Annotated in this window: 35 protein-coding genes and 1 pseudogene; 14 read left to right on the forward strand and 22 right to left on the reverse strand. The window is 74.7% G+C overall.

What is annotated here, in order from left to right:
- Positions 1 to 141 precede the first annotated feature (141 nt).
- The gene (locus tag ACFWA9_RS16330; RefSeq protein ID WP_380387666.1) at positions 142 to 1,779 is read right to left on the reverse strand and encodes an amidohydrolase; all 1,638 of its coding nucleotides are present in this window, start codon (positions 1,777 to 1,779) and stop codon (positions 142 to 144) included.
- Positions 1,780 to 1,853: 74 nt separating this feature from the next.
- Positions 1,854 to 3,380 carry an APC family permease gene (locus ACFWA9_RS16335; protein WP_380387669.1) on the reverse strand — a complete coding sequence of 509 codons (1,527 nt, stop codon included), beginning with the start codon at positions 3,378 to 3,380 and terminating at the stop codon, positions 1,854 to 1,856.
- 133 nt (positions 3,381 to 3,513) lie between these two features.
- On the opposite strand from ACFWA9_RS16335, the gene ACFWA9_RS16340 reads away from it, so the two are divergent.
- From ACFWA9_RS16340 to ACFWA9_RS16355, 4 genes are all read left to right on the forward strand, one after another.
- Entirely contained in the window at positions 3,514 to 4,251 is a 738-nt protein-coding gene (locus ACFWA9_RS16340) for a TetR/AcrR family transcriptional regulator (protein WP_380387671.1), read from the forward strand.
- Positions 4,252 to 4,999: 748 nt separating this feature from the next.
- The gene (locus ACFWA9_RS16345) at positions 5,000 to 6,649 is read left to right on the forward strand and encodes a DUF6973 domain-containing protein (protein ID WP_380387674.1); all 1,650 of its coding nucleotides are present in this window, start codon (positions 5,000 to 5,002) and stop codon (positions 6,647 to 6,649) included.
- A 68-nt stretch (positions 6,650 to 6,717) separates the two neighbouring features.
- The gene (locus tag ACFWA9_RS16350) at positions 6,718 to 7,110 is read left to right on the forward strand and encodes a hypothetical protein (RefSeq protein WP_380387677.1); all 393 of its coding nucleotides are present in this window, start codon (positions 6,718 to 6,720) and stop codon (positions 7,108 to 7,110) included.
- Between the two features lie 47 nt (positions 7,111 to 7,157).
- A complete protein-coding gene (locus tag ACFWA9_RS16355) occupies positions 7,158 to 8,372 on the forward strand; it encodes a trypsin-like serine protease (protein WP_380387679.1) in 1,215 nt (404 codons plus the stop codon).
- 215 nt (positions 8,373 to 8,587) lie between these two features.
- On the opposite strand, the gene ACFWA9_RS16360 is transcribed toward ACFWA9_RS16355, so the two are convergent.
- The 3 genes from ACFWA9_RS16360 to ACFWA9_RS16370 all read right to left on the reverse strand — a co-directional run bounded on the left by ACFWA9_RS16360 (position 8,588) and on the right by ACFWA9_RS16370 (position 12,106).
- On the reverse strand, positions 8,588 to 9,334 hold the full coding sequence (locus ACFWA9_RS16360) for a hypothetical protein (RefSeq protein WP_380387682.1): 747 nt from the start codon (positions 9,332 to 9,334) through the stop codon (positions 8,588 to 8,590).
- Positions 9,335 to 9,423: 89 nt separating this feature from the next.
- The gene (locus ACFWA9_RS16365) at positions 9,424 to 10,020 is read right to left on the reverse strand and encodes a PadR family transcriptional regulator (RefSeq protein WP_380387685.1); all 597 of its coding nucleotides are present in this window, start codon (positions 10,018 to 10,020) and stop codon (positions 9,424 to 9,426) included.
- Positions 10,021 to 10,057: 37 nt separating this feature from the next.
- Entirely contained in the window at positions 10,058 to 12,106 is a 2,049-nt protein-coding gene (locus tag ACFWA9_RS16370; protein ID WP_380387688.1) for an FAD-dependent oxidoreductase, read from the reverse strand.
- A gap of 247 nt (positions 12,107 to 12,353) precedes the next feature.
- Here ACFWA9_RS16370 and ACFWA9_RS16375 point away from each other — a divergent pair, with 247 nt between their 5' ends.
- The gene (locus tag ACFWA9_RS16375) at positions 12,354 to 13,634 is read left to right on the forward strand and encodes an FAD-dependent monooxygenase (RefSeq protein WP_380387691.1); all 1,281 of its coding nucleotides are present in this window, start codon (positions 12,354 to 12,356) and stop codon (positions 13,632 to 13,634) included.
- 60 nt (positions 13,635 to 13,694) lie between these two features.
- Here ACFWA9_RS16375 and ACFWA9_RS16380 read toward each other — a convergent pair whose 3' ends face one another.
- The gene (locus ACFWA9_RS16380; RefSeq protein WP_329490340.1) at positions 13,695 to 14,270 is read right to left on the reverse strand and encodes a TerD family protein; all 576 of its coding nucleotides are present in this window, start codon (positions 14,268 to 14,270) and stop codon (positions 13,695 to 13,697) included.
- Between the two features lie 153 nt (positions 14,271 to 14,423).
- Positions 14,424 to 15,389 carry a LysR family transcriptional regulator gene (locus tag ACFWA9_RS16385; RefSeq protein ID WP_380387695.1) on the reverse strand — a complete coding sequence of 322 codons (966 nt, stop codon included), beginning with the start codon at positions 15,387 to 15,389 and terminating at the stop codon, positions 14,424 to 14,426.
- Between the two features lie 103 nt (positions 15,390 to 15,492).
- Here ACFWA9_RS16385 and ACFWA9_RS16390 point away from each other — a divergent pair, with 103 nt between their 5' ends.
- Positions 15,493 to 16,260: an SDR family oxidoreductase gene (locus ACFWA9_RS16390; RefSeq protein ID WP_380387697.1), complete on the forward strand. Its 768-nt coding sequence runs from the start codon at positions 15,493 to 15,495 to the stop codon at positions 16,258 to 16,260.
- A 121-nt stretch (positions 16,261 to 16,381) separates the two neighbouring features.
- Positions 16,382 to 16,675, forward strand: a complete 294-nt coding sequence (locus tag ACFWA9_RS16395; RefSeq protein WP_352287575.1) for a hypothetical protein — start codon at positions 16,382 to 16,384, stop codon at positions 16,673 to 16,675.
- A gap of 111 nt (positions 16,676 to 16,786) precedes the next feature.
- On the opposite strand, the gene ACFWA9_RS16400 is transcribed toward ACFWA9_RS16395, so the two are convergent.
- Together ACFWA9_RS16400 and ACFWA9_RS16405 are read right to left on the reverse strand one after the other, a co-directional pair.
- Positions 16,787 to 18,343, reverse strand: coding sequence for a glycerol-3-phosphate dehydrogenase/oxidase (locus tag ACFWA9_RS16400; RefSeq protein ID WP_380387700.1), 1,557 nt, complete (start codon positions 18,341 to 18,343; stop codon positions 16,787 to 16,789).
- A 135-nt stretch (positions 18,344 to 18,478) separates the two neighbouring features.
- Entirely contained in the window at positions 18,479 to 19,249 is a 771-nt protein-coding gene (locus tag ACFWA9_RS16405; RefSeq protein WP_380387703.1) for a TetR/AcrR family transcriptional regulator, read from the reverse strand.
- Between the two features lie 20 nt (positions 19,250 to 19,269).
- Between ACFWA9_RS16405 and ACFWA9_RS16410 the strand changes: the two genes are divergently transcribed.
- Together ACFWA9_RS16410 and ACFWA9_RS16415 are read left to right on the forward strand one after the other, a co-directional pair.
- Positions 19,270 to 20,892, forward strand: coding sequence for an FAD-binding oxidoreductase (locus tag ACFWA9_RS16410; RefSeq protein ID WP_352287582.1), 1,623 nt, complete (start codon positions 19,270 to 19,272; stop codon positions 20,890 to 20,892).
- The gene (locus ACFWA9_RS16415) at positions 20,889 to 21,815 is read left to right on the forward strand and encodes a diacylglycerol kinase (protein WP_380387706.1); all 927 of its coding nucleotides are present in this window, start codon (positions 20,889 to 20,891) and stop codon (positions 21,813 to 21,815) included. The genes ACFWA9_RS16410 and ACFWA9_RS16415 overlap by 4 nt, the downstream gene beginning before the upstream one ends.
- Positions 21,816 to 22,143: 328 nt before the next feature.
- Here the strand turns inward: ACFWA9_RS16415 and ACFWA9_RS16420 are convergent, their stop codons facing one another.
- On the reverse strand, positions 22,144 to 22,470 hold the full coding sequence (locus ACFWA9_RS16420; protein WP_359805349.1) for a hypothetical protein: 327 nt from the start codon (positions 22,468 to 22,470) through the stop codon (positions 22,144 to 22,146).
- 93 nt (positions 22,471 to 22,563) lie between these two features.
- Positions 22,564 to 23,487: a DUF6891 domain-containing protein gene (locus ACFWA9_RS16425; RefSeq protein WP_380387710.1), complete on the reverse strand. Its 924-nt coding sequence runs from the start codon at positions 23,485 to 23,487 to the stop codon at positions 22,564 to 22,566.
- A gap of 166 nt (positions 23,488 to 23,653) precedes the next feature.
- Here ACFWA9_RS16425 and ACFWA9_RS16430 point away from each other — a divergent pair, with 166 nt between their 5' ends.
- On the forward strand, positions 23,654 to 23,866 hold the full coding sequence (locus ACFWA9_RS16430; protein ID WP_380387713.1) for a hypothetical protein: 213 nt from the start codon (positions 23,654 to 23,656) through the stop codon (positions 23,864 to 23,866).
- Between the two features lie 61 nt (positions 23,867 to 23,927).
- On the opposite strand, the gene ACFWA9_RS16435 is transcribed toward ACFWA9_RS16430, so the two are convergent.
- Positions 23,928 to 25,493 (reverse strand): hypothetical protein, encoded by a 1,566-nt coding sequence (locus tag ACFWA9_RS16435; protein WP_380387716.1) that lies wholly within the window; start codon positions 25,491 to 25,493, stop codon positions 23,928 to 23,930.
- Between the two features lie 317 nt (positions 25,494 to 25,810).
- Between ACFWA9_RS16435 and ACFWA9_RS16440 the strand changes: the two genes are divergently transcribed.
- Entirely contained in the window at positions 25,811 to 25,963 is a 153-nt protein-coding gene (locus ACFWA9_RS16440) for a hypothetical protein (RefSeq protein ID WP_380387719.1), read from the forward strand.
- A 31-nt stretch (positions 25,964 to 25,994) separates the two neighbouring features.
- On the opposite strand, the gene ACFWA9_RS16445 is transcribed toward ACFWA9_RS16440, so the two are convergent.
- The 7 genes from ACFWA9_RS16445 to ACFWA9_RS16475 form a co-directional block, all read right to left on the reverse strand.
- A complete protein-coding gene (locus ACFWA9_RS16445; RefSeq protein WP_352287592.1) occupies positions 25,995 to 27,356 on the reverse strand; it encodes a DUF2252 domain-containing protein in 1,362 nt (453 codons plus the stop codon).
- Positions 27,357 to 27,521: 165 nt separating this feature from the next.
- Positions 27,522 to 29,117 (reverse strand): multicopper oxidase family protein, encoded by a 1,596-nt coding sequence (locus ACFWA9_RS16450; RefSeq protein WP_352287595.1) that lies wholly within the window; start codon positions 29,115 to 29,117, stop codon positions 27,522 to 27,524.
- Positions 29,114 to 29,596: a hypothetical protein gene (locus tag ACFWA9_RS16455; protein WP_380387722.1), complete on the reverse strand. Its 483-nt coding sequence runs from the start codon at positions 29,594 to 29,596 to the stop codon at positions 29,114 to 29,116. The genes ACFWA9_RS16450 and ACFWA9_RS16455 overlap by 4 nt, the downstream gene beginning before the upstream one ends.
- Before the next feature lie 477 nt (positions 29,597 to 30,073).
- Entirely contained in the window at positions 30,074 to 32,632 is a 2,559-nt protein-coding gene (locus ACFWA9_RS16460) for an ABC transporter permease (protein ID WP_380387725.1), read from the reverse strand.
- Complete coding sequence (locus ACFWA9_RS16465; RefSeq protein WP_329490323.1) at positions 32,629 to 33,423, reverse strand: ABC transporter ATP-binding protein; 795 nt, start codon at positions 33,421 to 33,423, stop codon at positions 32,629 to 32,631. Before ACFWA9_RS16465 ends, ACFWA9_RS16460 begins: the two co-directional genes overlap by 4 nt.
- Before the next feature lie 238 nt (positions 33,424 to 33,661).
- Positions 33,662 to 34,450 (reverse strand): aminotransferase class IV, encoded by a 789-nt coding sequence (locus ACFWA9_RS16470; protein ID WP_380387728.1) that lies wholly within the window; start codon positions 34,448 to 34,450, stop codon positions 33,662 to 33,664.
- A 68-nt stretch (positions 34,451 to 34,518) separates the two neighbouring features.
- Positions 34,519 to 35,526 (reverse strand): GNAT family N-acetyltransferase, encoded by a 1,008-nt coding sequence (locus ACFWA9_RS16475; protein WP_380387731.1) that lies wholly within the window; start codon positions 35,524 to 35,526, stop codon positions 34,519 to 34,521.
- A gap of 388 nt (positions 35,527 to 35,914) precedes the next feature.
- On the opposite strand from ACFWA9_RS16475, the gene ACFWA9_RS16480 reads away from it, so the two are divergent.
- Both ACFWA9_RS16480 and ACFWA9_RS16485 read left to right on the forward strand, forming a co-directional pair.
- Positions 35,915 to 37,144, forward strand: coding sequence for a glycosyltransferase 87 family protein (locus tag ACFWA9_RS16480; RefSeq protein WP_380387734.1), 1,230 nt, complete (start codon positions 35,915 to 35,917; stop codon positions 37,142 to 37,144).
- Complete coding sequence (locus tag ACFWA9_RS16485; RefSeq protein ID WP_380387746.1) at positions 37,051 to 38,160, forward strand: glycosyltransferase family 4 protein; 1,110 nt, start codon at positions 37,051 to 37,053, stop codon at positions 38,158 to 38,160. Before ACFWA9_RS16480 ends, ACFWA9_RS16485 begins: the two co-directional genes overlap by 94 nt.
- Before the next feature lie 63 nt (positions 38,161 to 38,223).
- Here ACFWA9_RS16485 and ACFWA9_RS16490 read toward each other — a convergent pair whose 3' ends face one another.
- Both ACFWA9_RS16490 and ACFWA9_RS16495 read right to left on the reverse strand, forming a co-directional pair.
- Positions 38,224 to 38,880: a response regulator transcription factor gene (locus tag ACFWA9_RS16490; protein ID WP_329490319.1), complete on the reverse strand. Its 657-nt coding sequence runs from the start codon at positions 38,878 to 38,880 to the stop codon at positions 38,224 to 38,226.
- The gene (locus tag ACFWA9_RS16495) at positions 38,865 to 40,184 is read right to left on the reverse strand and encodes a sensor histidine kinase (RefSeq protein WP_380387737.1); all 1,320 of its coding nucleotides are present in this window, start codon (positions 40,182 to 40,184) and stop codon (positions 38,865 to 38,867) included. The genes ACFWA9_RS16490 and ACFWA9_RS16495 overlap by 16 nt, the downstream gene beginning before the upstream one ends.
- A gap of 636 nt (positions 40,185 to 40,820) precedes the next feature.
- Here ACFWA9_RS16495 and ACFWA9_RS16500 point away from each other — a divergent pair.
- A complete protein-coding gene (locus ACFWA9_RS16500) occupies positions 40,821 to 42,032 on the forward strand; it encodes a carbohydrate-binding protein (RefSeq protein WP_380387749.1) in 1,212 nt (403 codons plus the stop codon).
- Positions 42,033 to 42,089: 57 nt separating this feature from the next.
- Here the strand turns inward: ACFWA9_RS16500 and ACFWA9_RS16505 are convergent.
- Positions 42,090 to 43,955, reverse strand: a pseudogene (locus ACFWA9_RS16505) (hypothetical protein); the annotation flags it as partial.

A 43,955-nucleotide genomic window follows, 5' to 3' on the forward strand; every position in this document is an offset into this window, starting at 1 on the left:
ACCCCGCGCGCCAGCAACCCCCGGCCGGCCCGCCCCGGCCCCGCCGCCCCCCCCCCGGTGCCCCCACCCCCCCCGTTCCCGGGGCCCCCACCGGAAGTCGGCCGGGCCGACTTCCTGTGCGGCACCGATTCGCGCGTCTCATCAGCCCTTCGCGTAGACCAGCTGACCGCCCACGTACGTCCGCTCGACCCGGGTGGCGGCGATCTCCTCGGGCGGGGCGGCGAAGAAGTCGCGGTCGAGCACCACCAGGTCCGCGAGGTGGCCGGTCCGCAGGCTGCCCGCGTCGTCGTGGCCGTTCACATGGGCGGATCCGGCCGTGTAGGCGGCGAGGGCGGTGGCGAGGTCCAGCCGCTGCTCGGGGAGGAAGACCCGGCCGTCGGTCGCGTCGGGTTCCATCCGGTTGACGGCGACGTGGATGCCGGCGATCGGGTCCGGGCTGCTGACCGGCCAGTCGCTGCCCGCCGCGAGGGTGGCCCCGGCTCGCAGCAGTCCGCCGAACGGGTACTGCCAGGCGGCCCGTTCGGGGCCGAGGAACGGGATGGTGAGCTCGTCCATCTGGGGCTCGTGGGCGGCCCAGAGCGGCTGGATGTTCGCGATCGCGCCGAGTGCGGCGAAGCGCGGGAGGTCGCTCGGGTGGACCACCTGGAGGTGGGCGAGGTGGTGCCGGGTGCCGCGCCGGCCGTTGGCGGCCCGGGCGACCTCGATGGCGTCGAGCGCCTCGCGGACGGCGCGGTCGCCGAGGGCGTGGAAGTGCACCTGGAAGTCGAGCGCGTCCAGGGCGGTGACGTAGCCGCACAGGGCGGCGGGGTCGACGAAGCTGAGGCCGGAGTTGGCGGTGGCGCAGCCGCAGCCGTCCAGGTAGGGGGTGGAGAGCGCGGCCGTGAAGTTCTCGGCTATGCCGTCCTGCATGATCTTCACCGAGCCGGCCCGGAACCGGCCTCCGGTCAACTGCTTACGGCGGGCGACCAGTTCGGGGATCTGGTCGGCGCCCCGGTTGCGGTCCCACCAGAGCGCGCCGGTGACCCGCGCGGTCAGCGTGCCGGCCTCGGCGGCGGCGGCGTAGGCGTCGGACGGGTCCGGCTGGCCGTTGAAGATGCCGAGCAGGGCGTCCTGCCAGCCGGTGATGCCGAGCGAGTGCAGGAGTTCCTGCGCCCGGTGCAGTCCGGCCAGCCGCCCCGCCGCGTCGGTCGGCGGGACGAGCCGGGCGACCAGGCCGGTGGCGCCCTCCTGGAGCATCCCGCTCGGGGTGCCGTCCGGCTCGCGCTCGATCCGGCCGTCGGCCGGGTCGGGGGTGTCCCGGGAGAGCCCGGCGAGTTCCAGCGCCCGGGTGTTGGCCCAGGCGCCGTGGTGGTCGCGGTTGACCAGGTAGACCGGGCGGTCGGGCACGACGGAGTCGAGCAGTTGCCGGGTGGGCAGTCCGCCCGCGAAGCTCTCCATCGACCAGCCGCCGCCGGTGATCCACGTCCGGTCGGGGTGGGCGGCGGCGAACGCGGCGACGCGGCGCAGGTACTCGTCGGCGCCGACCGTCCCGGTGAGGTCGCACTCGGCGAGTTCGGTCCCGCCGAAGACGGCGTGGATGTGCGAGTCCTGGAAGCCGGGGATCAGCAACCGGCCTTCGAGGTCAACGACTTCGGTGCCGGGGCCGATCAGCTCGCGGACCTCGTCGTGGCCGACGGCGGTGATCCGCTCGCCGGTGACGGCAAGCGAGGTGGCGCGGGTGCGGGCCGGGTCGCCGGTGTGGACGGGACCGTTGGTGAAGACCAGGTCGGCCTTGGACATCGGTGGTGCTCCTGGGAGTTCGGCGGCCGGGGCGCGGCCGGGGTCGGGCCAGTAGTCGGGCCAGTAGTCGGAGGTCAGGCTGCGGGGGCGGCCGTCGGATCGGCGGGGGCCGGGTCGGCCGGTTCCGGCCGGTCGAAGTAGGCGGACTTGCGGTGGAAACGGGACCACGCGGCGGCCACCAGTCCGGAGCCGATCATCAGCACCGGCACGGACAGGCCGAACCAGCCGTTGTCGGCCGAGAGTTCGAAGTGGTCCGCGGAGTCGTACAGCATCCAGCAGAGATACCCGCCCACCGCCAGCAGCACCGCCGCGCCGAGCAGTGGGGCGACGACCGCGCGCAGGCCCTCCAGCGGTGAGGTGCGCAGCAGGTGCCGGAACCGGACCGCCGCCGCCACCGCGGTCAGCGCGTAGTAGAGCGCCACCACGATGCCGATCGCGTTGACCGTCGCCGAGATCAGGTCGTTCACGGTCGGGATGACCAGCGAGAGCACCGCGAGCAGGATGGCCGCGCCCGAGATCAGCAGGGTGCCGGCGGCAGGGGTGCCGTAGCGGGGGTGGATCCTGGTCCAGACCGGGCCGAGCGTGCCGTCCCGGCCCATCGCGTACATGCCCCGGGCGGTGGGGATGACGGAGGCCTGCAGCGAGGCCACGGCGGAGAAGGTGAGCGCGATCAGCGGCAGCGCGGCCAGCGGCTGGCGGGCCAGCTTCTCGCCGAGGTACGTCAGCCCGTGCGCGCCGTTGTCCGCCAACTCCTCCATCGGCAGCACCCGTTGGAAGGCCGTCCCGGCGAGCAGGAAGAGCAGCAGCATCACCGCCAGCGCGATGAATCCGCCGCGGGAGGCGTCACCCGGTTCGCGGACCTCCTCGCCGATACTGAACACCGACTCGAAGCCCCAGTAGCAGAACACCGCCAGCACCATGCCCTGCGCGAGGGCGTCCACGGACGGGATCGCGAAGGGGTTGTACCAGTCGAGCGAGAACGGCTGGTCCCCGGCGAACAGGCCGTAGCCGCAGAAGGCCAGCAGCACGACGTACTCGAAGACCAGCAGGTACTTCTGCAGCCGGGCGGCGAGCTCCAGGCCGCGCACCGCGACCAGCGCGGCGGCCACCAGGACGACCATGCCCAGCAGGGTGGCCTGGAGGGTGGAGTCCGCGTCCAGCCGCAGGCCGGCGACCGAGCGGACCCGCGCCTGGCCGAGCAGCTGGATCAGTGCCGAGCCGGTCACCGTCGTGGTGTAGGCCATGAACACCACGGTACCGACGGTGTTCACCCAGCCCGTGAGGAAACCGAGCCAGGGGTTGAGCACCCGGCCGACCCAGGTGTAGCTGCTGCCGGAGTCCGGGTCGACGCGGTTGAGCCGCCCGTACGCGCCGGCGATGCCGAGCACCGGGAGGAAGGCCAGCAGCATGATCGCCGGCAGGTGCAGGCCGACGACGCCCGCCATCAGGCCGAGCCCGATGCCGATGCTGCTGGTCGCCGCGGTGCTGGAGGCGGCGAGGACGATGCCGCCGACCACGCCGACGGACTTGGGCAGCGGGCCCTCGGGGGTGGGCGCGCCGGCTCTCGGGGTGTCGCCGGAGTCCTTGACCGTCGTTGCCAACGGATCACCGCCTTGATCGTGAGGGGAAGGGGTGGCGGCCGGTAGCTGTCCTGGCCGTGGCGGCCATGAAAGCCTCGCCCCGGTCACACGTCAATGCTGTTGTCATAAGGCGCGATGCCCTAGGCTCCCCGCCATGACGGAACGCGTGGTCCCCGAACCGCAACGGCGGCGCCGGAAACCGACCAAGCAGGGCACGGTGCTGTCCGAGCAGGTCATCGTGGCCACCGCCCTGCGGCTGATCGGCCAGCACGGCGCGGCCGCCCTCACCGTCCGCCGCCTCGGCGCCGCACTCGGCGCCGACCCGAGCGCGGTCTACCGGTACTTCCACAACACCGACGACCTGCTGCTGGCCGTCGCCGACGAACTCATCGGCCGCGCCCAGCACGGCCTCGCCCTCACCGGCGACTGGCGCACCGACCTCCACGCGATCGGCATGCGCGTCCACACCGCCTACCTGGCCCACCCCCAGGCCGCCCAGCTCGCCGCCCACCGCACCACCGGGCGCGACCACGAGACCCGGGCCGTCGAGACCATCCTCGGCGTGCTCCGCTCAGCCGGCTTCCCCGACCACGAGGCCGTCCCGATCTACCACGCCTTCATCGACCAGGCCCTCGCCTTCGCCGCCCAGGACGCCGCCGCCCTCGCCCTCCCACCCCCGGCCCGCGCCGCCGACCTCGCCGTCTGGCGCGTCCGCTACGGCCGCCTCACCCCCGCCACCCACCCCAACATCGCCGCCACCGCCCCCCTCCTCATCACCGACATGGACCGCAGCGGCTACCCCTTCGCCCTCGACCTCCTCCTCGAAGCCGTAGCCGCCCGCCTCGCGAAGCACGGGGGCGGTGGACGACCTGTCACCCCACGAGAGCCTTGACCAGCGAGAACACCAGCGCGTCAGCCCTCCCTGACCGCCGGATTCACGGTGCAGAAGTACACCGACTCCCCGCCCCTCTCGAAGAAGAAGCTGCCGGAGTACTGAGCGCGCGTGATCCGTCACTGTGCAGCCCGGCGGCACCCGGATCGACCAGCAACGCAAGGCCGGGAGGGACCGCACTGCCGGTACCACTGTCCGACCCGCTCAAGCGACTTCTCCGGAGCAGCACCCCTCGGCATCGAACAGCCCTGAAGCCCCACACCTTCTTCGTCACCGATCAAGGGGCCGAGACACCTCAGTCGGTCGGTCCTCGGAATTTCGGGGCTCTTCGGGCGAAAAGTATCTGCCGTCGGCACTGCCATCTCTCCAAGCTTTCGATGCTTGTCAAGAGAAATACACACCCCCCTCCTGGGCTTTAGCCCACATTAGCCTCGAGCCAAACACAGTGCCATTCTCGGAGCTGTTCACCCACAGGGTGGGCGGAGCCGCCCCATGAGACACTCGACGTGCTCCGAAACACAGATCGCCCGATAAGGGCACCTCCGAGAATTCCCCCACGGATGACCTTGCTCCCACTGAACGCCTGTCCACTTGGTCCGCATATTATACGAAATATAGCGCCTAGTGAATTTTGTGGGCTCTTTGCCTGCGCTTGGACATCGGATATGGTCGTACGCGTCGAAAGCTTAAGGGGAATTTCGACAGTGATCAGTTCGGCATTTCATGCCGTATTGGGGGGCGACATCTCATGATTTCCGCACGTCAAAACGGGCTTCTGGTCAGCGCGACGCTGGCCGTCGGCGCGACGCTGTTCGGCGGCCTCCTAGGCCCAGTCGGCGTCGCCCACGCCGCCGACTCTACTCAACAACCGGTGACGGTCGGCCGAGTCGCGGGTACCAGCCCAGCCGAGACGGCGGTCAGGGCGTCTCAGGAGCGCTGGCCGGCCCTCACCACTGCAGCTAAAGCAGCGTCACCTTCGGTGGCGGAGAAGCAGGTTGCCCAGAGCGTCGTCCTGGTACGGCAGGGCCAGGACCAGGAAGCCGCGTTGGCGGTTCCGCTGGCCGCCGCGAACAAGGGTCCCCTGCTCTACGCCGCCCCATCTGGCGTGCTCGCATCGGACACCATCGCCGAGATCCGGCGCATCCTGCCCAAGCGGGGCACGGTGTACCTGGTCGGCGGGTTCAACAACCTCGCAGTGGACCTGGTGGCGCGGGCGGGTTTCACACCCAAGGTGCTGCGCGGCGCGACGTTCGAGCAGACGTCCGTGGCCGTCGCTCGAGACGGCATCCAGAACACCCGGGAAGTGGTAATCGCCAACGGATTCAACCCGACGGACCTGATCAGCGCCGCCGCCGGAGCCGGGAACGTTCACGGCGCCCTTGTGCTGACCCGCGACCAGTCGCTGTCCCCGGAAGTCAAGGAGTACCTGGACGGACTCCCTCCCACTGTCGTCAAGACGACCGTGGGCATCTCGGTCCAGAACGTCTATGCCAACACCTACGGCCCGGTCGTGGGCCGCGATGACTTCGAGACCAGCGCCCTGGCGGCAGCCGAGTTCACCCGCAATCCGACGCGGATCACACTGGCCAGCCAGTCCAACGTGACAGAGGGCCTGCTTGGTGCCGCCGACGCGTCCTCTCGGGGCGCTTCGCTAGTGGTGAGCGAGGCGGCCTCGTTGCCCGTTCCCGCGCAGTGGCATGCGAGCGACACCCAGCGGTCGGTGACAGAGGTCAAGGTTGTCGGTGGAACGACCACCGTGAGCGACACGGTCGCCCAGCAGATGGCACAGGCGGCGACCGGAAACGAGACGGACAAGGCACCGACCCTCGACCAGGATCCGGCCAATGCGGCCGAGCTCGTCGCCCAACTCCAGCTCAGCTCCGCCCTCGACGACTGGACGCCGCCGACAACGAAGGCTGCGGCATCACCTCTCGCCCGCGAAGGCCGAGCCGCACCCTCTTCCTCGGGTTCCTCGGGCTACTACGGCGGGATGAATGGAAGCGAGTTCACGTTCTGTGTTCTTCAGCCGTCGCACTACAACATCTGCGACAAGGCCAGTGATCATGCGACCGTCGCGGAGAACGCAGCAAAGCGCGACTTCGCCGACTCGTTGCACAACGGCAAGGGCGATGCATTCCGCCACTGCTACTGGAACGCCCGAATGGCCATAGACATGGGCGTCAACACCGCAAAGGGCTTCGGGGACCGCCATGAGGATGGCGACGGGCCGGAGAACGAGAAGCGGATGGATCTCTACAACAATGCCGAAGGCCGATGGTTCGGCGCGTACTACAACAACGGCTACAGCCACCTTCCCAAGGAAGAGCGGTACCAGGCCGCCAACCACGACTGTGCGGTCAGCGCCGGCGTGGGCGACCTGCACACCATCGAGAAGTAGCAGTCAGGCAGACGGAGAATCGCCAGATGAATCCCCCCCGGCACCGCGCCGCCCGTAGCATCCTGATCGTGTCCCTGGCCGTTCTGGCTGCCGAGTTCATGGCCGGCCTCTGGATCGCCTTCGCCCTCGCCACTCTGGGAAGCGTCGGCCCTGCCGACGACTCCGAAACGAGCTTCGCGCGATACGCCGGGGTGCTTCTCGCCCTAGCCTGGTCGGCGCTCTGCGGATGGGCCGTCACCTCGGTCGTACGCCGGGTCCGTTCCGGCGTGCAGAGCCCGAGCCAGAGGCCCGATCGTCTCCTGGCAGCCATCGCGGCGGCTCATGCCTTGGGCACGGTGGTGGCCGCCGTTCGCGGATTCTGGCCGGCCGCCGCCGCCCTTCTGCTGCTCGGGGCAGTCTTTGTCGCCGGATCCTATCCGTCCAAGGACCGGACCGTCGCACAGCAATCGATGAACACCTAGAACCACAGCGAACACAGTCTGACTCAACCGACAAATGAGGATCCAACGTGAAGCGTCTGTTCAATTCGTGGCGCAGATATCGAAACCGTGCTCTCATTGTCAGCACAGCCGCTGCGACGCTTCTCCTCACCGCCACCCCGGCCAGTTCCGTTGTGGGTGGTTCTGTCGCCGATATCGGTGAGACCCCGTGGGTGGTGAGCATTCGAATCGACCAGGACGGCTTCGAGTGGAACTGCGCCGGTGCGCTCATCGCGCCGGCGCAGGTCATGACAGCCGCCCGGTGCGTCTCGGGCTTCGACCTCGCCACCATTCGTGTTGTCGCCGGCCAGGGCGACCGGGGCGCCGGCGGGGGTACCGAGGCCAAGATCCGAACAGTTTGGGTTCACCCCGGCTACTCCGACGACGACGTCATCCCGAAGAACGACATCGCCGTGCTGACGCTCGCCCGCGATCTGCCACAAACCCCGATCAAGCTCGCCCCGTCCATCTTCATTGGAGGCTCGCCCTACACCGCAGGCAACCCCGCGACTCTCGCAGGATGGGGAAGCACCACCCGTGAGGGCTCCACGTACTCCTCCAAACTCAACAGCGCGATCCTGCCGGTCGTCTCGAGCACGGTGTGCGAGGGCCAGGCCGGTTACGTCGCCGGCAAGAACTTCTGCGCCGGCGACGCCAAGGGTGGGGTGGACGCGTGCTTCGGCGATACAGGCGCCCCGCTCGTTGCGAAGAACATGCTGATCGGCATCACCTCGTACGGCGTGGGATGCGGCGAGCCCGGCCAGTACACCCTCTTCACGAAGACCAATGCCTACTCCTTGTCCACGGATGTCCGCCAGCCCGCCATCCCGATCGTCAACCAGAATTCCCGGCAATGTCTCGCCATTCCGGCCGGGAGCACGGTTCCCGGCGAGACGTCCATTCAGTGGGGCTGCCTCGGTCTGGCCGACCAGCGGTGGTCCGCTCGCCCGGTGCCGGGCACTCCGTATGTAGAGATCGTCAATGCCAACTCCCATCTCTGCCTCAGCATCAACGGCGGAAGCCAGGTCGCCGGCGAGTCGGCAATCCAGTGGGAATGCAACGGCAACACGGACCAGCACTGGACCAAGCAGGTGGATCGTTACCAGGACGGTGAGGCCGTCTACACACTCGTCAACCGCGGATCAGGCCAATGCCTTGCCGTCTGGCAGGCCAGCACGGACCAGGGCCAGAAGGCCGTCCAATGGCCGTGCGCCGACAACGCCGACCACAGGTGGACCTGGTGAATGCCGCGTGGCGGCTGTTCTCCGGCTGAGGGTCAACGGCCGGGTCGGCGAGCTCCGCAAACATTCCTGGAGCGCGCTCGGGGTCTGGCAGTGCAATGGCGCGACGAACCAGCGCTGGTACTTCGAGGCTCAGACGCGTTGAGCACCGCTGCGCACGCCTGCGGCCCCCTCCCGAGTGGTGCTCGGGAGGGGGCCGTTCGGCGTTGTCGAGGGGGTCAGACGGAGGCGGGTGGGGCGGTGGCGGTGCCGGCGGGGGTGCCGAGGGTGCGTTCGGCCTTGGCGACGGCGGCGCGGTAGTAGAGGGAGGCGAGTTGGGAGGAGGGGTCGTCGCGCTGGTAGAAGCCGTAGGAGAGGGCGACGGTGCCGAAGCGTTCGACCGCGAGGTAGCCGCTAAGCGGGACGCCGGCGAGGGTGCCGTCGAGGCGGACGGCGGGGGCGTCCTTGCGGTCGCCCAGGGTGACGGGGGTGACGGTGAAGGTCACGGAAGCGTCGGTCCCGTCGTTGAAGGTGAGGCTGTGGCAGTCGGTGAACGCGTCGGACACCACGGTGAGGTCGCTGGTGAGTTGGGTGGCGTCCTCGGCGGTGAGCGACTCGGTCAGCATCGGGTTGCCGTCGGGGCCGTCGAACTCGATCTCCTGGTGCGGCAGTTGAGAGGACGGCCCGGATTCGTTCCCGTTCAGCAGCGCGCGGAGCGCGTCGCAGCCGGCGACCGGGGAGGCGCCGCCCGCCGCCGTCGGGCTGTCGGCGACCGGGACTTCGGAGAAGTTCGGGCCGAGTTCGGTGTTGCTCAGCAGGGCCGCCTTCAGCTGGTCGGCCGTGGGGAGCTGGCCGGCCGGCGCGGCCGCCCGGATCGTCACGGCCGACGGGGCCGCGGAGCCGGTGGCGATACCGGCCGCCCCGAGGGTGAGCACGGTGGCCACGGCTGCGGCGGTGAGGGCGAGGAGAGGCCTCGGGTGAGACATACGGCCCCCGATCGGGAGTCGGGCAGGGACAGGCACTCAGTGTCCCACCGGGCCTGCGGCCGCGCCCGCCCACGCGGCATCGTCGCAGGTCAGGCCGTAGGGAGGTCAGGTCGGGAGGGGTCGGCGGGCAGGGCGGCCCGGGTCTCGGTGAGCCACTCCACCCAGAAGGACTCCAGCCCGATTCCGGCCCGCAGTACGGCGTGCCGCAGCCGGTCCCCGTCGGCCGGCTCGCTGCCCTCGGCGGGCCGGCCACCCTCCGCCGCCCGGCCCGACGGGAAGTCCCGCCGCTCGATCTCCCGGTAGTCGGCCAACTGCGCACGGTGCAGCGCGAGGTGGCGGGCCAGCTCGGCGTCGAGCCCGGCCGTGCCGACCACCGCCGCCGCGCGCAGCCGCAGCAACAGCGGCTCGCGGACGGCCTTCGGGTCGTCCCCGCCGGCCGTCCACCGTTCGAGCTCGGCGCGGCCGGCGGGCAGGACGTCGTACTCCTTCTTCTGCCCCCGCACCGGACCGTCCTGCGGGAGCGCCCGGATCAGTCCGGCGGTCTCCAGCCGGCCCAGCTCCCGGTAGATCTGCTGGTGGGTGGCGGACCAGAAGAACCCGATCGACCTGTCGAACCGCCTGGTCAGCTCCAGCCCCGAGGACGGCTTCTCCAGCAGGGCGGTCAGGATGGCGTGCGGCAGGGACATGCCCCGATCCTAGATCCCACCGGAGCACCCGCCCCCGTCAGATCGTGGCGGCCAGTTCGGTGCCCTGCTTCACGGCGCGTTTGGCGTCGAGTTCGGCGGCCACGTCGGCGCCGCCGATCAGGTGGGGGGTGATGCCGAGTTCGCGCAGGGCGGCGTCCAGGTCGCGGCGGGGTTCCTGGCCGGTGCAGAGGACGACGGTGTCCACGGGCAGGAGCTGCCGTTCGCCGTCCACGACGAAGTGCAGGCCGGCGTCGTCGATCAGTTCGTAGCTCGCGCCGGCGACCATGGTGACGCCGCGGTGCTTGAGCTCGGTGCGGTGGATCCAGCCGGTGGTCTTGCCGAGGCCGGCGCCGACCTTGGTGGCCTTGCGCTGCATCAGGTGGACGCTGCGCGGGGGGCGGGGCGGCTCGGGGCGGGTGAGGCCGCCGCGCTCGCGGTACTCCGGGTCGATGCCCCACTTGCGGTGGAAAACCGGCGGGTTGAGGCTGGCGGCGTCGCCCTGGTCGGTGAGGTACTCGGCGACGTCGAAGCCGATGCCGCCCGCGCCGAGGACGGCGACCCGCTCGCCGACGGGCGCGCCGTCGCGCAGCACGTCCAGGTAGCCGACGACGCTGGGGTGGTCGATGCCCGGGAGGTCGGCCGGGGTGCGCGGGGTGACGCCGGTGGCGAGGACGATCTCGTCGAAGCCCTCGGCGGCGAGCTGCTCCGCGTCGACCAGTGCGCCGAGGCGCAGCTCGACCGCCAACTCGGCCAGCCGGGTGCGGTAGTAGCGCAGCGTCTCGTCGAACTCCTCCTTGCCGGGGATCCGCCGGGCCACGTTCAGCTGCCCGCCGACGGTGTCGGCGGCGTCGAACAGGGTGACGCCGTGGCCGCGTTCGGCGGCGGAGACGGCGAAGGCGAGCCCGGCCGGCCCGGCGCCGACGACGCCGATCCGCTTGCGCCGCTTGGTCGGTGCGAGGACGAGTTCGGTCTCGTGGCAGGCGCGCGGGTTGACCAGGCAGGAGGTGATCTGCCCGCTGAAGGTGTGGTCCAGGCAGGCCTGGTTGCAGCCGATGCAGGTGTTGATGGCGGCGGAGCGGTCGCCCTGCGCCTTGGCGACGAAGTCGGGGTCGGCGAGCAGCGGGCGGGCCAGCGAGACGAGGTCGGCGCAGCCGTCGGCGAGCAACTGCTCGGCGATCTCGGGGGTGTTGATGCGGTTGCTGGTGACGAGCGGGATGCCGACCGAGCCCATCACCTTCTTCGTCACCCAGGCGTAGGCGCCGCGCGGGACGGAGGTGGCGATGGTGGGGATCCGCGCCTCGTGCCAGCCGATGCCGGAGTTGATGATGGTCGCGCCGGCCGCCTCGACGGCCTGGGCGAGCCGGACGACCTCGGCGAGGGTGGAGCCGCCGGGGACGAGGTCGAGCATGGAGAGGCGGTAGACCAGGATGAAGTCGGGGCCGACCCGCTCGCGGACCCGGCGGACGATCTCGACCGGGAAGCGCATCCGGTTCTCGTAGGCGCCGCCCCACTCGTCCTCGCGGTGGTTGGTGGCGGCGGCGGTGAACTCGTTGATCAGGTAGCCCTCGGAGCCCATGATCTCGACGCCGTCGTAGCCGGCCCGCTGCGCGAGGGCGGCGCAGCGGACGAAGTCCTCGATCGTCTGCTCGACCTGCTCGGCGGTGAGGGCGTTCGGCACGTACGGGCTGATCGGGGCCTGGAGGGCGCTGGGCGCGACCAGGTCGGGGTGGTAGGCGTAACGGCCGAAGTGCAGGATCTGCATCGCGATGCGGCCGCCGGCGGCGTGCACGGCGTCGGTGACGACGCGGTGCCGGTCGGCCTCCGCCTCGGTGGTGAGCATGGCGCCGCCGCCCCAGGGCCGACCGGCCTCGTTGGGGGCGATGCCGCCGGTGACGATCAGGCCGACGCCGCCGCGGGCGCGCTCGGCGTAGAACGCGGCCATCCGCTCGAAGCCGTTCGGCGCCTCTTCCAGGCCGACGTGCATCGATCCCATGATCACGCGGTTGGGGAGGGTGGTGAAGCCGAGGTCGAGCGGGCTCAGCAGGTGCGGGTACGGCTTCCGGGCCCGGTGGGGGTCGGTGCTCATCGGCGTCTCCTGTGCGGCGTGCGGCGGCTCGTTGTTACCACACGGTAGGGGACGTGGAGCCGAGTATGCAACTAGTTGCATAAAAGCGCCCTGCGCGGGACGACGGCCGGCCCGCCCGGCCGCGTCCGAAATTGCCTGACCGCCCGTCAGCTCGGGGCCGGATGTGCGTAGGGTTCCTCCTCGGTGGGGGTTCGGAGGAACCCCGGGACCGGTGGGGGTTCGGAGGAACCCCGGGGAGGGGACGACTGTGCGAGGCGGATCGATAGCCGTGGTCGGCGGCAGCATCGCGGGGTGCGCGTTCGCACGGGCGGCCGCCCGGGGCGGGGCGGAGCGGGTGGTCGTGCTGGAGCGCAGCCCGGGCCGGCTGGAGGACCGCGGCGTCGGCCTCTGCGTCCTGGAGGACCGCTTCGCCGAACTGGCGGGCGCCGGCCACCTCGACGACGGCATGCGGTGGCACCGGCTGACCGAACGGCAGTGGCTGGCGCGCGATCCCGACGGCGGGGGCGGACCGCGCGGGCGGCTGCTCTGGGCGCAGGGGATGCCGTTCCGCTCCTACCACTGGGGCGTGCTCTGGCAGTCGCTGCGCGAACGCACGCCGGACAGTGTGGAGTTCCGGCTCGGCGAGACCGTCCCCGCCGTCGGGAACGGCACCTCCGGTGCCGGCGCCCCGGGCACCGGCGCCGACCACGCCTGGGTGACCGGCGCGGCCGGCGGACGCGAGCCGTACGACCTGGTGATCGGCGCCGACGGGTACCGCTCGGTGGTCCGCGAGGCCGTCTGCCCCGAGGCCCGGCCCGAGTACGCGGGCTACGTCTGCTGGCGCGGCAGCTTCGACGCCCGGCTGCTGGACGGGCTGCCCGGCGGCGCGGCACGCTGGCCGGAGCACGAGGTGATCACGGTCTGCTACCCCGGCGGCCAGGTGGTGCTCTACCGCATACCCGGCCTGGCCCCGGGCTCCACCCAGGTCAACTTCGTCTTCTACGCGCCGACCCCGGCCTGGCTGCGGCCGGGTGACCCGACCAGCGTCCCGGCCGGCGCGCTCACCGGCGGGCAGTTCGAGGAACTGGCCGAGCTGGCCGAGCGGCACCTGCCTTCCTACTGGGCGGGGGTCGTCGCGCTCTCCCCCCGCGAGCGGACCTTCATCCAGCCGATCTACGACCTCGCGACGCCGCGCCGGACCGCCGGGCGCCTGCTGCTCGCCGGGGACGCGGCCACCGTCGTCCGCCCGCACAACACCAGCGGCGCGGTCAAGGCCGTGCAGGACGCCTGCGCCTTCGAGGACGCCTGGCGGGCGGCGGACTCCTGGGCGGAGCTGCTGCCCGCGTACGACCGCGAACGCGGCACGGTGGGGCGGGAGATGGTCGAGGTCGGCCGGCGGCTCGGGCGGGCCCAGGTGACCGGGGCGCCCGACTGGGCGACCATGGACGAGGGCGCGATGACCGCCTGGTGGCGCCAACAGGTCGCCGGCACGGGAGGGTTCGGCGGCCACGCGCTCGGTCGTCCACCGACGGGGCGTCAGAACCCCTGAATGTCAGAGTGATTCACCCCCGGACCGCCGCGTCGACGGTCCGGGGGTGGCGCTGGCGTCTCAGACGTTGACGCCGTAGTCGGTGGCGATGCCGCGCAGGCCGGAGGCGTACCCCTGGCCGATGGCGCGGAACTTCCACTCGGCGCCGTTGCGGTACAGCTCACCGAAGACCATCGCGGTCTCGGTCGAGGCGTCCTCGGAGAGGTCGTACCGGGCGATCTCCTGGCCGTTGGCCTGGTTGACGATCCGGATGAACGCGTTGCGGACCTGGCCGAAGCTCTGCAGGCGGGCGTCGGCGTCGTAGATCGACACGGGGAAGACCACCTTGGCCACCCCGGCCGGCACCGCGTCGAGGTCGACCCTGATCTGCTCGTCGTCGCCGTCACCGCCACCGGTCAGGTTGTCGCCGCTGTGCTCGACCGAACCCTCGGGGCTGCGCAGGTTGTTGAAGAAGACGAAGTGCTGGTCCGAGACCACCTTGCCGAGCGCGTTGCAGAGCAGCGCGCTCGCGTCCAGGTCGTAGTCGGCCCCGGTGGTGGTCCGCACGTCCCAGCCCAGACCGACGATGACGGCGGTCAGGCCCGGCGCCTCCTTGGTCAGCGAGACATTGCCACCCTTGGCCAGCGAAACTCCCACGATGCCCTCCTCGGTTGCTCTCCCTCCGAAAGAATCTACAACACTGTAGAGATCACGAGAATCCATCCGACCTGATGCGCCCCCGTCGTGCGCCCCCGGCAGCACCCACCCGCGCGCGCCGGCCGTCCGACCCGCTCCCCGCACGTCACCGACCTACTCACCGGGCTCCGCCGCCGCCCCCGCCTCGACCGCCCCCGCCTCGACCGCCCCCGCCCCCGCGAGCAGCTCGGCGACGTGCGGCGGCAGCAGGCAGGCCTGCCGCGCCAGCAGGTCGACGAAGGCCGCCGTCAGCGGATCCGGCCGGGTCCGGGTGTACGCCGCGAGCGGGCGCCGCACGGGCGGCTCGGGCAGGCGGACCAGGCCGTCGAAGCCCGGCGGGACGAGGTTGGCGGGCACCAGGGCCGGCCCCAGCCCGGCCGCGGCCAGCAGCGGCGCGGCGGCCGTCTGCTCGGTCCGCACCGCGGCCCTCGGCCGGAACCCGGCCTCCGCGCACGCCCCGTCGAGCAGGTCGGCGAGGCCGTTGCCCGGCGCGTAGTGCACCCAGTCGCGCCCGGACAGGTCCGCCAGCCGGACCACCCGGCCCGCCGGCACCGCGTCCGGTTCGGCCGGCAGCGCCAGCACGAACTCCTCGACGCCCAGCTCCCGGATCGGCCCCTCCCAGTCCGGCGGCGGCGTACCGACCGCGACGTCGGCCTGACCGGCCGCCATCGCCGCGCGCAGCTCGTCGTTGTGGGCGTACTCGCGCAGCCGGATCCGCACCATCGGGTGGAGCCGGTGCCAGGCCCGCAGCACCGGCGGCAGGATGCCGAGGCTGATCGAGTAGACGGTGGCGAGTTCGAGCTCGCCGGCGTCCAGACCGGCCGCGAGACGGGCCGCGGTGCGCAGGCGCTCGGCGTCGGCGAGCGCGGCGCGGGCGTGCGGGAGCACCGCGCGGCCCATCGGCGTCAATCGGACGGCACGCGGCAGGCGCTCCAGCAGCGCCCCGCCGACGGCCCGCTCCAGCGCCCGGACCTGGTGCGAGAGCGCGGGCTGGGTGACGTGCAGCAGCTCGGCGGCCCGGGTGAACGAGCCGGTGTCGACGACGGTCACCAGGTATTCGAGCTGTCGGAGAGTGGCCATGCACAGAGTTTATGGCTCGGCGAAAAGACAAGCCTTGGACGCATCGGTGCAGCTCGGCGCAGGGTGGAACACGAAACCGCCCCCTTCTCCCGGAGTAACGATCATGACCGCCACCTCCCCTGCCACCGCGCCCGCCCTCGCCCCCGCCGCCCTCGAAGGGCGCCGCGTCGTGGTCGTCGGCGCCGGCTCGAACACCGGTCGCGCGCTCGCCCGCACCGCCTCCGCGGCCGGCGCCGAACTGGTCCTGGCCGGCCCCGACCCGCGCAAGCTGGAGTGGACCGCCGGCGAGCTGTCCGGCCCGGCCCGGGTCGTCCCCGTGGACCTCACCGACGAGGCGTCGATCGCCGCCCTCGCCGCCGCGACCGGCCGGTTCGACCACCTGGTCTCGACCGCCGCCATGCCCGCCAACGGCCCGCTCGCCGAACTCGAACTCGCCGACGTCCAGCGCGCGTTCGCGGCCAAGGTGGTCGGCCCGCTGCTGCTGGCGAAGCACCTGGCCGGCCAGGCCGCCACCGACGGGCCGGACGGCGCCTCGTTCACCTTCTTCTCCGGCGTCGCCGCCTGGCGCCCGGCGCCCGCCCGCACGGTGATGGCCGCCACCAACGGCGCGCTGGCCTTCCTGGTGCAGGCCCTCGCGGTGGAGATCGCCCCGGTCCGGGTCAACGCCGTCTCCCCCGGCATCGTGGACAGCGGCGCCTGGGACCGGATGGGCACCGACAAGGAGCCGTTCCTGCGCGCGGTCGCCGAGCGCAACCCCGCCCGCCGGGTCGGCAGCCCGGACGACCTGGTCCGCGCCGTCCTCTTCTCGATGGCCAGCCCGTTCGTCACCGGAACGGTCCTGCACGTGGACGGCGGCGGCCGCCTGGTCTGACCGCGAAGGCCGTGGGCGGGGCGCGGTGCCCCGCCCAGGTGGCGGAGCACGCGCTCCGGCCACGCCGCGAGGTCCGGCCTAGACTGGCCGTGCGGGCCAGGACCCCCGCGCGGGAGGTGCCATGCGCCGCCGGTACAGCTTCCACCTCGACCGGGCGGGCCGGTCCGTCACCGTGAACGTCCGCTCGGGCTGGATCACCGAGACCGAACTGCTGGTGGACGGCCGGGAGTGTGCCTTCCACCGCGTCCACGGCCACGGCCTCTACCCGCTCACCCTGGCCGTCCGGCTGCCCGAGGAGCCCCCGCTGCCGGTCTCGGTCCGGCTGGAACGGACCGGCTCGGCGGAGCACCCGCTCACCTGCACGGTCGACCTGGACGGCACCGTTCACCCGGTGCCGGAACGCGTCGAGCAGTGAGGCGTTCCGGCACCGGGCGTGGAAGGCCGGGCGGCGAGAGCCCGGCGTCGAGGGTCGGGCGTTCCGGCGCCCAGCGGCGAGGGCCCGGCGATGAGGACCCGTGGCCGGCCGCTACCCCGCGAGGGACTGCTCCACGATCTCCTCCACCGCTGCCCGGGCCCGGGCAGCGTCCGCCGCGACCAGCCCGATCCGGGTCCGCCGGTCGAGCACGTCCCCGGCGTCCAGGGCGCCCTCGTGCGTCACCGCGTAGGCGATCTCGGCACGGGTCACGTCGATGCCCTCGGCGATCGGCTCGGCGACGCCCGCCGCCAGGACCTCACGGGCCGCGCCGCCGTGCCGGGCGAGCAGCGAGGCGGGCACGCCGCCCTCCGGCACCGGCCGGCTGTCCCGGTGCCCGGGCGCGCCGACCAGGGGCAGCCGGGCCGTCCAGCAGTCGCGGGCCGGCAGGCCGCGCAGGCGGACGGCGGTGTCCACCGCGTCCTCGGCCATCCGCCGGTAGGTGGTGAGCTTGCCGCCGACCACCGTGATCACCCCGGACGGGGACTCCAGCACCGCGTGCCGGCGGGAGATGTCCGCCGTGCTGCCGCCGCCGGTGTCGATCAGCGGCCGCAGCCCGGCGTAGGCGCCGCGCACGTCCGCCCTGGTCAACTCGGTGGCCAGGGCCGCGTTGACGGTGTCGAGGAGGAAGTCGAGCTCGGCCTCGGTCGGCTGCGGCTCATCCGGGACCGGTCCCGGCGCGTCCTCGTCGGTCAGCCCGATCGCCACCCGGCCGAGCTGCTGCGGCAGCGCGAAGACGAACCGGCTGGTCGAGCCCGGCACCGGCACGGTGAGCGCGGCGACGGGGTGGCCGAGCGCGGCCGCGTCGACCAGCAGATGGGTGCCCCGGCTGGGCCGCAGCCGGATCGACGGGTCGACCTCGCCCGCCCAGACGCCGGTGGCGTTGACGACCGCGCCGGCGGTGACGACCAGGGACTGCCCGGTCAGGCTGTCGACCAGCCGGACCGAGCTGCCGGTGACCTCCTCCGCCCGGACGCGGGTCAGCACGGTGGCGCCGTACTGCGCGGCCGTCCTGGCCAGTGACACCACCAGCCGTGCGTCGTCGACCAGTTGGCCATCGTGCGCGACCAGCGCACCCGCCAGGCCCACCGACCTTACGCCGGGCACCAGTTGGCGGGCCCGGGCGGCGTCCACCCGGCGCATCCGGGGCAGCACCGCCCCGGGCGTGCGCGCGCTCACCCGCAGCGCGTCGCCCGCGAGGAAACCGGCCCGGACCAGCGACGCCTGCCCGGGGCGCAGCAACCCCGGGAGCAGCGGGACGAGTTGCGGCAGCGGGCGAACCAGGTGCGGGGCGGTACGGGTCATCAGCACGCCGCGCTCGACGGCGCTCTCCCGGGCCACGCCGATCCGCCCGGAGGCGAGGTAGCGCAGGCCGCCGTGGACCAGCTTGGAGCTCCACCGGCTGGTGCCGAAGGCCAGGTCGCGGGCCTCGACGAGGACGACGCGGAGCCCGCGCGCGGCCGCGTCCAGCGCCACGCCGACGCCGGTCACTCCACCACCGACGACCAGCAGGTCGACGGCCGGGGTGGCGGCGAGCGCGTCCAGCTCCACCTCCCGCCGGCGGGAGCTGAGTCGGGTGGTTCCGGCGAAAGGCCCGGCGTTGATCGTCATGGCGCGAGGTATCCGTTCGTCACGGCGTGCAGGGTAGGACGCGAGCGGTCAGGGAGCGTTCGACTGCGGGGCGGCCGACCGCAGGGCAGGCGGCCGCGCGACGGGCCGCCGCCCCGGCCCGCACCCCGCGAGCGGTCACGGCGCGAGGTATCCGTTCAGCGCCCGGGCCAGCTCGCGCCGCCAGGCCGCCTCCGGCAGCAGCTGCGCCACCATGCGGTGCGACTGGACGGTGGACTGGGCGATCAGCAGCACCATCGCGGCCAGCTCGACAGGCTCGCCGGCGCGGATCGAGCCGTGCGCCTGGCCCTGTTCGATGCCCGTGCGCAACGCCTCCAGCAGCCCGAGCTGGCTGGTGCCGAGCCGCTCGACGACGTACTCGAAGAGCGCGTCGGAGTCGGCCGAGCGCAGCAGGGCGGCGAGCACCGGGTGGTCGCGCAGCCGGACGGCGACCTCGACGACGCCCTCGACGAAGGCGGCGCGGTCCTCGCCCACCAGCGGGACGGTGGCCTGGGTCGCCTGGATCTCCCGGGTGAGCAGGGCCCCGATCACCGCCCGGACGTCCGGCCAGCGCCGGTAGACGGTCGGCCGGCTGACCCCCGCGCGCCGGGCGATCTCGGCCAACTGCGTGCGGCGCACGCCGAGGTGGACGATCAGTTCGGCGGCGGCGTCGAGAATGGCGTCATCGGTACTGCGCGGCTCGGCCGCACGCGGCTCGGCTCCCGGCGGCTCGGCCGCACGCGGCTCGGCTCCACGCTGCGCAGGGCCGCGCGACTCCGCGCCACGGGCCTCCGCACCACGGGCCTCCGCGCCATGGGACTCCACGGCACGGGACTCCGCGCCGTGGGACTCGGTGCCCGCCCCGGGGCCGTCCGGACGGCCGTCGTGATCATCGTTACTACTTGACATGATGTGTGAAACTGTAACGCATGGCACCTGAGACGCAAGCGGGACCGGCCCACGCCGCGCTGCCGCTCCCCCCGATGAAGTGGGACGCCTGGGGCGACCCGGCCCTCGCCAAGGAGCTGTCGGCCGACATCAAAGCCCTGCTGGCCGCCGCCCTCGGCGTCACCGGCGACGCGGCCCCCGGGCCCGCCGCCGAGGAGGTCACCCTGCGGCCCTCGCGGCTGACCGAGGCGGACCTGAAGGCACTGGCCGCCGTGGTCGGCGAGACCCACGTCAGCGCGGCCTCCGCGGACCGCCTCCCCCGCGCGGGCGGCAAGTCCACCCCCGACCTGCTGCGCCGCCGCAGCCGCGAGCCGCAGGACGCGCCGGACGCCGTCGTGCTGCCGGGCGGCGAGGACGAGATCGCCGCCCTGCTCGCGCTCTGCGCCGAGCGCCGGATCGCCGTGGTCCCGTTCGGCGGCGGCACCAGCGTGGTCGGCGGGCTCGACCCGGAGCGCGGCGGCCTCACCGCCGTCGTCTCGCTCGACCTGCGCCGCCTCGACGGGCTGCTCGACCTGGACGCCACCTCCGGCGAGGCCGTCCTGGGCGCGGGCCTGACCGGCCCGGCGGCCGAGGCGCTGCTCGCCGAGCACGGCTTCGAACTCGGCCACTACCCGCAGAGCTTCCGCTTCGCCACCATCGGCGGCTTCGCGGCCACCCGCTCCTCCGGCCAGGACTCCGCCGGGTACGGGCGCTTCGACGAGATGGTGCGCGGCCTGCGGGTCGTCACCCCGGCGGGCGTGCTGGACCTCGGCCGCGCCCCCGCCTCCGCCGCCGGCCCCGACCTGCGTGAACTCTTCCTCGGCTCGGAGGGCACGCTGGGCGTGATCACCGCCGTCCGCGTCCGGATCCACCCGGTGCCCGCCGTGAAGGCCTACGAGGCGTGGTCCTTCCCGGACTTCGCCACCGGCGCGGCCGCACTGCGCGCGGTCGAGCAGCAGGACACCGGTCCCACGGTGATCCGGCTCTCCGACGAGGCCGAGACCATGGTCAACCTCGCGATGACGGAGAAGATCGGCGGCGAGCCCGCCGTCACCGGCTGCCTGGCGGTCACCGTCTTCGAGGGCTCCGCCGACCAGGTCGCGACCCGTCACCGGCTCACCCGGGACGTCCTGCTCGCCGCCGGCGCCACCTCGCTCGGCGAGGCACCGGCCCGGGCCTGGGAGCACGGCCGGTTCAACGCGCCGTACCTGCGGGACTCGCTGCTGAGCGCGGGGGCGCTCTGCGAGACCCTGGAGACCGCGACCGACTGGCGACGGCTCGCCGACCTCCGCCTGGCGGTCACCACCGCGCTGACCGGCGCCCTGCCCGGCGCCCTCGTGCTCTGCCACATCTCGCACGTCTACCCGACCGGCGCCTCGCTCTACTTCACCGTCGTCGCCGCGCTCGGCGAGGAGCCGCTCGCCCGCTGGGCCGTCGCCAAGCGCGCCGCCGGGGACGCCATCCTCGCCAACGGCGGCACCATCACCCACCACCACGCCGTCGGCGCCGACCACCGGCCCTGGATGGCCGAGGAGATCGGCGAGCTGGGCGTCCGCATCCTGCGGGCGGTCAAGGCCGAGCTGGACCCGGCGGGCATCCTCAACCCCGGCAAGCTGATCCCATGACCGACCGGAGAACCATCACCCGGGTCGTTCTCCTCACCAACCCGGCCGCGGCCGCCGGCCACGCCGAGCCGGCGGCCCGCCGCGCCACCGACCGGCTGCGCGCCCTGGGCGTCGAGGTCGACGCCCGGGCGGGCTCCTCGGCCCAGGAGTCGCTCGACCTGGCCCGCGCGGCCGTCTCCGCCGGCTCCTGCGACGCCCTGGTGGTCGTCGGCGGCGACGGCATGATCAACCTCGGCCTCCAGGCCGCCGGGGGTACGGACGTCCCCCTGGGCGTCGTCCCGGCGGGCACCGGCAACGACCACGCCCGCGCGTACGGGCTGCCGCGCGGCGAGCCGGAGGCGGCGGCCGACGTCATCGCCGCCGGCCGCACCCGCACGGTGGACCTCGGCCGGATCACCTCGGCGGACGGCACGCGGCGCTGGTTCGGCTCCGTCCTCGCCAGCGGCTTCGACTCGCTGGTCAGCGACCGCACCAACCGGCTGCGCTGGCCGCACGGCCGGATGCGCTACAACCTCGCCATCCTGGTCGAGTTCGCCAACCTCCGCCCGCTCCCCTTCCGCCTCACCCTCGCCGACGGCACCGTCATCGCGCGCGACCTCACCCTCGCGGCGGTCGGCAACACCAGCAGCTACGGCGGCGGCATGCTCATCTGCCCCACCGCCGACCCCACCGACGGACTGCTCGACATCACCCTGGTCGACGCCATGCCCCGCCACCGCATCGCCCGCTTCTTCCCCACCCTCTTCAAGGGCACCCACGTCGATCACCCGGAGGTCACCACCCACCGCACGCCCTCGCTGCGGATCGACTCCCCCGGCATCACCGCCTACGCCGACGGCGAGTTCATGGCCGCCCTGCCGGTCGACGTCGAGGCCGTCCCCGGCGCCCTGCACCTGCTCACCCCGGCCTGGACACCGGCCTGAAGACCGGCCTGAGACCGGTCTGAGACGGGCTGAGGCCCGGCCGCGGGCTGCCCCGTCCGCCGGGCGGGGCAGCCCGGTCACCGACCCCCGGGGCCGGGCACCCGCACGGACGCCGTACCGGCGGCGGTGGCGGCCTCGACCCCCAGGCCGGTGTCCTCGAAGAGTCCCGGCCCTTTTCCGGGCACCGCACGCCCCGACGTCAGTGGAACCCGCCGCCACCTCAGGGCGATGAGCTGAGCCTCCCCGGCCCCCGCGCGAGAAGTCGGACCGGCCGACTTCCGGTGCGGGGCTGTCGCGCGGAGGATGCCGGGGCCCTACCTCCCGGAAGTCACCAGCCGCGGGACCGGTCCGCCGCTGCCGCCCGCAGCCGCCTCACCTCGGCGATCAGGCGGGGGACGTCCTGGCGGGCGGCCGCGATGAAGTCGATGTCCGCGTCGAGCCTCGGGTCCTGTCCGGGCAGTTGGGCGCCCTCGACGAAGCGGCTGACGTAGATCTCGTCGTCCGGCTCCGCCTCGGGGCGGACCTGGATGAAGCTGTCGCCGCCGACGCCGTGGCGACCCTCCAGCCAGGCGGTCCACGGGCCCGGCGCCGCCGCGGCGGCGCGCCGTTCCATTGCGCTGAGGTCTTCCTCGGTCAACGGTCCGTCAGCTGTCATGCGCCGATCCTCCCGTCACCCCGCCCGGATGTCCACGTGCCGGGCCCGGGGACGGGCGTCATCCGGCCGGTCCCGAGGAGCGGGTGCGCGCGCTCAGCCGACGAGCCGCCGGCGCCAGTCCAGCGGCCGCACCTCGACGGCACTGGCCGGGTCGCCGTCCCAGTCCGCCGGCAGGCCGGCCACCGCCAGGGCGGCCACCACCTCACGGCCGACGGCGGCGGTGGTCTCCGCCGAGTCGTCGAAGCCCCCGTAGTACAGCGACAGCCCGTGGCCGGCGGCGGCCGCGTCGGTGCTCTGGGAGTGGAAGTAGAGGAAGCCCCGGGCGTCCGGCGAGCCCGCGCCGGCGATCTCGGCCTGTCCGCAGGAGTGGCAGCAGGTGAAGTTCTCGCGGGCCGTGATGCCGGCCGCCTCCAGTGCCGCGAAGGCACGGGTGAGCCGGTCGGCGTCCGTCTCGCCCTCCCAGCCGGCCTGCTCCTCGGCCCGCTCGCGCCACATCCGGTCGACCAGCGCCCGGGCCTGCGCGGGCGAGACCGGTCGCCGGTCACCCTTGACCAGGTAGTCCTCCGCCAGTTCGGCGAGTTCGGCCCGGGTCGCGTAACCGCCGGCCAGGCTCTGGCGGAGGCGGTCCTCCAGCTGCCTGCGGTCGTCGTCGGGCAGCTCCAGCGGCGGCGCCGGCGTCTCGGGCGCCGGTGTCAGGTCGAGCCGCCGCCAGGCCAGGCCGGCGTCCCAGCCGTCCGCCCGGCGGGCCCAGCCCGTCATCGCGGCGATCACCGGACCGGGGTCGTCGAGCAGCACCCGGAAATGGCGGTCGTTCGAGCCCTCGCGGTGCTCCAGGGTGTAGTCGCCACCGGCCTCGCGCCAGACCTGGACGAACACCTCGGCGGGGCCGGCAATCCGCTCCACCACCAGGAAGCGGTCGCCCGGCCCGCCGATCCGGCGCACCAGCGCGGCCAGCGCCTCGGCGGTCACCCGAAGGTGCCGCTCCCCGTTCTCCGTCTGCACCTCGATCGCCAGCATGCGGGCCACTGTCGCACAGCCCACTGACACGTCGTCCGGGAGGTCCCTGCCGCACAGGGGACACCTGCCTCATGTGTCCGGGACTCCGGGCACCGAACCATGGACGCATGCCCCCCACGGGACGCTCCTCCCCCGACCCGGGGAAGTCGTCCGGAAAGGAAGCTCCGTGGCCATCCTCGGACAGTCCAACTGGCGGTACTGCGGCAAGTGCTTCGGCCTCTGGTTCAACGGGAACCCGACCAACGGCGTCTGCCCCGCCGGCGGTGCGCACACCTCCTCGGGCAGCTTCGACTACCTCCTGCCCGCCAACAACTTCAGCGGCATCGCGCCCGCGGGCGCCGGGAAGGAGGCCGCGACGGAGGACGACGACGGCGCCTGACCCCTCGCACGCCGCGGACCCCGGGCCGATTCGGCCCGGGGTCCGCGGTACGGACGACGAGTCAGCCCTTCGGGGCCGGCGAGGGGAGCGCACCGGACACCAGCGGCCACTCGCGGTGGAACGGCGGCAGCGGGAGCTTGCCCTCGATGATCGGGGTGCCGAAGACCTTCAGATGGGCGAGCAGCGCGCCGTTCAGGTCGACCCCGCCCAGCAGGGCCCAGCTGCCCTGGAGTTGGGGCGCGCCGCCCGGGACGTCCACGGTGAGCGAGCCGTCGGCCCGGGCCCGCAGGTACGGGGCCACGGTGGCCTCGACGCCGACGGTGTCGTACAGGCCGACGCTCACCTCGGCGCCCAGCGCGGCCCGGGCGGCCGCCTTGCCGGTCAGCCGCACGTGGACCGGGGAGACCTTGGTGTCGGCGGCGTCGGTGGACGAGGTCCAGCCGCGCCCGCCGGCGTAGTCGGCGTGCACCGCCCAGGTACCGGTGACCTCCTGTTCGGCCTCCAGGTGGACCTGGCCGTCGGCGCTGACCTCCAGGTAGCAGGTGAGCCCGAGGTTCACCACGACCGGCAGGCCGGCCACCGTGATGACCGGGCTGGCCTGGAGCTTGGCGAAGGGCACCCGGATCGGAGCGGCGCCGGTGTCTCGGGCGAAGTCACCGGTGACCTTCCACTGGGCGTGGGCGCCCAGGTCGAAGCCGATCGACGCGGTGCGCGGACTGCCCACGCCGGCACCGTGGTACGCGAAGTGCACGGCGGGGTGGAGCTGGAGGGAGCCGGAGGCGTCGGCGCTCAGCCCCTCCGGGAGCGGGATCGGCGCCTTGACGTCGACCTCCAGCGTGCCGGACGCGTCGGCCGTGGTGGTGCCGCTCTCCCGGCCGACGGTCGCCTTGACGTCCTTGACCAGGGGCGTCACCTTGATCGCCTGGGGGTCGACGGCCACCTTGCCGTCCGCCTCGGCCCCACCGAGCAGTTCGGTCAGTGTCGCGGGCCGGGTCGCCAGGGAGACCGACCCGCCGCTCGCCGAACGGACGGCCGTGACGGCGACCAGGGCGCCCTGCGGCGCGGCGGCGGTCGGCGGGCTGGCGATCAGCTGACCGGGCCGGACGGCCTCGACCGCGGCCGTCGACCCCGGCGAGGAGCTCGCGAACGGGCTCGCGGACGGGCCCGCGGACGAACCGGCGGACGCGCTCGCCGACGGACCCGCCGAGGGTGCCGACGGCCCCACGGCCGCCAGGACCGCCGTACCGGCGGCCGGGTCGTACGCGGTGAGCTGGAGGTTCCGGGCGGCCGGGGAGACGGCCGCGCCGTCCGCACCGGGCACACCGACGGCGGCCTGCTGCGCGCCCGGTTGCGCCGCCGCCACCGGCAGGGTGGTGGCGGCGGGACGCCCGGAGGCGGTGGGCGCGCCGGCCGGGGTGGCGGCCCGGGCCTGCGGCGAACCGGTCGGGGTGACGGCGGCGACCGGGTGGCCGGCACCGGAGGCCGGGGCGGCGACCGGGGCACCGCCGGTCGCCGCGGCCGTCGCGGAGCCCGGCCGGTCACCCGAGGTCGGCCCGCACGCGGCGACACCGAGCAGCACCAGTGAGACGAGGGCAGGGCGGACCGCCATGCCGAGGGAACTCTTCAACAGGACTCTTTCGGAGCGGCGGACGAGGACACGACCGCCCGTGATCAGTGGAGGCAGGGAGGCGGCTCGCACGGCCGCGCCGCCATGTTACTGACGAGGAATCACCTTGTCGAAGTCATGCACATGCCCCACCGGCGCCCGGAACGGCCGCCAACTCAGCAGCTGGAGAGACCAGTTGACGCCACGGAGACACGCCGACCCCGACCTTCGGCGGGCCTCAGCCCCCCGCCAACCCGTCGACCGGCGGGGTCCGCACCCCCGCCGACCGGGTGGCGCCCGAGCCCGTCGCCCGGCCGCCGGCGCCCACTGCGGCGGTCGTGACCGGCCCGCCGGAGGACGTCGTGGCCGGCCTCGCCCGGTACCGGGACGCGGGGGCCCGCCCTGTCGTCGTCCGCCCGGGCGCGCTCGACGTCGCCGACCAGCGCGACCAGCTGCGACGGCTCACCGCACTGCTGCCCGAACTGGCCTGACAGTCCTGCCCGGAGGCCCGGGCGGCCCGGGTCAGATCCCCCGCTTCGCCGTGATCACCCGGTCGTCGATCGCGGACAGCAGGGCGGCGTGGTCGGCCTCGGTCCGGTCGGCGTAGCTGACGGCGAAGTCGGCGATCGCCTCCGCGAAGGTGTCCGACGAGCCCAGGTAGCCCGCGATGGCGAGCCGGTCGCCGGAGCGGGCGTGGGCGCGGGCCAGCGCGCGGCCGCAGAGGTCCGCGTAGTCCCGCAGACCGGACCTCGTCATGTCGGCGATCTCCACCGAGCCCTTCATGTCCCGCAGTTGGCGCCCGTAGTAGTGGCGGCCGGCCGGGCCGGTGGTCCAGCCGAGGAAGATGTCGCTGACGGCCTGCATCAGGTGCTGGCCGACCACCACCCGGCGGCCGCCGTGGGTACCGGTCACCTCGGCGCCGACCCGGCTGCCGGCGGGCAGGTGGTCCTCCAGGACCGACCGGGTGGCCTCCTTGACCTGGAGGAAGAGCGGGTCCCGGGCGTCGCGCCCCTCCAGCAGGATGATGTAGCAGCGGGTCCCGACACTGCCGACGCCGACCACCTTGCGCGCCGCGTCGACGAACTGGAACCGGTCGAGCAGGACGCGGCGGTCCTCGCTGAGGGTGGCCCGGTAGTCGCTGAAGATCTGCCCGACGGCACCGAACTCGTTCTTCGTCAGCGGCTGGATCAGGGGCGGCTCGCTGATGATGTGGCGCTGGCCGTCCCGTTCCTCGGTGAGCTTGCCGAAGGCCTGCAGGCTGGTGCGGCGCCGGGCGTGCGCCATACCGGCCTCGACCCGCTTGCGGCGCTTGGACCTGCTGATCAGCGGGAGGAGGTCCTCGGTGTCGATCCGGGCGTACCAGACGTCGAGTTCGCCCATCGCCGCCAGCCGCCGCATCGCGGTGGCGTAGCCGAGCGCGGCGGTCAGCGCGGCCCGGCGGACGTGCGCCTCGTCGTTGCCGTTGTCGCGGGCCGCGACGGCGGCGCTCGCGGCGAGCCGTTTGACGTCCCACTCGAACGGGCCGGGATAGGTCTCGTCGAAGTCGTTCAGGCCGAAGAGCAGCGCCCGCTCCGGCGAGGCGTACATGCCGAAGTTCGCCAGGTGGGCGTCACCGCAGAGCTGGACGGTGATGCCGGTGTCGGGGACGGCCGCGAGGTCGGCGGCCAGCACGGCGGCCGCGCCGCGCAGGAAGGCGAAGGCCGAATCGGCCATCCGGCCGTAGCGGATCGGCAGCAGCTCGGCGACCCGGTCCGCCCCCTGCCGCTCCAGCACGGCGATCGGGTCGGGCCGGTCGGCCGCGGGGATCCAGCGGCCGTGGGCCGAGCGCGAGACCCGTTCGCGGGCGGCCCGGCCGCGCCGGCGGCGTTCGGCGGGACTGGTCATGCGCGCGCTCCTCGGTCGGACGGCAGGGCCGGTGCCCCTCCCGCGACGCTAGGTCAACCGCGGGGGCCCGGCACGTCGAGGCGCCGGCGGGCGGGACGGCCGCCCGCCGGCGCGCGGCCGAACGGGTGAGGGGACGGAGCGGTGGCCACCGGCCCGGCCGGCGCGCTACTCCACGACGAAGTCCGCCATCATCGCCATGTCCTCGTGCTCCAGGTTGTGGCAGTGCAGCATGTACGTCCCCGGGTAGTCCGTGAAGCGGACCAGGATCTCCACCGACTCGGCCGGCCGCAGGTCCACGGTGTCCTTCCAGCCGGCGTCGTAGCGGCCGGGTTCGGCGCCGTTGCGCGAGAGCACCTGGAAGGGGTCCAGGTGCAGATGGACGGGGTGGTGGACGTCGGTGAAGAAGCGCCACTTCTCGACGGTGCCGAGGGCGGGCCGGGCCAGCGAACGGCCCGGCTGGTAGGGCTGGTTGTTGATCGTCCAGCCGTCGTTGCGGCTGCGGCGGAAGCCGAAGGTCCGGGTGGTCACGGCCGCGGCCGGATCGAGCCGTTCGAGGGTGCAGAGCCGCTCGGGCACGGCCGAGTCGTCGGTGACGGTCCGCGAGGACACGTCGAACACCATCACCTCGGCGTCCCGGTCGGTGCCGAACCGGTTCATCAGGCGGACCGACGTCCCCGGCGGGTAGCGGGCGAAGTCGACCACCAGGTCGAAGCGTTCGGCCGGGGCGATCTCCAGCGCGTCGTGCGCCAGCGGGGCCTCCAGCAGGCCGCCGTCGCCGCCGATCTGCACCAGCGCGTCGCCGCCGGAGGGCTGCGGGTCGAGTTCGAGGCGGTAGAGGCGGGCGTTGGAGGCGTTCAGCACGCGCAGCCGGTAGCGGGCGCGGTCCACCGCGAGCCGGGGCCAGGGGGCGCCGTTGACCAGGATGACGTCGCCGAGGACGCCGTTCATGTAGTCGTCGGTGACGCCGGGGACGGCCAGCGCGGCATCGGTGGCCGGGTACTGGAAGGAGCCGTCCTCGGCGAAGGAGCGGTCGGCGAGCATCAGCGGGACGTCGCGTTCGCCGCGCGGCAGCGGCAGCGCGTCCTCCTCGTCGTCGTGGACGAGGTGGAAGCCGGCCAGGCCGCGCCAGACGGCGGGGCCGGTGAAGCCCATCCGGTGGTCGTGGTACCAGAGCGTGGCCGCGCGCTGGTGGTTCGGATAGGTGTAGGTGCGCTCTCCGTCGGCGGTCCGGGCGGCGGCCGGGTCGGCCGGGTGGTGCGCCATCCCCGGCATGCCCGCCATCCCGGCCATGTCCTGGGCGCCCCGGGCACCGCCGCCACCGACCGGTAGCAGCAGGTCGGTCGGGTAGCCGTCGCTGTCCGCCGGGGTGTGGCCGCCGTGCAGGTGGACCACCGAGGGCACCGGCAGCTCGTTGCGGTGGCGGACCACGCTCTGCCGCCCGGCCCGCACGGCGAAGGTCGGGCCGGGGAAGCTGCCGCCGTACGTCCAGGCCTCGGTCCGCAGGCCGGGCAGGATCTCCAGCCGCGCGCTCCGCTGGGTGATCTCGTAGTAGTCGGTGGTGCCGTCGGTGCGGACCGGTTTCAGTACGGGCGGCACCGGGAGCGGCACCTGGAACGGGGCGGGCGGCTCCATCGCGCTGAGCAGCAGCCGGCCCGGCCGGGCCTCGGCCAGCAGCCGGGTGGCCGAGGGGAGGGCGAACGCGCCGATCCCGCCGGTGCCGACCACGGCCGCGCCGATGCCCAGGAACCGGCGGCGGTTCACTGGGCGACCTCCACCGGTCCGCCCGGGCGGGGCAGCCGGCCGGCGCCCTCGGGGTCGGCCGCGGTGGCGCCGGCGCGGGCCGGCAGCGGCAGCCGCCAGGCGCCGGCCAGGCCGGCCAGGATGCCGCCGACCAGCAGCACCCCGAGCACCACGTGCACCCCGATCGCGCGGTTGTAGCCGACGGCGGTCTGCAGGGTCACCGTCGCCACCAGGAGCAGCGCGAGCCACAGCGGCCCGCGCGGGCCGCGCCGGTCACGGCCGGGCCGGCGGACCAGCGCCCCGGCCACGAGCTGGCAGCACGCCGCGACGAGCACCGCCCGCGCGGCGGCCTCGTGCAGCGCGAGCGACTCGTAGTGGCCGTTGAGGTAGCTGCCGGCCAGCGCGGTCTGCAGGACGGCCAGCGCGGCCAGCGCGGTGGCGCTCGCCCGCAGCAGGATCAGCGGCCGACGGGGCGCGGGGGCCACGGGAGGACTGCTCATGGGTGGGCTTCTCTCTGCTCGGCCGTGAGGCGGGAACCGGTGCGGAAGGGTGCGAAGGGGCTGCGGAACGACGGCGGGAGGATTGACTGCGGAAGGAGACGACGGCGGGAACGACGACGGCGGGAACGGCTGCGGAGGGAACGTCTGCGGAACCGGTACGGGAAGCGGCCCGGTGGGCCTGGGCGGAGGGGGAACGGGAAACGCCTCCGGAGGCGGCTCGGCCCCGGACGGCGCGGCCGACACCGTAACCGACCGGGCTCCCGGATCCGTGGCGCCGAACCGGGGGCAGGTCGATCACCACCCCGTTGCGCCCGCCTGGGCCGGAGCCCTCACCCGAACGGGCGGTACGCCACCCGCGCGCACCGCCCGTCCCGCCACCCCGAGGCCCACACCCCCACCCCCCGGCCCACCCGAACGGGCGGTGCGCCGCCCGCGCGCACCGCCCGTCCCGCCGTCAGGAGCCCCCAGGGGTCCCCGCTACTGCCGGCCGCCGCCCGCCGCGACCGGGTGGTCCCGCAGCAGGAGGCGGGCCGGCAGGCCGGTCGAGCCGAGGCAGAGCAGCACCGCTCCGGCGGCCAGCGGCAGCGCGAGGCCGACCGGGATGTGCGGCGCCGAGCCGGTGATGCCCCGGGTGATCGGCAGCAGGGTGACCCAGGCGATCACCGCACCGACCGCCAGCCCGGTCGCGGCGACCAGCAGCGCCTCCCAGCGCATCATGCCGCGCACCTGACGGCGGGTCGTCCCGGCCAGGCGGAGCAGCGCCACCTCCCGGCGGCGGTCCAGCACCGTCATCGCCAGGGTGTTGGCGGCGGTGACGGCGGCGAAGCCGCCCAGCACACCGGCCATCACCGCGTTCGCCCAGGCGCCGATCTCCTGCGCCTTGTCGGCCTGGGCGACGAAGCCGGCCCGGTCGGCGACGGTGGTCGCGCCGGCGCCGGAGAGGTTGCCCAGTGCGGCGGCCACGGCGGCCCGGTCGGCACCGGGGGCGTCCGCGACCAGCAGCTGGCTGTCGTAGCCGGCGGTGACGTGCTCCGCGACGGCCGCCCGGGGCAGCAGCACCTGGCCGAAGCCGAGGCCGCGCTCGTAGGTGGCGACCACGGTGGGCTTGACCGGGGTGCCGTCGCCGAGCCAGAGCGGGGCGCGGTCGCCGACCGTGACGCCGAGGGCGTCGGCCAGACCGGCGTCCAGGGCGACGGTGTCGGCCGAACGGGCGAGCTCGGCCAGCGAGCCGCTCTTCACCCCGAGGTCGAGCACCGCGGGGAGCTTCGCCGGGTCGCCGCTGATGCCGAGCGTGTTGGCGGTGCCGAGCACGCTGCCGTCGCGGTACACCGTGCTGGTGCGCAGCACGCCGACGGCGGCGTCCACGCCGGGCACCTTGGCGGCGCGGTCGGCGCTGCCGGCGGGCAGGCCGGGGCCGGTCGAGCCGACCACGTGGTCGGCGGTGATGCCGGTGCGCACCTGCTCGCCGGTGACGTGGGTGATGGTGCTCTGCATGAAGAGCAGGGTGCCGCAGAAGGCGGTGACCATGACGATCGGCGTGATCGCGGAGGCCAGCCGGCGGGCGTTGGCCCGGGTGTTGTCGACGGCGAGGGAACCGGGCGCGCCGGCCCCGGCCCGCAGCGGGAGACCGAACACCCCGGCGGCGACCCCGGCCACCCAGGGACCGAGCAGGGCGACGGCCATCAGGAAGCACATCACCACGCCCAGGGCGGTGTTGGCGGCCTTCGAGCCGTCCAGGCCGGCCGCGACGGCGGCGAGCGAGACACCCCCGGCGGCGAAGAGCAGCCCGACCACGGTCCGGACCGTGCCGGGGCGGCCGGCCTCGACCGCCGCCGCGCCGAGGGCCTGGCTGGGCCGCAGCCGGGACGGGCGGCGGGAGGCGAAGAAGCCGGCGGTCAGCGCGGCGATCGTGCAGGTCGCCACGGCGGCGAGCATCGGGATCGGCCCGACGTCCAGCGGCACGGCCGCCGGGACGGCGCCGCGGTCGGCCAGCTCGCCGAACCACCAGCGGGCCAGCGCGAGGCCGGGGAGGATGCCGAGGGCGCCGGCGATCGGTGCCACCAGCACCGCCTCGGTGGCGATGGTGCGGCGGATCTGGCGCGGGGTGGCGCCGATGGCGCGCAGCAGGGCGAACTCCCGGGCCCGCTGGCCGGTCGCCAGGGCGACGGTGCTCATCACGACGAACACCGCGGTCATGGTGGCGATGCCGCCGAAGGAGCCGCCGAGGGCGGTGAGCATGGTCCGGCTCTCGGCGAGCAGCGGCTGCTCGACGGCGCCGCGGGCGTCGCCGGTGAGCACCTCGGCGTCGCCGCCGACGGCCTGGCGGACCTGGGCGGCGAGGGCCTTGGCGGTGACGCCGTCGCGGGGGACGACGGCGATCGCGTCGACCCGGCCCGGGTGGCCGGAGATCCGGTCGGCGACCTGGTCGGCGAACCACGCGGTGGCGGCCGGATGCTGCGGGCCCGCCCCCGGGGAGGCGGCGAGGCCGGAGATCCGGTAGGTGCCGGCGCCACCGGGCCCGGTCAGCGCGAGGGTGGCGCCCGGCGCGAGGTGGGCGGCGTGCGCGGTGTCGACGTCCAGGACGACCTCGCCCGCGCCGGGCGCACGGCCCTCGACCAGCTTCTCGCCCGCTCCGGCGATGCCGAGGGCGGCGATGCCCCGGCCGGTCAGACCGGGCACGCCGGGGGCGGAGCCGGCCGGGATCGGGAAGGCGGTGTCCGGCCGGGCGGCCGCGACACCGGGCTGGGCCGCGATCCGCCCGGCCAGCGCCGCGTCGACCCGGGCCCGCTCGGGGACGGGCAGGCTCTCGACGTCCTCGTCCCCGCCGGTCTTGACGGTGATCTCGACGGCCGCGTCCGGCGCGACCAGCACCGGGGCGGCGGCGTAGCGGCTCGGCGGCACGCTCGCGGTGAGGCCGGTCTGCAGCAGCGTGCCGCAGGCCGTCACGATGGCCGCGCCGAGCAGCAGGGCCAGGAAGGTGCCGACGAAGGAGGCCGGCCGGAAGCGCACCGAGGCGCGCGCGAGTCCGTTGCTCATGCCGCCGCTCCGACCGGGCGCGCCGCCAGCGTGACCATGCGGTCGGCGACGGCGTTCGGGTCCGGGTGGTACAGCTCGCCGGCGAACGCGCCGTCGGCGAGGAACACGGCGCGGTCCGCGAAGGAGGCCGCCACCGGGTCGTGGGTGACCATGACCACGGTCGCGCCCATGGTGTCCACGGCGCGGCGCAGCAGGCCGAGCACCTCGTGCGCGGTGCGGGTGTCCAGCGCGCCGGTCGGCTCGTCGGCGAAGACCACGTCCGGGTCGGTGATCAGCGCGCGGGCGATCGCCACCCGCTGCTGCTGGCCGCCGGAGAGCTGGCCGGGCCGCCGGCCGGCGTGCTCGCCGAGACCGACCTGGGCGAGCAACTCCCGGGCCCGGGCGCGGTCCTGGCGCTCACCGGCGAGGCGCTGCGGGAGCAGCACGTTCTGCTGGACCGTCAGCGAGGGCAGCAGGTTGAAGGACTGGAAGATGAAGCCGATCCGGCTGCGGCGCAGCTTGGTGAGCCGGTTCTCGCTCAGCCGGGTGATCTCCTCGCCGCCGAGGTAGACCTCGCCGCCGTCCGGGCGGTCCAGGCCGGCCGCGCACTGCAGGAAGGTGCTCTTGCCGGAGCCGGACGGCCCCATCACCGCGGTGAAGCTGCCCCGGTCCAGCGACAGGTCGATCCCGCGCAGGGCGTGCACGACGTCGCCGCCGCGGCCGTAGCTGCGCCGTACCGCCCGCAGCTCGATCGCTGCGTGGGCGCCGGGGCGGCCGTACGGCTCGGTCTGGGGGTGCTGGCGGCGTGCCATGGAGGGGCCTTCCTTCGGGAATCGTCGCTGCTCGTCGACGTGTTCCAGCCTAGGAAGGGCGGGTGTTCCGAACCATGGAGGCCGCTGGCGGACGGACCGGGGGGTTATCCCCACCCCGTTCCTCCGCCTTGCCCCCGGCCCGCAGCCCCGGAGTTCTTTCGGGGCTCGTCGGAGTCCTACGGACCGACGGAACTCTCGGGACCGGAGGAGCGCCTCGACCGGACCGGTGGGGGCCGGCTCAGAGCAGGTCGCCCTCGATCCGCCGGTACGCCGCGCACAGCGGCGCGAGGACGGGGTGGGCGGGGTCGAACGCCGTCCCGTCGATCGCGGCGATCGGCCGGACGCCGACACCCGCGTTGACCGCGAAGGCCGCCACGAACCGGTCCAGGCCGGCCGGGTCGACGTGCTCGCGCCGCTGCGGGCCGGGGTGCGCGGCGGCGAGCAGCGCGGCGGTGACGCCGGGCAGCGCGGGGCCTTCCGGCCAGACCACCTGCCGGCCGTCGTGGAAGCCGACGTTCCAGGTGGCCCCCTCGGTGATCCGGCCGCCCTCCCCCGTCAGCAAGGCATCGTCGTAGCCGTCGAGTTGGGCCTGCCGGCGCAGTCCGACCAGACCGAACAGGCCGACGTGCTTCACCTCGGGCAGCTCGCGCCGGTACGCGGCGGTGCGCACCCGCAGCGGACCGGGGGCCGCGGCCGGGGCCGGGCGGGTGGTCACCAGCAGCCGGGGCAGGGCGGGCGCGGCCGGGCGCTCCAGCCCGAGGGCCGGATCGAACACGGTGACCCGGACGATCGCCGGAGCGCCGTCCGCCGGGAGCACCCGGCGGATCCGCTGCCGGACCAGCTCCCGGTCCAGCTCGGCGCCGAACACCGTCCGGCAGTCCCGGACCAGGCGGTCCAGGTGCAGGGCCAGGCCGCGCACCCGGCCGGACTCCACCCGCAGGGTGGTGAAGTGCCCGTAGTTCAGCAGCCCCAGGGCGGCGAGCTGCCCGGGGTCGGCAGACGCGCCGTCGATCTCGATCTCAGCCATCCCCCGAGTCTCCCAGCCGTCCGGCCGCCGGTGTGCGCGGCCGTCCGCGAACGGTGGTGGCGGCGCCGTCACGGCCCCTGCGGGGCGGTACTCGGCAGCCGGCCGGCCGGGCCGGGCACCTGCGGGGCCCGGTCCGACTCCCGCAGGACTGGCCGCTCCGGCCCGGCGCCCTCCGGCCGGTAGGGGGAGACGACGCGCCGGCCGGCGTCGCGCGCGAGCCGCTCGAAGTGCTCGATCTTGTACGCGAGGCCCTCCGGCTCGCCGGTGTCGGACCAGCGCCAGGCCTCCGCCCACCACTGCGGACCGCGCACCAGCGGCCGGCCCGCCAGCGCGAGGTGCAGGGCGAGCGTCGAGCGGGCGAAGTCGTGCACCCACCCGTCGCTCTGCCGGTAGGCGGCCGTCTCGTCCAAGCGCAGCCACCGGCCCTCCCGCCCGGCGGCGAGCAGCGGCACCCAGCCGTGGCGGGCGTCGGAGACCAGCAGGAGCAGCCGGTCGTCCTCCTCGCGCACCCGGTAGGACGGCAGCTGCGGCATCCGGGCGAGGCCGAGGGCGTGCTTCCAGGAGACCACCCAGAGTCCGCGCCGCAGGTAGTAGCGGACGGCGTGCTGCCAGGTCCAGTGCGCGTCCAGGCGGTAGCCGGGCATCCCCTCGGCCGCGGCCGCCCGGTACACCTCGTCGAGCACGGCGGCGGCGTGGCCGCGGCCGCGCGCGCCGGGGCGCAGGTAGAGCGAGGAGACGGCCAGTTGGCCCGGCCCCCTGGTCCAGTTGTCGACCGCCACCGTGCCGACCGGCGGACCGCCCCGGCCGTCCGGGCCGTGCACCCAGTAGCGGCGGCGGTAGAGCCCGCCGTCGGGCCACTCCCGGCCGCTCTCGCCGAGCCGCTCGCGCAGCCCGCGCTCGGCCTCCGGGGTCAGGGCGTCCGGGTCCACCCGCTCGCCCAGCTCGCCCTCGGCGCGGGACGCCACGTCCCAGAGCTCGAACCGCCGCCCGTCCCCGCCGTCCACCGTCCGCAGCCGGGGCACCGCCGCCAACCGCTCCTGCGCCCGCTCCACCGCGGCATCCCACGACCTCACCACGGGACCACGATAGCGAGCTTCGCCACCGAACGTGCTTCCGTCGTCACCGAACGTCAGGACGAAGGGGAGCGGGCGACGAAGGTAGGGAAAACCCGACCCCAGGTCTCGACCTGGCCGTCATGACCCGGCCGTACTGCGCCGCTGGAATGAAGGGGTGCTGAATCACCGAGGCAGACGCGACCACCGCGACCGGGACCACCATCGCCCCGGGAGAGCTCAACTCACCTACCGGGCCGGGTGGTTAGACCGGCGGGCACCGTGGTGCGCCGGCTGGCTGACCGCAGCCGGCTGGGCGGCGGCCTTCCCGCTCGTCTCCGGGCTCGGGCCGCACCGCAGTTGGGGCGCCATCGCCGCAACGGGCTATCTGGCGGCGGCCGTTGCCGTACTCGTGCTGCCGTGGCGGCGGGCCCGCTCCTGGTCCGTGGCGGTGGCCCTGCTCGGGGCCCTGGCCCTGCCGCTGCTGCGGCTGGTGCTGACCGGTCAGGGGCAGAGCGAGGTCGCCGTCATCGAGCGGTCCGCGGAACTGCTGCTCCGGCACGGCACCCCCTACCTGGCCGATCCGCACACGGTCTCCGAGTACACGCCGTACCTGCCCGGCATGGCGCTGTTCGGGCTGCCCCGCGCGGTGCTGGGCGCACAGGAGTGGCCGGCCCGGCTACTCGGGGACGCCCGGCTCTGGTGCGCCGCCGCGTTCCTGGGCTGCCTGTTCGCGGCCGGCCGCCGGCACCGGCCCGCGCTCGCGGCGCTCACCGCCTCGCCGCTGGTCGCGCTGCCGCTCTGTGTGAGCGGCGTGGACCTGCCGATGACCGGCCTCTGCTGCCTGGCCCTCGCCCTGGCCGCCCGGGGCCGCCCCGGCGCCGCCGGGCTGGCGCTCGCCGCGGCCTGCGCGCTCAAGTGGACGGCCTGGCCCGCGGTCGCGGTCGTCGCGGCCCTGCTCGCCGCCACGGCCGGCCGGCGGGCGGCGCTGCGCGCCACGGCGGTCGCGCTGGCGGGCACGGCCGTCCTCGTCCTGCCGGGGGCGCTGCGCTCGCCCGGCCCGATGTTCCACCAGGTGTTCGCCTTCCCCACCGGACGCGGCCCGCTGCCCACCCCGGCGGGCAGCCCGCTGCCCGGCCGGCTGCTCGCGGACCTCGGCCCGGCCGGCTGGTACGCCGCGGTGACGCTGCTGCTGCTCGGCGGGCTGGCCGTCGCCGCCTCGCTGGTGCTGCGCCCGCCCCGGGACGCCGTCGGCGCCGCCGACCGGCTCGCCCTCGGGCTCTGCGTGGCCTTCCTGCTCGCACCCGCCGGGCGGTTCGGCTACCTGGCGCTACCGCTCCTGCTCACCCTCTGGGCCCGCTCGCAGGCCCGCACCGCTCCCCGCACCGGCGCCCTCGCCGACGCGCTCACCGCTCCCCTCACCAATCCCCGAACCGATCCGCTCACCGATCCCCGAACCGAGGTTGCACCGACCCCATGGCCGGCACACTCATCGTCACCAATGACTTCCCGCCCCGGCAGGGCGGCATCGAAACCTTCGTCCACGCCCTGGCCACCCGTCTGCCCGCCGACGAGGTCGTCGTCCTCACCTCGGACGAGCCCGGCGCCGCCGCGCACGACGCGGCCCTCCCCTTCCCGGTGATCCGCGACCGGTCCCGGACGCTGCTGCCGACCGCCAGGGTCACCCGGCGGGCCGCCGAGATCGCCCGCGCGCACGGGTGCGACCGCGTCTGGTTCGGCGCCGCCGCCCCGCTCGCCGCGATGACGCCCGGGCTCCGGCGGCAGACCCCCGGGATCGCCCGGACGGTCGCCACCACGCACGGCCACGAGATCTGGTGGGCCCGCACCCCCGGGGCCCGCCGACTGCTCCGGCGGATCGGCGACCACGTCGACGTGGTCACCTACCTCGGCGAGTACACCCGGGCGCGGATCGCCCCCGCGCTCGGGCCCCGGGCCCGGCTGGAACGGCTCGTACCAGGAGTGGACGCGGAGCGCTTCCGGCCGGCGGGCGCGGGCGCGGCGGGCGCCCCGGACACCGGCGCGCCGATGATCCTCTGCGTGGCCCGACTGGTCCCCCGCAAGGGTCAGGACGCCCTGATCCGGGCCCTCCCGCTGATCCGGCGGACGGTGCCGGGAGCGGTCCTGGTCCTGGTCGGCCGGGGCCCGGACGAACGGCGGCTGCGCGCCCTCGCCCGGCACCACACCGAGCCCGGCTCGGTGGTCTTCGCCGGCGGCCGGGAGCACGCCGCGACACCCGCCTACTACGCGGCGGCGGACGTCTTCGCGATGCCGTGCCGCACCCGGCGGGCCGGTCTGGAGGCGGAGGGCCTGGGCATCGTGTTCCTGGAGGCGGCGGCCGCCGGGCTGCCGGTGGTCGCGGGCCGGTCCGGCGGCGCGCCCGACGCCGTCCTCGACGGGGTCACCGGCGCCGTCGTCGACGGCCGGAGTCCGGCCGCCGTCGCCGAAGCGGTCGGCCGGATCCTCGGCGCCCCGGCGGCCGACCGCGCCCGGATGGGGGCGGCGGGACGGCGCTGGGTCCGGGCGCAGTGGTCCTGGGAGGCCTCCGCCCGCCGCCTCGCGGAGCTGCTCGACCCGGCGGGCCCCGGCCCGGCGGGCGCGGACGCCGCCGCCCCGGAGGGGTCCGTCCGCCACGGGTGAGGCGGCACCGCCCGCCGGGTCGGGCGGCTCCGCGCCCGCTTCCGGGAGGGGACCGCCCCGGGCCTACTCCCCCCGCAGGTGCGCCAGCACCGCCAGCACCCGGCGGTTGCCCTCCGCCGGGTCGAGGTCGAGCTTCATGAAGATGTTCCCGCAGTGCTTGACCACCGAGGCCTCGGTGATGCCCAGCCGCCCGGCGACGGTCTGGTTGTTCAACCCCTCCGCCATCAGCGCCAGCACCTCCCGCTCGCGCGGGGTCAGCCGGGCCAGTGGCCGGTCCGCCGCCTGCTGGCGGAGCAGGACCCGGACCACCTCGGGATCGATCACCGTCTGACCGGCCGCCACCCGGCGCAGCGCGTCCAGGAAGTCCGCCACCTCGCCGACCCGGTCCTTCAGCAGGTAGCCGAGCCCGGCGGGCTGCGCGCCCGCGGCGCCGAGCAACCGGGTGGCGTACGGGGTGGCCACGTACTGGGAGAGCACCAGCACGGGCAGGCCCGGGTGGCGTTCGCGCAGCTCCAGGGCGGCCCGCAGGCCCTCGTCGTGGAAGTCCGGCGGCATCCGGACGTCGGTGAGCACGAGGTCGGGGCGGTCCGCGTCCACGGCGGCGGCCAGCGCGGCCGCGTCGCCGACAGCGGCCACCACCTGGTGACCGCCGCGGGCCAGCAGCTCGACCAGCCCGGCCCGGAGCAGCACCGCGTCCTCGGCGATCACGATCCGGAGCACGGCACCTCCACCCGGAGCCGCGTCGGCCCGCCGATCGGACTGGTCACCATCAGCCTCCCTCTCAGAATCGCGATCCGGTCGGCGAGGCCCTGCAGCCCCGCCCCGGCGGCCGGGTCGGCCCCGCCGCGGCCGTCGTCCGTCACCTGGAGCACCAACCGGCCGTCGTCGACCCGGCCGTGGACGGTGACCGCGGTGGCCCCGCTGTGCTTGGCCGCGTTGGTGAGCGCCTCGGTGACGGTGAAGTAGGCCGTCGTCTCGACCGGCCCGGGCAGCCGGTCCGGCAGGTCGATGTCCACCGCGACCGGCACCGGGTGGCGCAGCGCGACCTCGGCGACGGCGGCGGCCAGCCCGTGGTCGGTGAGCACCTGCGGGTGGATGCCCCGGACGAGGTCCCGCAGCTGTTCGAGCGCCTGCCGGGCCTCGCCGCGCGCCCGGTCGACCAGCGCGAGCGCCGGGTCGTCGTCCGCCCGCCCGCGCAGCTCGTACGCGGCCAGCCCGAGGGTCATGCTGAGGGCGACGAGCTGTTGCTGGGCGCCGTCGTGCAGATCGCGTTCGATCCGCCGGCGTTCGGCCTCGAAGGCGTCGACCAGACGGGCCCGCGAGCGGGTGAGTTCGAGGACCTGCCGGCCGAGGCCCTCCGGCCGGGGTCCGAGCAGGAACCGGACCAGCCGGACCCGGCCGGCGGTCAGCAGCGCGCCCGCGTACCCGCAGAACAGCAGGCCGGCCAGTCCGACGGCGGTCGCGGGGAGCGCGGCGCCGGGACCGGGGACGGCCCGGCCGGGGATCAGCATCACGGTCTCGGGGGCCAGCGCCCAGACCACCAGCGGGCTGACGACCAGCGCGCCGCAGAACACCAGCAGGGCCGTGAAGGCCAGGTCGACGACGCTCAGGACCAGGGCGAACAGGGCGGTGTAGCCGAGTTCGCGCCAGGTGGCGCGCTCACGCAGCCTGGTCCGCAGCCGGGCCCGCCCGCCGACCCCGGGCAGCGCGCGGTGCGGGTCGGGCACGGGCACCGGCTCCACCAGCCGCAGCCGGCGGCGCTCCAGCGCGCCGACCGGGATCCCGGCGAGCGCGACGCCCAGCAGGACCACCAGGCCGACCCCGACGACGGACAGCCCGGTGCCGATCAGCAGCAGGGCGGCGAGCAGGGCCAGCAGCAGCGGCCCGAACACCGCACCCCCGAGCACGTGCCCCCAGCAGCGCCACGGGGTGGAGGTGAACGGGAAACGCAGCGGGCTCGCCCGCAGCGCCGCCAGGACCGCGACGGCCTGCCGCCCCTCCACCACCCCCCGGTCCGCCCCCATCCGGCCACCCTAACCGACCACCCCGCACCCGCCCCGACCTGCCCGTCCACCCCCGCACCCCCCCGGGGCCGCGTCAGCCGCGCAGGGGGGCGCCGTCGAGGACCACGCCGACGATGCTGGTGGCCGGGAGGCGCCCCGGAGGCGGAAGTCGGTGCTGAAGGCGGAGTTGTCGCCGAGCAGGGCCGCCTGACCGCCGGGGACGACGGTGCTGCCGGCCGCGGACGCGTGCGCGTGCTCCGCGGGCATTCGTTCCTCCAGGCTGCGATAGCCGGACGGCGCGGCCTCGCGCTTACGGACGAGATCTCTTGTCGGGAAACGTGACCGACACACCGGAGAGCACCCCCGGGTCCGGCCGAAGGCTTGACCGTCCCATTGGTTGACGGCGGTTTCCAGACAGGTCTATACCAGTGGAGGCCGTCCGCACGCTCCCCCCGTGGCACGGCTGTCGCGCCCACCGCGTCTCCCCCACGTCGACGTGGGCGGGCCTTCCCCCGCCGTTTCCTGGAGAGGTTCCCGATGGAACGCGCTCTTCCCCCACAGCAGTTCACCCCACCGACCGGACCGCGGGCCCGGCCCTCGCACCGCACCCCCCGGGCCCGCCGGGCCGCGGTGGCGGTGGCCGGGGTGCTCGGCCTGGTGGCCGGCGCCGCGGCCGCGCTGGCCGGCGGCGGCGCCGCCGCGGCCGACGTCACGGCCCCGGCCGCCGGGATCGGCAGCAACTGGTACGCCTCGGCGCCCTATCTGATGCCCGAGGACAACAGCCCGCCGGACGCCGCGGCGGTGATGGACGCGACCGGCCAGAAGGCGTTCCAGCTGGCGTTCATCCTGGACAAGGGCGGCTGTTCCCCCGCCTGGGGCGGCACCTCCTCGATTGACACCGACACCACCATGCCGGCGGTGATCCAGACCGTCCGGGCCAAGGGTGGGGACGTCTCGGTCTCGGTCGGCGGCTACGGCGGCAACAAGCTCGGCCAGGGCTGCGGAACCCCGGAGGCCACCGCCGCCGGCTACCAGAAGGTGATCACCAAGTACCAGCTGAAGGCGATCGACTTCGACCTGGAGGAGCCGGAGTACGAGAACACGGCGGCCATCCACAACGAGATCGGCGCGGCCCGGATCCTCCAGCAGAACAACCCCGGGCTCTACATCTCGATCACCACCGCCGGGACCGGGGCGGGCACCGGGTGGTTCGGGCAGCAGATGCTCAACGAGGCGAAGGCGCAGGGCTTCACCCCCGACAACTACTCGATCATGCCGTTCGACGGCGGCTTCAACGGCGCGGCCGCCCAGACCGCCGCCCTGGTCGCCTTCAACGGGATCCTCCGGACCACCTTCGGCTGGACCGAGGCCCAGGCCTACGCGCACGAGGGCGTCTCGCTGATGAACGGGCGCACGGACGCCGCCGAGTACTTCCGGCAGGCGGACTTCCAGACCGTGCTGGACTTCGCCCTCGCCCACAAACTGGCCCGGTACACCTACTGGTCCGTCAACCGCGACCGCCAGTGCCCGGGCACGGTCGACCCGGGGCTGTCCGGCTCGTGCTCCAGCGTGGCGCAGAGCGACTGGGACTTCACCAAGTTCACCGTGCGGTTCGCCGGCGCCACGCCGCCCACCACCCCGCCGACCACGCCCCCGACCACGCCGCCCACCACCCCGCCGACCACGCCCCCGACCAGCAACCCGCCGGGGGCCTGCGCCGACCCGGCCTGGAGCGCCACCACGACGTACACCAACGGCAGCAAGGTGTCCTACAGCGGCCACAAGTACCACGCCAAGTGGTGGACGCTGAACGAGAACCCGTCGGCCAGTGGACAGTGGGGCGTCTGGTCCGACGACGGCCCCTGCTGACGCGGGGCCGCCCGGTGGGCCCGCCGCCGCTCCCGCGGTGGCGGGCCCACCGTCACCTCACCGCTCCTGCGCGCCGATCCGCTCGCGCAGGCCGGTCAGGATGCCGGCCGCCTCGTGCAGTCCGAAGCCCCGGCAGCGCTCGGCGGCGGCGGCGAGACGGGCCCGGGCCTGCTCCGTCCGGCCGAGGTCGGTGCCCTCGATCAGCCCGGCCAGCCGGACGGCCTCGGCGCGCGGCGTCTCGGCCGGCTCGCCGCCCGCCTCGTAGGCGGTGACCGCCGACTCGGCCTCGGCCAGTGCCTCCTCGTACCGCCCGGCCACCGCGTACACCCGGGCCCGCTCGTAGTGGACGGCGCCGTGCAGGTACCAGGGGGTGTGCGGCTCGCCGTCGCGCTCGGCGGCCTCCCGGACGGCGTCCGCCTCGGCCAGCCGCTCCAGCGCCTCGGCCAGCCCCTCGGGGCCCTGCCGCTGCATGGTGATCCGGGCGAGATCCCGGAGCATGCCGGCGATCTGGTCCGGCCTCGGCGCCTTCGCGTGCGAGGCGAGGGCCCGCTCGCGGGCCGTCCGGGCGGCCTCCCAGCGGCCCGCCTCGGCCAGCGCGAGGACGGCCTCGCCGGCGACCACGGTGTGGGTGTGCTGCTCCTCCCAGCCGGCCACCTCGTCGGCGAGCCGCAGGTACTCCTCCGCCGAGTCGCGGAACTCCTCCAGCGCGAACAGTCCGCGCGCGAGGTCCAGCCGGGCCTGCGCGAGCATCCGCTCGTCCAGGTCGGGCGCGGCCGGGTCGAGCAGCACCGACTCCAGGACGGCGACCGCGTCGGCCGCCCGGCCCGCGTCCCGCAGCAGGTCGGCGAGCTGGAGCCGCACCTGGGCGGCCTCCTCGGCGCCCGCCGGACCCTTGCGGTCGAAGCGCGCGGCGGCCTGCGAGAGCGCCCGGACGGCCGCGCCGTTGTCCCCGAGGTGGGCGCAGGCGTGACCGAGCATCATGTACGTCGCCCCGAACGGGTACGAGTCGTCCGCCCAGCGGGTGGCCTCGGCCAGCGCCCGGTGGAAGACCTCGACGGCCTCGGCCCGCTCGCCGTTCTGCAGCAGCACCTGGCCGAGCAGGCCGAGCACCCGCGGCGTGTGCCAGGGCAGTTCGGCTGCGTCCAACTGCTCCAGGGCGCCGCGCAGTTCGGCCACCGCCTCGGCGATCCGGCCCTGCCGGGCGGCCACATCGGCGCCGTACTGGCGTGCGGTGGCCGTGCGCCGGAGCGAGCCCCGCTCGGTGCTCTCCCGCCGGTACGCGGCGACGGCGTCCTCGAAGCGCTCCAGCGTCCCGGCCGGGGGCTCGGGCAGCGCCCGGACGAGGTCGTGGTGGGCCGCGAAGGCCCGGCACTGCAGCACGATCAGGTAGTCGTCGCTCGTGATGGCCGGCCCGGCGGCTGCCGCGTCCGCAGCCGGCGGCGCCGCGAGCAGCGCCTCGGCCTCGGCCAGCGCCGCGTCCAGGGCGGGCCAGTCGGAGGTCGCGCCCTCGACGTCGCCGAGTTCGACCACCAGGGCCCGGGTGCGGACCACCAGCGCCCGCCCGGCCAGCCCCGCCCGCTCGAAGAGGTCGGCCGCCTCCAGCAGCGCCGCCCGGCCGCCCGTCCAGTCGTCCCGCTCGATCGCGGTATGGGCCCGTTGCTCGGCGAGTTCGGCCCGCAGCCGGGCGGCGCTGCCGGCCGCCGTGCCCTCGGTGTGCCGGTAGTCCGCGGCGCCGAAGCGCTCGGCGACCCGCTCCCAGAGGCGGTCCCCGTCCGGGTGGCCCAGCAGGTGCAGCTCGCGGGCCCGGACGACCAGGTCGGCGAAGTCCGCCGGCTCCGGCTCGGCGGCCCGCGGCGGCGCCGCCGGGGTGGCCGGCGCGGCCGACAGCTCCGGGGCGCTCGCGGCCCGCACCCCGAGCGCGAG

The sequence above is a fragment of the Kitasatospora sp. NPDC059973 genome, from assembly GCF_042737525.1.
Classification (GTDB): Bacteria; Actinomycetota; Actinomycetes; order Streptomycetales; family Streptomycetaceae; genus Kitasatospora.

Excerpts from the sequence above, each read along its gene's own strand:
- ACFWA9_RS16330 (WP_380387666.1), bottom strand. The coding sequence starts at position 1,779 with ATGTCCAAGGCCGACCTGGTCTTCACCAACGGTCCCGTCCACACCGGC.
- ACFWA9_RS16340 (WP_380387671.1), top strand. The coding sequence starts at position 3,514 with ATGACGGAACGCGTGGTCCCCGAACCGCAACGGCGGCGCCGGAAACCG.
- ACFWA9_RS16345 (WP_380387674.1), top strand. The coding sequence starts at position 5,000 with ATGATTTCCGCACGTCAAAACGGGCTTCTGGTCAGCGCGACGCTGGCC.
- ACFWA9_RS16360 (WP_380387682.1), bottom strand. The coding sequence starts at position 9,334 with ATGTCTCACCCGAGGCCTCTCCTCGCCCTCACCGCCGCAGCCGTGGCC.
- ACFWA9_RS16365 (WP_380387685.1), bottom strand. The coding sequence starts at position 10,020 with ATGTCCCTGCCGCACGCCATCCTGACCGCCCTGCTGGAGAAGCCGTCC.
- ACFWA9_RS16370 (WP_380387688.1), bottom strand. The coding sequence starts at position 12,106 with ATGAGCACCGACCCCCACCGGGCCCGGAAGCCGTACCCGCACCTGCTG.
- ACFWA9_RS16385 (WP_380387695.1), bottom strand. The coding sequence starts at position 15,389 with ATGGCCACTCTCCGACAGCTCGAATACCTGGTGACCGTCGTCGACACC.
- ACFWA9_RS16390 (WP_380387697.1), top strand. The coding sequence starts at position 15,493 with ATGACCGCCACCTCCCCTGCCACCGCGCCCGCCCTCGCCCCCGCCGCC.
- ACFWA9_RS16395 (WP_352287575.1), top strand. The coding sequence starts at position 16,382 with ATGCGCCGCCGGTACAGCTTCCACCTCGACCGGGCGGGCCGGTCCGTC.
- ACFWA9_RS16400 (WP_380387700.1), bottom strand. The coding sequence starts at position 18,343 with ATGACGATCAACGCCGGGCCTTTCGCCGGAACCACCCGACTCAGCTCC.
- ACFWA9_RS16405 (WP_380387703.1), bottom strand. The coding sequence starts at position 19,249 with ATGTCAAGTAGTAACGATGATCACGACGGCCGTCCGGACGGCCCCGGG.
- ACFWA9_RS16410 (WP_352287582.1), top strand. The coding sequence starts at position 19,270 with ATGGCACCTGAGACGCAAGCGGGACCGGCCCACGCCGCGCTGCCGCTC.
- ACFWA9_RS16415 (WP_380387706.1), top strand. The coding sequence starts at position 20,889 with ATGACCGACCGGAGAACCATCACCCGGGTCGTTCTCCTCACCAACCCG.
- ACFWA9_RS16420 (WP_359805349.1), bottom strand. The coding sequence starts at position 22,470 with ATGACAGCTGACGGACCGTTGACCGAGGAAGACCTCAGCGCAATGGAA.
- ACFWA9_RS16425 (WP_380387710.1), bottom strand. The coding sequence starts at position 23,487 with ATGCTGGCGATCGAGGTGCAGACGGAGAACGGGGAGCGGCACCTTCGG.
- ACFWA9_RS16445 (WP_352287592.1), bottom strand. The coding sequence starts at position 27,356 with ATGACCAGTCCCGCCGAACGCCGCCGGCGCGGCCGGGCCGCCCGCGAA.
- ACFWA9_RS16455 (WP_380387722.1), bottom strand. The coding sequence starts at position 29,596 with ATGAGCAGTCCTCCCGTGGCCCCCGCGCCCCGTCGGCCGCTGATCCTG.
- ACFWA9_RS16460 (WP_380387725.1), bottom strand. The coding sequence starts at position 32,632 with ATGAGCAACGGACTCGCGCGCGCCTCGGTGCGCTTCCGGCCGGCCTCC.
- ACFWA9_RS16465 (WP_329490323.1), bottom strand. The coding sequence starts at position 33,423 with ATGGCACGCCGCCAGCACCCCCAGACCGAGCCGTACGGCCGCCCCGGC.
- ACFWA9_RS16470 (WP_380387728.1), bottom strand. The coding sequence starts at position 34,450 with ATGGCTGAGATCGAGATCGACGGCGCGTCTGCCGACCCCGGGCAGCTC.
- ACFWA9_RS16495 (WP_380387737.1), bottom strand. The coding sequence starts at position 40,184 with ATGGGGGCGGACCGGGGGGTGGTGGAGGGGCGGCAGGCCGTCGCGGTC.